Origin of the sequence: Citrobacter sp. wls619 (assembly GCF_005281345.1) — a bacterium.
Lineage (GTDB): Bacteria > Pseudomonadota > Gammaproteobacteria > Enterobacterales > Enterobacteriaceae > Citrobacter.
On sequence record NZ_SZXJ01000044.1, the window covers coordinates 293,837 to 351,507 of the forward strand.

The 57,671-nt window shown below is 51.9% G+C and carries 48 protein-coding genes and 3 tRNA genes; 34 read left to right on the forward strand and 17 right to left on the reverse strand.

What is annotated here, in order from left to right:
* Positions 1–319: 319 nt before the first annotated feature.
* Together FDX19_RS10670 and FDX19_RS10675 are read right to left on the reverse strand one after the other, a co-directional pair.
* Positions 320–1,549 (reverse strand): amino acid permease, encoded by a 1,230-nt coding sequence (locus FDX19_RS10670; RefSeq protein ID WP_137382681.1) that lies wholly within the window; start codon positions 1,547–1,549, stop codon positions 320–322.
* A 142-nt stretch (positions 1,550–1,691) separates the two neighbouring features.
* Entirely contained in the window at positions 1,692–2,147 is a 456-nt protein-coding gene (locus tag FDX19_RS10675; protein WP_079938616.1) for a multidrug/biocide efflux PACE transporter, read from the reverse strand.
* A gap of 102 nt (positions 2,148–2,249) precedes the next feature.
* On the opposite strand from FDX19_RS10675, the gene FDX19_RS10680 reads away from it, so the two are divergent.
* The 5 genes from FDX19_RS10680 to araE all read left to right on the forward strand — a co-directional run bounded on the left by FDX19_RS10680 (position 2,250) and on the right by araE (position 8,297).
* Positions 2,250–3,134, forward strand: a complete 885-nt coding sequence (locus tag FDX19_RS10680) for a LysR family transcriptional regulator (protein WP_137382682.1) — start codon at positions 2,250–2,252, stop codon at positions 3,132–3,134.
* Between the two features lie 102 nt (positions 3,135–3,236).
* A complete protein-coding gene (locus FDX19_RS10685; RefSeq protein WP_137382683.1) occupies positions 3,237–4,415 on the forward strand; it encodes an acetyl-CoA C-acetyltransferase in 1,179 nt (392 codons plus the stop codon).
* A gap of 491 nt (positions 4,416–4,906) precedes the next feature.
* A complete protein-coding gene (gene kduI, locus FDX19_RS10690; protein WP_005123391.1) occupies positions 4,907–5,743 on the forward strand; it encodes a 5-dehydro-4-deoxy-D-glucuronate isomerase in 837 nt (278 codons plus the stop codon).
* Between the two features lie 57 nt (positions 5,744–5,800).
* On the forward strand, positions 5,801–6,562 hold the full coding sequence (gene kduD / locus FDX19_RS10695) for a 2-dehydro-3-deoxy-D-gluconate 5-dehydrogenase KduD (RefSeq protein WP_005123393.1): 762 nt from the start codon (positions 5,801–5,803) through the stop codon (positions 6,560–6,562).
* A 316-nt stretch (positions 6,563–6,878) separates the two neighbouring features.
* The gene (gene araE / locus FDX19_RS10700) at positions 6,879–8,297 is read left to right on the forward strand and encodes an arabinose-proton symporter AraE (RefSeq protein WP_137382684.1); all 1,419 of its coding nucleotides are present in this window, start codon (positions 6,879–6,881) and stop codon (positions 8,295–8,297) included.
* A 55-nt stretch (positions 8,298–8,352) separates the two neighbouring features.
* Here the strand turns inward: araE and FDX19_RS10705 are convergent, their stop codons facing one another.
* Positions 8,353–9,240 (reverse strand): Rpn family recombination-promoting nuclease/putative transposase, encoded by an 888-nt coding sequence (locus FDX19_RS10705; RefSeq protein WP_048213121.1) that lies wholly within the window; start codon positions 9,238–9,240, stop codon positions 8,353–8,355.
* A 196-nt stretch (positions 9,241–9,436) separates the two neighbouring features.
* Positions 9,437–9,763, reverse strand: a complete 327-nt coding sequence (locus tag FDX19_RS10710; RefSeq protein ID WP_137382685.1) for a cupin domain-containing protein — start codon at positions 9,761–9,763, stop codon at positions 9,437–9,439.
* A 141-nt stretch (positions 9,764–9,904) separates the two neighbouring features.
* On the opposite strand from FDX19_RS10710, the gene FDX19_RS10715 reads away from it, so the two are divergent.
* Complete coding sequence (locus FDX19_RS10715; protein ID WP_137382807.1) at positions 9,905–10,612, forward strand: aspartate/glutamate racemase; 708 nt, start codon at positions 9,905–9,907, stop codon at positions 10,610–10,612.
* Here the strand turns inward: FDX19_RS10715 and FDX19_RS10720 are convergent.
* A complete protein-coding gene (locus FDX19_RS10720) occupies positions 10,584–11,519 on the reverse strand; it encodes a LysR family transcriptional regulator (RefSeq protein WP_137382686.1) in 936 nt (311 codons plus the stop codon). The genes FDX19_RS10715 and FDX19_RS10720 overlap by 29 nt on opposite strands.
* Before the next feature lie 117 nt (positions 11,520–11,636).
* Between FDX19_RS10720 and lysA the strand changes: the two genes are divergently transcribed.
* Positions 11,637–12,893, forward strand: a complete 1,257-nt coding sequence (gene lysA, locus FDX19_RS10725) for a diaminopimelate decarboxylase (RefSeq protein WP_137382687.1) — start codon at positions 11,637–11,639, stop codon at positions 12,891–12,893.
* A gap of 100 nt (positions 12,894–12,993) precedes the next feature.
* On the opposite strand, the gene FDX19_RS10730 is transcribed toward lysA, so the two are convergent.
* Together FDX19_RS10730 and galR are read right to left on the reverse strand one after the other, a co-directional pair.
* The gene (locus tag FDX19_RS10730) at positions 12,994–14,004 is read right to left on the reverse strand and encodes a LacI family DNA-binding transcriptional regulator (protein ID WP_137382688.1); all 1,011 of its coding nucleotides are present in this window, start codon (positions 14,002–14,004) and stop codon (positions 12,994–12,996) included.
* A gap of 13 nt (positions 14,005–14,017) precedes the next feature.
* On the reverse strand, positions 14,018–15,046 hold the full coding sequence (galR, locus tag FDX19_RS10735; RefSeq protein ID WP_137382689.1) for an HTH-type transcriptional regulator GalR: 1,029 nt from the start codon (positions 15,044–15,046) through the stop codon (positions 14,018–14,020).
* A 597-nt stretch (positions 15,047–15,643) separates the two neighbouring features.
* Between galR and aas the strand changes: the two genes are divergently transcribed.
* Both aas and lplT read left to right on the forward strand, forming a co-directional pair.
* Complete coding sequence (gene aas / locus FDX19_RS10745; RefSeq protein WP_137382690.1) at positions 15,644–17,803, forward strand: bifunctional acyl-ACP--phospholipid O-acyltransferase/long-chain-fatty-acid--ACP ligase; 2,160 nt, start codon at positions 15,644–15,646, stop codon at positions 17,801–17,803.
* Positions 17,796–18,989, forward strand: a complete 1,194-nt coding sequence (lplT, locus tag FDX19_RS10750) for a lysophospholipid transporter LplT (protein WP_137382691.1) — start codon at positions 17,796–17,798, stop codon at positions 18,987–18,989. The genes aas and lplT overlap by 8 nt, the downstream gene beginning before the upstream one ends.
* A 79-nt stretch (positions 18,990–19,068) precedes the next feature.
* Here lplT and FDX19_RS10755 read toward each other — a convergent pair whose 3' ends face one another.
* From FDX19_RS10755 to mutH, 4 genes are all read right to left on the reverse strand, one after another.
* The gene (locus tag FDX19_RS10755) at positions 19,069–20,109 is read right to left on the reverse strand and encodes an NADP(H)-dependent aldo-keto reductase (protein WP_137382692.1); all 1,041 of its coding nucleotides are present in this window, start codon (positions 20,107–20,109) and stop codon (positions 19,069–19,071) included.
* Between the two features lie 107 nt (positions 20,110–20,216).
* Positions 20,217–20,435: a lipoprotein YgdR gene (gene ygdR, locus FDX19_RS10760; RefSeq protein ID WP_005123410.1), complete on the reverse strand. Its 219-nt coding sequence runs from the start codon at positions 20,433–20,435 to the stop codon at positions 20,217–20,219.
* A 146-nt stretch (positions 20,436–20,581) separates the two neighbouring features.
* A complete protein-coding gene (locus tag FDX19_RS10765) occupies positions 20,582–21,295 on the reverse strand; it encodes a TerC family protein (protein WP_040232169.1) in 714 nt (237 codons plus the stop codon).
* A 74-nt stretch (positions 21,296–21,369) separates the two neighbouring features.
* A complete protein-coding gene (gene mutH / locus FDX19_RS10770; protein WP_137382693.1) occupies positions 21,370–22,065 on the reverse strand; it encodes a DNA mismatch repair endonuclease MutH in 696 nt (231 codons plus the stop codon).
* Between the two features lie 684 nt (positions 22,066–22,749).
* Between mutH and rppH the strand changes: the two genes are divergently transcribed.
* From rppH to recD, 12 genes are all read left to right on the forward strand, one after another.
* Entirely contained in the window at positions 22,750–23,280 is a 531-nt protein-coding gene (rppH, locus tag FDX19_RS10780; protein ID WP_003825602.1) for an RNA pyrophosphohydrolase, read from the forward strand.
* 12 nt (positions 23,281–23,292) lie between these two features.
* A complete protein-coding gene (ptsP, locus tag FDX19_RS10785; protein WP_115642935.1) occupies positions 23,293–25,539 on the forward strand; it encodes a phosphoenolpyruvate--protein phosphotransferase in 2,247 nt (748 codons plus the stop codon).
* Positions 25,540–25,729: 190 nt separating this feature from the next.
* Positions 25,730–26,605: a prolipoprotein diacylglyceryl transferase gene (lgt, locus tag FDX19_RS10790; protein ID WP_048213109.1), complete on the forward strand. Its 876-nt coding sequence runs from the start codon at positions 25,730–25,732 to the stop codon at positions 26,603–26,605.
* Positions 26,606–26,611: 6 nt separating this feature from the next.
* Positions 26,612–27,406: a thymidylate synthase gene (gene thyA, locus FDX19_RS10795; RefSeq protein ID WP_137382695.1), complete on the forward strand. Its 795-nt coding sequence runs from the start codon at positions 26,612–26,614 to the stop codon at positions 27,404–27,406.
* Between the two features lie 184 nt (positions 27,407–27,590).
* Positions 27,591–28,061: a prepilin peptidase-dependent protein gene (locus FDX19_RS10800; protein WP_137382696.1), complete on the forward strand. Its 471-nt coding sequence runs from the start codon at positions 27,591–27,593 to the stop codon at positions 28,059–28,061.
* Positions 28,052–28,615: a prepilin peptidase-dependent protein gene (locus FDX19_RS10805; RefSeq protein WP_137382697.1), complete on the forward strand. Its 564-nt coding sequence runs from the start codon at positions 28,052–28,054 to the stop codon at positions 28,613–28,615. Before FDX19_RS10800 ends, FDX19_RS10805 begins: the two co-directional genes overlap by 10 nt.
* On the forward strand, positions 28,612–29,019 hold the full coding sequence (locus tag FDX19_RS10810) for a DUF2509 family protein (RefSeq protein WP_137382698.1): 408 nt from the start codon (positions 28,612–28,614) through the stop codon (positions 29,017–29,019). Before FDX19_RS10805 ends, FDX19_RS10810 begins: the two co-directional genes overlap by 4 nt.
* On the forward strand, positions 29,004–29,327 hold the full coding sequence (locus tag FDX19_RS10815) for a prepilin-type N-terminal cleavage/methylation domain-containing protein (RefSeq protein WP_137382699.1): 324 nt from the start codon (positions 29,004–29,006) through the stop codon (positions 29,325–29,327). Before FDX19_RS10810 ends, FDX19_RS10815 begins: the two co-directional genes overlap by 16 nt.
* A 12-nt stretch (positions 29,328–29,339) precedes the next feature.
* Positions 29,340–32,708 (forward strand): exodeoxyribonuclease V subunit gamma, encoded by a 3,369-nt coding sequence (gene recC / locus FDX19_RS10820; protein ID WP_137382700.1) that lies wholly within the window; start codon positions 29,340–29,342, stop codon positions 32,706–32,708.
* Between the two features lie 178 nt (positions 32,709–32,886).
* Complete coding sequence (ptrA, locus tag FDX19_RS10825; protein WP_137382701.1) at positions 32,887–35,775, forward strand: pitrilysin; 2,889 nt, start codon at positions 32,887–32,889, stop codon at positions 35,773–35,775.
* Entirely contained in the window at positions 35,768–39,313 is a 3,546-nt protein-coding gene (recB, locus tag FDX19_RS10830) for an exodeoxyribonuclease V subunit beta (RefSeq protein ID WP_137382702.1), read from the forward strand. Before ptrA ends, recB begins: the two co-directional genes overlap by 8 nt.
* Positions 39,310–41,145, forward strand: coding sequence for an exodeoxyribonuclease V subunit alpha (gene recD / locus FDX19_RS10835; RefSeq protein ID WP_137382703.1), 1,836 nt, complete (start codon positions 39,310–39,312; stop codon positions 41,143–41,145). The genes recB and recD overlap by 4 nt, the downstream gene beginning before the upstream one ends.
* An 85-nt stretch (positions 41,146–41,230) precedes the next feature.
* On the opposite strand, the gene argA is transcribed toward recD, so the two are convergent.
* Positions 41,231–42,562, reverse strand: a complete 1,332-nt coding sequence (gene argA / locus FDX19_RS10840) for an amino-acid N-acetyltransferase (protein ID WP_137382704.1) — start codon at positions 42,560–42,562, stop codon at positions 41,231–41,233.
* Between the two features lie 234 nt (positions 42,563–42,796).
* Here argA and amiC point away from each other — a divergent pair, with 234 nt between their 5' ends.
* The 10 genes from amiC (at position 42,797) to FDX19_RS10890 (ending at position 52,479) form a co-directional block, all read left to right on the forward strand.
* Positions 42,797–44,050, forward strand: coding sequence for an N-acetylmuramoyl-L-alanine amidase AmiC (gene amiC, locus FDX19_RS10845; RefSeq protein ID WP_137382705.1), 1,254 nt, complete (start codon positions 42,797–42,799; stop codon positions 44,048–44,050).
* Between the two features lie 375 nt (positions 44,051–44,425).
* Entirely contained in the window at positions 44,426–45,001 is a 576-nt protein-coding gene (locus tag FDX19_RS10850) for a fimbrial protein (RefSeq protein WP_137382706.1), read from the forward strand.
* A 59-nt stretch (positions 45,002–45,060) separates the two neighbouring features.
* Positions 45,061–45,588, forward strand: a complete 528-nt coding sequence (locus tag FDX19_RS10855; RefSeq protein ID WP_137382707.1) for a fimbrial protein — start codon at positions 45,061–45,063, stop codon at positions 45,586–45,588.
* 10 nt (positions 45,589–45,598) lie between these two features.
* Complete coding sequence (locus tag FDX19_RS10860) at positions 45,599–46,159, forward strand: fimbrial protein (protein ID WP_137382708.1); 561 nt, start codon at positions 45,599–45,601, stop codon at positions 46,157–46,159.
* 9 nt (positions 46,160–46,168) lie between these two features.
* Positions 46,169–46,759 (forward strand): fimbrial protein, encoded by a 591-nt coding sequence (locus tag FDX19_RS10865; RefSeq protein WP_137382709.1) that lies wholly within the window; start codon positions 46,169–46,171, stop codon positions 46,757–46,759.
* Between the two features lie 83 nt (positions 46,760–46,842).
* On the forward strand, positions 46,843–47,568 hold the full coding sequence (locus FDX19_RS10870; protein ID WP_249357547.1) for a fimbria/pilus periplasmic chaperone: 726 nt from the start codon (positions 46,843–46,845) through the stop codon (positions 47,566–47,568).
* 47 nt (positions 47,569–47,615) lie between these two features.
* Complete coding sequence (locus FDX19_RS10875; protein WP_249357548.1) at positions 47,616–50,222, forward strand: outer membrane usher protein; 2,607 nt, start codon at positions 47,616–47,618, stop codon at positions 50,220–50,222.
* The gene (locus FDX19_RS10880) at positions 50,219–50,806 is read left to right on the forward strand and encodes a fimbrial protein (RefSeq protein ID WP_137382711.1); all 588 of its coding nucleotides are present in this window, start codon (positions 50,219–50,221) and stop codon (positions 50,804–50,806) included. The genes FDX19_RS10875 and FDX19_RS10880 overlap by 4 nt, the downstream gene beginning before the upstream one ends.
* A gap of 11 nt (positions 50,807–50,817) precedes the next feature.
* Positions 50,818–51,417 carry a fimbrial protein gene (locus FDX19_RS10885; protein ID WP_137382712.1) on the forward strand — a complete coding sequence of 200 codons (600 nt, stop codon included), beginning with the start codon at positions 50,818–50,820 and terminating at the stop codon, positions 51,415–51,417.
* Between the two features lie 12 nt (positions 51,418–51,429).
* Entirely contained in the window at positions 51,430–52,479 is a 1,050-nt protein-coding gene (locus FDX19_RS10890; RefSeq protein ID WP_137382713.1) for a fimbrial protein, read from the forward strand.
* 128 nt (positions 52,480–52,607) lie between these two features.
* Here FDX19_RS10890 and FDX19_RS10895 read toward each other — a convergent pair.
* The 3 genes from FDX19_RS10895 to FDX19_RS10905 all read right to left on the reverse strand — a co-directional run bounded on the left by FDX19_RS10895 (position 52,608) and on the right by FDX19_RS10905 (position 53,038).
* Positions 52,608–52,684 (reverse strand) — tRNA-Met (locus FDX19_RS10895).
* Between the two features lie 152 nt (positions 52,685–52,836).
* Positions 52,837–52,913: transfer RNA gene (locus tag FDX19_RS10900), tRNA-Met, on the reverse strand.
* Positions 52,914–52,961: 48 nt separating this feature from the next.
* A tRNA-Met gene (locus FDX19_RS10905) sits at positions 52,962–53,038 on the reverse strand.
* A gap of 205 nt (positions 53,039–53,243) precedes the next feature.
* Here FDX19_RS10905 and mltA point away from each other — a divergent pair.
* Both mltA and tcdA read left to right on the forward strand, forming a co-directional pair.
* Positions 53,244–54,341 (forward strand): murein transglycosylase A, encoded by a 1,098-nt coding sequence (gene mltA / locus FDX19_RS10910; RefSeq protein ID WP_137382714.1) that lies wholly within the window; start codon positions 53,244–53,246, stop codon positions 54,339–54,341.
* Positions 54,342–54,475: 134 nt separating this feature from the next.
* Positions 54,476–55,282 carry a tRNA cyclic N6-threonylcarbamoyladenosine(37) synthase TcdA gene (gene tcdA / locus FDX19_RS10915; protein WP_137382715.1) on the forward strand — a complete coding sequence of 269 codons (807 nt, stop codon included), beginning with the start codon at positions 54,476–54,478 and terminating at the stop codon, positions 55,280–55,282.
* A gap of 69 nt (positions 55,283–55,351) precedes the next feature.
* Here tcdA and csdE read toward each other — a convergent pair whose 3' ends face one another.
* Both csdE and csdA read right to left on the reverse strand, forming a co-directional pair.
* The gene (gene csdE / locus FDX19_RS10920; RefSeq protein ID WP_137382716.1) at positions 55,352–55,795 is read right to left on the reverse strand and encodes a cysteine desulfurase sulfur acceptor subunit CsdE; all 444 of its coding nucleotides are present in this window, start codon (positions 55,793–55,795) and stop codon (positions 55,352–55,354) included.
* Positions 55,795–57,000 (reverse strand): cysteine desulfurase CsdA, encoded by a 1,206-nt coding sequence (gene csdA / locus FDX19_RS10925; RefSeq protein WP_137382717.1) that lies wholly within the window; start codon positions 56,998–57,000, stop codon positions 55,795–55,797. Before csdA ends, csdE begins: the two co-directional genes overlap by 1 nt.
* Positions 57,001–57,192: 192 nt before the next feature.
* Between csdA and FDX19_RS10930 the strand changes: the two genes are divergently transcribed.
* On the forward strand, positions 57,193–57,420 hold the full coding sequence (locus FDX19_RS10930) for a YgdI/YgdR family lipoprotein (protein ID WP_137382718.1): 228 nt from the start codon (positions 57,193–57,195) through the stop codon (positions 57,418–57,420).
* The last annotated feature ends 251 nt before the right edge of the window (positions 57,421–57,671 follow it).

Consider the following 57,671-nt stretch of genomic DNA (forward strand, 5'->3'; position numbering starts at 1 on the left):
GACAAAATTGCCGGAGCAATTTTGAACAGCGCTTGCGATGGCCCCGAAGGGGTGAGCCCCAGGGATGGGGCGAATAATCGCGCAGCGACGATTTTCCGTGCCGGGAGCCAGGGATGCAAGGGAGGCGGCGGTGAGCCTCCCTTGCACGTTCACATGAATCGGTGCTTCAGAGACGCGATGAACATGAGTGAACGGGACCTTTTCTCTGAGATAGCATGTTCATTACTTCCGCCAACACAGGTTGATACTTTCTGAAACTGGGTCGTTAGCTGAACGACATTGCCCCCCGTTCAGGAGAATGAGCCGTTGATAACGTCATTTAGCCAAAAAACATCACCGATACGCACAACAGACCGACAATCAGGGTGATCAGGTTACCCACTGAACGGTACGGCTTCAGCGCCGGGATCAGATAGGTCGATAATGTCGGCATGATAAACAAAATCATGGCGATGAGCGGACCACTGATCGCGTAAATCATTGAAATGGCATTAGGGTTGATGCAGCAGATGATAAACGTGATGGCCGAAACCAACATAATGGACAGGGCGCGGTTAAAGGCCCGGCTTTTCTTCACGCCTACCTGATGCAGCGACGTTTTTACGACTTCTGTCGCCCCTTCAATCACGCCAAAGTAGGTGCCGAGGAACGATTTTGACATCGCCACCACGGCAACGATAATCCCGGAAATCGACAACCATGCCGGTGCGTTGGGCATCATCGACAGCGCCGACAGGATGGTTACACCCTCATGTTTGGCATCTTCAATGTAGTTTGCCGGGATAGAAAGCAGACAGCTAAAGACGAAAAACAGTACGCTCAGGCAGATGATGACGTAGGCGACCTTCATGATTTTTTTGCATTTACCCATGGCCTGCTCGCCGTATTTCTCGCGTCTGTCGATGGCAAACGTGGAGATAATGGGCGTATGGCTAAAAGCGAAAACCATCACGGGGATAGAGATCCATACCTGATGCAGCGTGTGCTGATCGAAAGACATCTGGCCGGTGAGTAGCGTCGGCTGCCAGCTTCCGGTCAGGTACAGCGAGAGAAACAGAAAGTACGCGATCAGTGGGAATACCAGAAAGCCCATCACCCGGATGGTGGCCTGGCGACCCATCAGGAAAATTAAATTCAGCACCAGCACCACGCCGAGACTGACCAGCATACGCACGCGTAGATCAATCGTGATATGTTTTGCCAACTGTTCGGTGAGTGAGTTGGTGATCGCGACAGCGTAGATCAGCACCACCACAAAGAAGGCAATAAAATAAAGCGTCGTGATCAGGCTGCCTATCTTCTTGCCATAGTAGTGGGTGACTGCACCGGTGATCCCTTCACCTGCAGAGGTTTTTGATGACAGGATAAACTGGCACAGCGCCTTGTGCGGCCAGTAGGTTAAAGGCCAGGCGACGAGTGCGGTGATAAAAAGTACCACCGCGCCTGCAGAACCCAGCTGTATGGGGAGGAAGAGGGTTCCTGCGCCGACGGCAGTCCCATATAGTGCGAAGCTCCAGAGAGTCTCTTCTTTTGACCAAAATTTCGACATTATTTGAACGTATCAACTATAAAATAAACAAAAAGAAGCGCAATTTACCACAAATGAGAGGGGCTGGGGGAGGTGTGAACAAGTGGGCTGGTGAATGGATGAATAGCCGGAATTGAGAAAATTCCGACTATTCTTTGAATTATCAGGCAGTAACGCGCTGCTGACGACGCTTCATTACGCGCTCGCGCAATGTGTCATAAGCCCAGTTATAGAACATGGTGTATGGCAGGAAGAACAGGAAGAAACCTATTTCCAGCGTGAATGCCTGAAGCAGGCTAACGTTCAGCACATACGCCACGATGCTCACCCCGATGACAATAAAACCACTCTCGAAGCCTAAGGCGTGAAATGCCCGCACTTTCGCCGTACGTTTTACCAGGTGTGATGGCCACAGCCGGTCAAACAGGGCGTTATAAATGATATTCCAGATCATTGCTGTCGTTGCCAGCAGAATGGTCAGCCCGCCCATTTCCAGTACCGAGCGCTGCATCAACCATGCGGTGGTTGGTGCGAGAATCGCGGTAGCAATGCCCTCAAAACAGACAGCATGAAAAATGCGCTCCACTAATGAGCGACGTTGGACAGTATCGTGTTGCATAACCTACAAACCTTCTTTGATGCCCGGATAACGGAATGGTGGCAATTTTATCGTTTTATGTGATATCTAAAAGATAGTATCCATCGATAAAGTAGATAGTTCATGCGTTACTCCCCTGAAGCGTTAACGGCATTTGTGGAGACCGTTTCCTGCGGTTCATTTTCTGCGGCGGCCCGGCGGCTACGTAAAAGCCAGTCCACCATCAGCACGGCGATTGCACATCTGGAGGCCGATCTTGGCTTTGCGCTGTTTGACCGCTCATCCCGTCAGCCAACGCTGACTGAAGAAGGTAAGCGGGTGCTGGGCTATGTGCAGGCCATTTTGACGGCCAGCGAGCGCCTGGATGAAGCGGCGATTTCGCTGTCGGGTAATACGGAAGCGCGTCTGACTTTTGTTCTTTCTGACACGCTGCATCCGGATGTACTGGAAGAATTGATGGTGCAGTTTGACCGCAAATTCCCCCACACTGAATTTGAATGTCTGATTGGTGAAGATGACGATGTGATCGATCTGCTGCAAAAAGGACGTGCGCAGGTTGGGCTGATCGAAGCGCGAGAAAATTATCCGACAGATATGGGCGTCACGCGTTTGCCGATGCAAACCTGGATGGGACTGTACGTTGCGGCCACGCATCCGCTGGTGACGCAAAAAAATCTGCAATGGGAGCAGCTCCACACCTGGCGCGAACTGCGTCTGAATACTTATCTGGAAAGTGGGACCAACGTCGCACGTGGCCCTGTCTGGTCTGCTCCCAACTACCTGTTGTTGCTGAGTATGGCGGTACAGGGATTTGGTTGGTGCGCACTACCTTGCGCGCTGGTGGAAGAGTTTGCGGCAGAAAAACCACTGGTTCAGCTGAAGATACCGGGCTGGCCAAAAGCTATCTCAATCGATCTGTTATGGAATAAGAAATCCCCTCCCGGGGTAGCGGGAAGCTGGTTGCGTGACCATTTACAGCAAAGTGGCGTTGCGATGACGAATAAATGATACCTATTTCCTTTGTGATAAAAATCACCATTTTTAAACAACCTTGATAACTATTTTTAACAATCATCTACTATTGCGATGTTATTTTGCGCTGAGGTGGTGATGAAAGAGGTTGTGATAGTCGGGGCGTTACGGACACCGATTGGCTGCTTCCAGGGAACACTGGCGCGCCACTCTGCCGTTGAATTAGGTAGCATGGTGGTCAGGGCATTACTGGAACGCACTGGCGTGGATGTTCACGCTGTTGATGAAGTGATCCTGGGCCAGGTCCTCACCGCAGGGGCTGGACAGAACCCGGCCCGTCAGTCTGCTATCAATGGCGGGTTACCCAATACCGTTTCCGCTATTACCATTAATGATGTGTGTGGTTCAGGTTTGAAAGCGCTGCACCTGGCGACTCAGGCTATCCAGTGTGGTGAAGCCGATATCGTGATAGCAGGCGGGCAAGAGAACATGAGTCGCGCACCGCATGTCCTCACCGACAGCCGCACTGGTGCGCAACTGGGTAACAGTCAACTGGTCGACAGCCTGGTTCATGACGGACTGTGGGATGCTTTCAACGACTACCATATGGGCGTTACCGCTGAAAATCTGGCACGAGAATATGGTATCAGCCGCGAATTACAGGACGCCTACGCGCTGCACTCGCAGCACAAAGCGCGGATGGCGATTGATGCTGGACGTTTTAAAGATGAAATCGTGCCGGTGGTGACCCAGCGTAATGGGCAATCCTTTGTGGTGGATACCGATGAGCAACCGCGCACCGATGCCAGCGCCGAAGGGCTGGCGCGTCTGGACCCCACTTTTGACAGGCTCGGGTCGGTAACGGCGGGTAATGCGTCATCGATAAACGATGGTGCTGCCGCCGTAATGATGATGAGCGAGTCCAAAGCGCAGGCGTTGAATTTACCGGTACTGGCCCGTATTCGCGCTTTTGCCAGCGTCGGCGTTGACCCCGCACTCATGGGGATTGCGCCAGTGTACGCGACGCGTCGCTGCCTTGAGCGCGTCGGCTGGCAGCTGGCGGATGTCGATTTGATTGAAGCCAATGAAGCATTCGCCGCGCAGGCATTATCCGTTGGGAAAATGCTGGAATGGGACGAGCGTAGGGTGAATGTGAACGGTGGGGCCATTGCGCTCGGCCACCCAATTGGTGCCTCTGGTTGCCGTATTCTGGTGTCGTTGGTCCACGAGATGGTTAAACGCCGGGCGCATAAAGGGCTGGCAACGTTATGTATTGGTGGTGGCCAGGGCGTCGCACTGGCCATCGAACGTGATTAAGTCTTTAAAATCCCCTGTCAGATACACCACCACCGCGCAGTCCCGGTTCATGTAAAAAAGCCCTCCACAAGGAGGGCAAGGCCAGTTACAGAAACATCCACTCTAAAATAACGCTAACTTATCAAAACGTCGTTTCATTTCGTGTGATTCACAACGCACTTTGTAAGAAAAGGTGTGTGAATTCCTCTTCAGCAGGGCTGTTTTTTCACAACGCTACTTTTACCTCTTATTAGCTATGCTCTACTGATTTTTAATAACTAACTGTTTTATTTGTAATTTGTTTATTTTCTTTGGTGCGGGGGTGGTCGCTTATCCAGGCTAGCGTGATCGCAATTACACTTTTGATAATAAGATGCGGAAAAAGTGAAACATCGTTTTAGTTATAATTGAAAACCCGTTCCGGGAGGGATATCATGAACGCATTAGGTAAAACGGAACGGCGTTTTGCTATCGCTCAAGAATTCACGGTCAATTTATCACTGGAGGTAAATGTGGACGTAAGACAAAGCATCCATAGTGCGCATGCTAAAACCCTGGATACCCAGGCGCTGCGTAATGAGTTTTTGGTAGAAGAAGTGTTTGTTGCTGACGAATACACCATGGTCTACAGCCACATTGACCGCATTATTGTTGGCGGCATTATGCCAGTGGGCAAAACCGTATCTGTGGGTGGCGAAGTGGGTAAGCAACTGGGCGTAACCTACTTCCTGGAGCGTCGTGAGTTAGGCGTGATCAACATCGGTGGACCGGGCACGATTACCGTTGACGGCCAGTGCTATGAAATTGGTCATCGCGATGCGCTGTATGTCGGTAAAGGGGCAAAAGAGGTTGTTTTTGCAAGCATTGACCCTGCAAAACCCGCCAAGTTCTATTACAACTGTGCGCCGGCACACATGACTTATCCAACCAAAAAAGTGACCCCAGCCGACGTTGCGCCAGTGACGTTGGGTGATGATCTCACGAGTAACCGCCGTACCATCAACAAGTATTTTGTGCCGGACGTACTGGAAACCTGCCAACTGAGCATGGGTCTGACCGAACTGGCGCCTGGCAACCTGTGGAATACCATGCCGTGCCATACCCATGAACGCCGTATGGAAGTCTATTTCTACTTCAATATGGAAGAAGACACCTGTGTCTTCCACATGATGGGGCAGCCTCAGGAAACGCGTCATATCGTGATGCACAATGAGCAGGCGGTAATTTCCCCTAGCTGGTCTATCCATTCTGGCGTGGGTACGAAAGCCTATACCTTCATCTGGGGCATGGTTGGCGAAAATCAGGTCTTTGATGATATGGACCACGTTGCAGTCAAAGATCTGCGCTAGTCGCGGGCGGCTACTCAGCCTGTCTGTGACGGGCATTATAAAAAATAAGGATTTACAATGATTTTGAATGCATTCTCTCTTGAAGGTAAAGTCGCCGTTGTGACGGGTTGTGACACCGGTTTGGGTCAGGGGATGGCGCTGGGTCTGGCGGAAGCGGGTTGTGATATCGTGGGTATCAACATTGTTGAGCCGACTGAAACCATCGAACGTGTTACCGCACTGGGCCGCCGTTTTTTAAGCCTGACCGCCGATCTGCGTCAGATTGATGGTATTCCGGCACTGCTCGAGCGTGCGGTTGCAGAATTCGGTCATATCGACATTCTGGTGAACAACGCCGGTCTTATCCGTCGTGAAGATGCTATCGACTTCAGCGAAAAAGACTGGGACGACGTGATGAACCTGAACATTAAGAGCGTGTTCTTCATGTCTCAGGCGGCGGCGAAGCACTTCATTGCCCAGGGTAACGGCGGTAAAATTATTAATATCGCCTCTATGCTCTCCTTCCAGGGCGGCATCCGCGTTCCGTCTTACACCGCGTCTAAAAGCGGCGTAATGGGCGTGACGCGTCTGATGGCCAACGAGTGGGCAAAACATAACATCAACGTGAACGCGATCGCGCCGGGTTACATGGCGACCAACAACACACAGCAGCTGCGTGCCGATGAGCAGCGTAGCGCCGAAATTCTCGATCGTATCCCGGCGGGCCGTTGGGGTCTGCCAAGCGATCTGATGGGGCCTGTTGTGTTCCTGGCCTCCAGCGCATCTGACTACATTAACGGTTATACCGTTGCGGTCGACGGTGGCTGGCTGGCGCGTTAATTTATCGTCCAGCATCAACAAACCCTGCCAATGGCAGGGTTTTTTTTGGTTTTAAGTTATATTAATCCATATTCTGTTTATAAATTAATCCATACATAATTATATATGTATGGATTGGTAATAATTAATACTCTTTAATATCAGTGTATTAAATTTAATTGAGTAATTAGCGGTAAATTTTAAAATTGGAATATCCATCACATAACGATGTGGTGCAGCAATTTCATCCATGTTTTTGCCGTTTCCCGCCTGACGCTTCCTGCAAGGGATCCCTTACTTTCATCGACATGGCTTACTCTGTATCTGGCAGGAAAAAATGGTCTCAATTAATCATGAAGCTGCTTTAACACCGCGTACGCAGCGCGATACGCGACGTATGAACTTGTTTGTCTCTATTTCTGCGGCTGTCGCAGGGTTGTTATTTGGCCTCGATATCGGCGTAATTGCCGGCGCGTTGCCTTTTATCACCGATCACTTTGTATTGACCAGCCGTCTGCAGGAGTGGGTGGTGAGCAGTATGATGCTGGGGGCGGCAATTGGTGCGCTGTTTAATGGCTGGTTGTCATTCCGACTGGGGCGCAAATACAGCCTGATGGCCGGGGCGATCCTGTTTGTCGTGGGTTCCCTGGGGTCGGCATTGGCTTCCAGCGTGGAAATGCTCATTGTTGCCCGCGTGGTACTGGGCGTTGCCGTAGGTATCGCCTCCTACACTGCGCCACTCTACTTGTCTGAAATGGCCAGTGAGAATGTGCGTGGCAAGATGATCAGTATGTATCAACTGATGGTTACGTTGGGCATTGTGCTGGCCTTTTTATCCGATACCGCGTTTAGCTACAGCGGTAACTGGCGCGCTATGCTGGGCGTATTGGCGCTCCCGGCAGTATTGCTGATTGTTCTGGTCGTTTTCCTGCCTAACAGCCCGCGCTGGCTGGCAGAGAAAGGTCGCCATATTGAAGCAGAAGAAGTATTACGCATGTTGCGTGATACCTCAGAAAAGGCCCGTGATGAGCTGAACGAAATTCGTGAAAGCCTGAAGCTGAAGCAGGGCGGTTGGGCATTGTTTAAAATTAACCGTAACGTACGGCGCGCGGTTTTCCTTGGCATGTTGTTGCAGGCAATGCAGCAGTTCACCGGGATGAACATCATTATGTACTACGCGCCGCGCATTTTTAAAATGGCCGGTTTTACCACCACTGAACAGCAGATGATTGCGACGTTGGTTGTAGGCTTAACCTTTATGTTCGCGACTTTTATTGCTGTTTTTACAGTCGATAAAGCCGGGCGCAAACCGGCGCTGAAAATTGGTTTCAGCGTGATGGCCATTGGGACCCTGGTCCTCGGCTATTGCCTGATGCAGTTTGATAACGGCACCGCATCCAGTGGGCTTTCCTGGCTGTCAGTCGGCATGACCATGATGTGTATCGCCGGTTATGCAATGAGCGCCGCACCGGTGGTGTGGATCCTGTGTTCTGAGATTCAGCCGCTGAAATGTCGCGATTTTGGCATCACCTGTTCCACCACCACGAACTGGGTGTCGAACATGATTATCGGCGCAACCTTCCTGACGTTGCTCGACAGTATTGGCGCCGCGGGTACGTTCTGGCTTTATGCCGCACTGAACGTCGTATTTATTGGTATTACCTTCTGGCTTATTCCTGAAACCAAAAATGTTACGCTTGAGCATATCGAACGTAAGCTGATGGCTGGCGAGAAGTTAAGAGATATTGGGGTGTAAGTGAGCAGGAAGCCCGATAGATCAATTGATTATCGGGCTCCCATTGCTACCTATTTCAATGTGGAGCCGCCTGCCTGGCGAGGAGATCCTTAGCAGACAGCCCGGTTATCTTTAGTATAATTTCATGACTAATACCATTCGCTAACATCATCTGGGCAATGCGTAATGCCTCTTGTTGTTTGGCTTCCTGTTGCAATACTTCCGCGATAGTCATCAGACGTTCCTTTTGCTGTGGTACCCGATGGGCAACCTCACGGATAAATTTATCAACGTGAGGCGTATTTCCAAACTGCATCATGTAATTAAATAGCGTTTTGAGCTGGCTGTCATTAGCGTATCCCGTAGCCAGCAACGAGACTAGTTGTTCCACTAATCCCATTAAATCACGCTTGCGGATATGTTTTTGCATCAATTCCAGCAGTGCTATACGGCGATGTTGCATAATTTCGTCATCGGGTATTACTGTGATATCCACCAGCGGAAATGTTGCTGAGTAAAGCTGTCGTGCCAATGCGGGATCGTCAAACTCATCCAGCCAGCAGAGTGAAAAGGGGTAGGGGCTGAGAGCGCCATGATAAAACAGCATCGGTATCACCAAAGGTAATGTTTTATGGCCAGCATCCAAATGGCGTTGCATTGCAGCCATGGCATAGCGCATCAGCCGAAATGCCATGTGAGCGTCTGGCGAACTCTGATGCTCGATAACAACATAGATATACCCATCGCCTTCGTTTGTTTTTAATGACCACAGCACGTCGGAGTAGCTGGCTCGCAGGCTATCCTCAATAAAACTGCCTGATTCCAGTTTTAGCGTTTGCAGATCACATAGCTCCCGCAAGGTTGATGGAAGATAGATATCCAGAAAATCTCTTGCGGTATCGGGATGGTACAAGAACTGTTTGAAGACTGCGTCATGTGGAGTGGCTGTTGTCATTTTTGTCATGGCGATCCGTCACCGTTAATTAAGATAACGTGACTGTAATCGCCCACATGGCGAGGCGCATTGGGTGATTAACGCTTATGCGAACTGGTATCGAAGGAAAATGCCCCACCTTGTAACGCATTCATTTTTAGGGAACTGAGTACGCATTTTAGCGTGTTCTCAAACCGTTCAGTAGCACGGCTTGAGAACAGCGAAATTACCCGTGCAGAAAATCTTCGCGCACCGGCGTGAAGGTATCGAGCAATGTTCCCGGCTGTAAACAGACGCAGCCGTGCATGATATTGGGTTGCTTGTACAGGGTGTCTCCTGCACTGACGACATGCTTTTCTTCCCCAATTGTAAATTCAAACTCACCCGATAAAACGTACGTGAGTTGTTCATGCGGATGGTTGTGCATCGGGCCAACTGCGCCCTGCTCGAAATTGACTTCCACGGCCATCATTTTGCCATCGTGAGCCAGAATACGCCGGGTAACGCCGTTACCCAGATCTTCAAGCGTGGTTTCTTTATGAAAAATAAACATTCGGTATTCTCTCAATAAAATGAAACATTATTTCATTAAATTTATATCAGGAAATAAAAAAAGGAAATGTGCGCCGACAGATGTGGAAAGTTGATCACATCTTTGGTTCACTGGGAGGACCACCACGAATAAGGGAAAATGATGAAAACGATCGGTCTGTTAGGCGGAATGAGCTGGGAATCCACTATTCCCTATTATCGTCTGATTAATGAAGGGGTTAAGCAGAATCTGGGCGGTCTGCATTCTGCGAAAATTCTGCTGCACAGCGTCGATTTCCATGAGATTGAAGCCTGTCAGTCGAACGGTGACTGGCAGCGGGCAGGGGAGATCCTGGCGCAGGCTGCGCTGGGGTTACAGCAAGCGGGTGCTGAGGGGATTGTGCTGTGTACCAACACCATGCATAAAGTGGCCGAGGCCATTGAAACGGCCTGCGATGTCCCGTTTTTGCACATTGCCGATGCAACAGGGCGGGCTATACAACAGCAGAAGATGAGTAACGTCGCGCTGTTGGGCACGCGTTACACCATGGAACAGGATTTCTATCGTGGGCGTTTACAGATGGAATTTGGCATTAGCACGCTAATCCCTGACGCTGACGACCGACATAAAATAAACCAGATTATTTTCGAGGAGCTGTGCCTTGGTGAATTTAGCGAAACGTCCCGCGACTATTACCTGAGCGTGATTGAGCAACTGGCTCGTCAGGGGGCACAAGGGGTGATCTTCGGCTGCACCGAAATTGGCCTGCTGGTTCCCACTGAAATGAGCCCGTTGCCGGTCTTCGATACCGCGGCAATCCATGCGCAGGATGCCGTGACGTTTATGCTTTCACCTGAGACTGCAAAATAGCCTCCAGCGGGTCGGTAATCCGGTGGAGATGGGCCTGTAGATGTGCCGTAAAAGCCTCAACCAGCGCGGATGCCGGGCGATGCAGTGGATGAATCAGGCTGACGGTAAAAGGTACCGAAACACTAAAACGCCGGATGGCAATCCCGCTGCCTGCGTAATCCAGGGCGGTCAGCGGGTTTACTACTGAGATCCCCACGCCGGCACGTACCATCGCACAAATTGATGCGGCACTGTGCGTTTCTATGACCATTCGGCGCTTAACCTGATGATCATTAAACAGGGTATCCAGCAACTGGCGATAGCTGTCGGTGCGCGACAGGCTGATATAGTTTTCCCCCTGAAAATCTTGCGGTGTTAATACCGCTTTCCCGGTCAGCGGATGTCCCTGCGGCAGCACGCAAACTTCATCCAGCGACAGTAATTCAGTGCGTTTAGTCCCGGCGGGGGTATGCAGGGTCTCAGTAAACCCGAGATCGTGACGTTGTGCTGATAGCCACTCTTCCAGCAGCGGCGACTCCTGCGGCACAATCTGAATGTTAACCTGCGGGTAGCGGGTGAGGAAGGGTTGCAGCAACGGCGGTAAAAAGGACTGCGAGAACACGGGCAGGCAGACAATCGACAGCTCGCCCTGACGAAATTCACGCAGGCTTTCGGCGGCGCTGACAATCCGCTCCAGGCCATACCAGGATCGCTGTACCTCTTCAAACAGGCGTAGTCCTTGCACTGTAGGATGCAGCCGGCCTCGCGTACGTTCGAACAGCGTTAACCCCAGAACTTTTTCAAATCTTGCCAGCTCGCGACTGACGGTAGGCTGCGAGGTGTGCAGCATCCGTGCGGCTTCCGTCAGGTTGCCTGCTGTCATAATGGCGTGAAAAATTTCAATGTGGCGCAAGTTAACGGCGGGCATTGGCGATCCTCAAATAAACATTCCATATCATTTTTGCATAGACTCGCGATAAAACGATATTTTTTATTCTCTTTGTGCTGTGGCGTAATCATAAAAAAGCCAATACCGGAGCACACCATGCCACGCCCACTCAACAGCACTGATACTGACCTGACCGCAGATAACCTGCTGCGTCTGCCCGCCGAATTCGGCTGTCCGGTATGGGTTTACGATGCGCAGATTATCCGCGCGCAGATAGCCAAACTGAGTCAATTTGACGTGGTGCGTTTTGCCCAGAAAGCCTGCTCGAATATTCATATTTTGCGTCTGATGCGTGAGCAGGGCGTGAAGGTGGACTCAGTCTCGCTGGGTGAGATTGAACGTGCGCTGGCGGCAGGTTTTGTGCCGGAGAATGATGAAATCGTCTTTACCGCCGATATGATTGACCAGGCGACGCTGGCCCGGGTGCATGAGCTACGTATTCCTGTAAACGCCGGGTCGGTTGATATGCTGGAACAGCTGGGCCAGGTTTCGCCAGGGCATCGTGTATGGCTGCGCGTCAACCCAGGTTTTGGTCACGGGCATAGCCAGAAAACCAATACCGGCGGCGAGAACAGCAAGCACGGTATCTGGTATAGCGACCTTCCGGCGGCGCTGGAAGTTATTCAACGTTACCAGCTGAAACTGGTGGGCATTCACATGCATATCGGCTCCGGTGTGGACTACGGCCATCTGGAGCAAGTGTGTGGCGCGATGGTGCGTCAGGTTGTTGAATTCGGTCAGGATCTGGACGCTATATCTGCGGGCGGAGGGTTGTCGATCCCATATCGCGAAGGAGAAGAGGCGATCAACACCGATCACTACGTTGGTTTATGGAGCGCGGCACGCGATCAAATAGCCAAACATCTGGGGCATCCGGTGAAGCTTGAGATCGAGCCAGGTCGTTTTCTGGTGGCGGAAGCGGGTGTGCTGGTGGCGCAAGTGCGCAGTGTGAAAGAGATGGGCAGTCGTCACTTCGTGCTGATCGACGCGGGCTTTAACGATCTGATGCGACCGGCAATGTACGGCAGCTATCACCATATCTCCGCATTGGCCGGGGATGGCCGCTCGCTGGATAATGCGGCGCAGATTGAGACGGTGGTTGCCGGTCCACTGTGCGAATCGGGCGATGTTTTTACCCAACAGGAAGGCGGCAAAGTCGAAACCCGTCTATTACCTGCGGTAGTGCCGGGAGATTACCTGGTATTGCATGATACCGGTGCGTATGGCGCGTCGATGTCGTCGAACTACAATAGCCGTCCGCTGCTACCGGAAGTACTGTTTGATAACGGCGTGGCGCGACTGATTCGTCGTCGTCAGACCATTGAAGAGCTGTTAGCGCTGGAGCTTGTCTGATTGCATGCCGGATGGCGCTACGCTTATCCGGCCTACGCAATTAGCGGTGGGACCTGTAGGCCGGATAAGGCGAAGCCGCCATCCGGCATCTGATTAAGAATTATTTATAATACGGCCCTGTTGTCACCGATTCCCGCAACACCAGGGTGCCCGTAAACGGTGGAATGGGTTCTACGTCTTCGTCATTAGCCAGACGAATAGCCTGATCGATTGCCGTGGTTATCATGGTATCGATAGGCAGATAGACGGTGGAGAGTCCTGGCTCCAGCCATTTCGCGCTGGGCGCATCATCAAAACCAAACAACGAAACATCCTCGGGGATCTTTAGTCCAGCCTGATGTAATGCTTTCGATGCACCTAACGCCATGTCATCGTTACAGGCGAACAGTGCGCTGAATTTCACCCCTTCATCTAACAGTTCACGACAGGCTTCATAGCCCCTGGTCATCGTTGAATTGCCGTATTTGACCCTGGCGGGTTCCCAGGGAATTCCGTTTTTTTCCAGCGCTTTACGATATCCCATCAACCGGGATTTACCGGTTGGCGTATGGCCGGGGACGGTGATGCAGGCAATATCACGATGTCCTTGCGAGATGAGGTAATCGACTGCCTGAAACGCCGCGTCTTCCTGTTCAAAGAAAATCGCGCGGTCGCGGGCCTGGCTGACGTCGCGGTTAATGACCAGCAATGGCATATCAATGCGGGTCATCAGCGACAGAATCGCCTTTTCGCTCATGTAGCGGGTGTAGAGAATTATGGCGTCGCACTGGCGGTCGGCCAGCATTTGAACGGCTTCCTGCTCACGCTCTGGTGTGTCATGTCCGTCGGTGACAATCAGCTGTTTGCCGTGAGACTCCGTCTGGCGTGATGCCTGTTGCAGCAAACGACCAAAGTAGAATCCATCAAATGTAGACACCACCAAACCAATGCTGTTGCTGGTGCGGTTTGCCAGTGAACGCGCTAAAAAATTAGGCCGATAATCTAATGCCTGCATGGCGTTGAAGACTTTCTGGCGCGTGCTTTCTTTAACCTGCCCCGTACCATTAAGTACGCGTGAAACGGTCGCTTTCGATACGCCAGCATGTCGTGAAACGTCTAACATCGTTGTCATGACGCAATCCTGATTAATCGTTTGACGAAGAATTTCCCGGCTCAGTCAGCGCCGAAACGGAATGCCGACGTACCAGCGTTGGGTTAAAGACGTGAGTGATTTCCGGGACCGGGCGGTTTTCGGCCAGCGCCAGCGCCAGTTCGGCGGCCTGGGTTGCCATCGTCACGATAGGGTAACGTACCGTCGTCAGCCGCGGACGCACGTAGCGCGAAACCAGTACATCATCAAAGCCAATCAGCGAGATTTCGCCTGGTACATCAATGCCATTATCGTTTAACACACCCATAGCGCCCGCCGCCATTGAGTCGTTATAGCAGGCGATAGCCGTGAAGTTTTTGCCGCGACCAAGCAGCTCAGTCATTGCCTGCTCGCCGCCGCTTTCATCGGGCTCGCCAAACGTGACCAGTCGATCGTTTACCGGAATATTGCTTTCCGCCAGCGCGTCGTAATAGCCTTGCAAACGGTCTTCCGCATCTGAAATGCTGTGGTTGGAACACAGATAACCGATGCGCGTATGGCCCTGCTGAATAAGATGACGGGTTGCCAGCCAGGCACCGTAACGGTCGTCCAGCGCAACGCAGCGTTGTTCGAATCCCGGTAAGATTCGGTTGATCAGTACCATACCGGGGATCTGTTTCATCAATGATGTCAGCTCGACATCCGGGATAATTTTAGCGTGGACCACGAGGGCTGCACAGCGGTGGCGAATAAGCTGCTCAATCGCCTGACGTTCCTTTTGCTCGTTATGGTAGCCGTTGCCAATCAGTAAAAAGTTACCGGTGTTATAGGCCACCTGCTCGACAGCTTTAACCATTGCCCCAAAGAACGGATCGGACACATCACCGACTACCAGACCGACGGTTTCAGTAGATTGTTGTGCCAGCGCACGCGCATTGGCGTTGGGGTGGTAGCTGAGTGATTCCATTGCACTCATTACAGCCAGACGCGATGCTTCGCTGGCTTTGGGGGAGTCATTGATCACTCGAGAAACGGTGGCGACTGATACACCAGCTAGTCGGGCTACATCCTTAATGGTCGCCATGATAGTACCTGTTGTGGGTAAACGCTTACATCCCGCCAGTGTTACGGAAAACGGCTGTCTGTTCAAGCAGATTGCCCGTCAGGACGTCGCAAATGTGAGCGGACACGAGCGAAGTAAGACAGAAAATAGAAAATGAAAACCTTTGCTTACACTTTGCGATGTGCTGTTGCGATTGTTCGCTGGTGAGGGGAGAGAGCGGATTGATAGAGTTGAGATCCCAGAGGTATTGATAGGTGAAATCAACTTTCGGGTTGATCACAAAATTTACACCAGCCTGCGCAGATGCGCAGGTTTTTTTTTGCCTCCAGCGTATCTGTAACAGTAACCGATAATTTACACAACTCGTTGCACTTGGGTTCATTCCTTTGCGTTTTCCAACTGGCGGAACGGCGCGGTGACGACCACAATCAAGATCCCAGAGGTATTGATTGGTGAGATTATTCGGTACGCACTTCGTACCTGTCTCTTGCACCGACCTGCGCGGATGCGCAGGTTTTTTTTCGGACTCTATTTACCCGTTATCTGTCGCGCCCATTCCCCAACTCGTATACTCTCCCATCATTGATGTTTATATAATTAATGGCACAGGGAGTTGAGATGCTATTTGGCTTTTTTCGTAACCTGTTTCGCGTACTTTTTCGTGTTCGTGTCACGGGCGATGTCGGCGTGCTTCGGGGAGAACGCGTCTTAATCACGCCTAACCATGTCTCATTTATCGATGGTATCCTGCTGGCGCTCTTTTTACCGATTCGCCCTGTGTTTGCCGTTTACACCTCTATTAGTCAGCAATGGTATATGCGCTGGCTCACTCCACTGATTGATTTCGTACCGCTAGACCCAACCAAACCGATGTCGATTAAACATCTGGTACGCCTGGTCGAGCAGGGCCGACCGGTGGTTATTTTCCCGGAAGGACGTATTTCGACCACCGGTTCACTGATGAAAATCTACGACGGTGCCGGGTTCGTTGCCGCAAAATCAAAGGCGACGGTGGTGCCTGTGCGTATCGAAGGCGCGGAACTGACCCATTTCAGCCGTCTGAAAGGTCTGGTTAAACGGCGATTCTTTCCGCAAATCAGCATCCATATCCTACCGCCAACGTCATTGCCGATGCCGGAAGCGCCGCGCGCGCGCGATCGTCGCAAAATCGCCGGTGAAATGCTGCACCAGATTATGATGGAAGCGCGTATGGCCGTCCGCCCGCGTGAAACGTTATACGAGTCTCTGCTGGCGGCAAAATACCGGTTTGGCGCAGGCAAAAACTGCATAGAAGATATTAATTTCACGCCGGACAGCTATCGCAAACTGCTGACGAAAACGCTGTTTGTCGCACGTATTCTGGAAAAATACAGCACCGAGGGTGAAAGAATCGGCCTGATGCTGCCAAATGCGGGTATCAGCGCGGCGGTTATTTTTGGCGCCATTGCGCGTCGACGTATCCCGGCCATGATGAACTATACGGCGGGTGTGAAGGGGTTAACCAGCGCCATTACCGCGTCAGAAATCAAAACCATTTTTACCTCCCGGCAGTTTCTCGATAAGGGTAAGCTCTGGCATTTACCGGAACAACTCACGCAAGTGCGCTGGGTGTATCTGGAGGACTTGAAGGCCGATGTGACCTTTGGCGATAAGCTGTGGATTTTTTCACATCTGCTGGCTCCGCACCTGGCACAGGTGAAACAGCAGCCTGAAGAGGCCGCGGTGATCCTCTTTACCTCGGGATCAGAAGGCCACCCGAAAGGTGTCGTACACAGCCATAAGAGCATTCTGGCGAACGTCGAGCAGATTAAGACGATTGCCGACTTCACCGCCGACGATCGCTTTATGTCAGCATTGCCGCTATTTCACTCGTTTGGCCTGACGGTAGGGTTATTCACGCCGTTGCTGACCGGCGCTGAAGTGTTTTTGTACCCCAGTCCGCTGCATTACCGCGTCGTTCCTGAGCTGGTATATGACCGTAACTGCACCGTGTTGTTTGGTACCTCAACGTTCCTCGGCAATTATGCGCGGTTTGCTCACCCGTACGATTTCCACCGTCTGCGCTATGTTGTTGCCGGAGCCGAAAAGCTGCAAGACAGCACGAAGCAGTTGTGGCAGGAGAAATTTGGTCTGCGCGTCCTTGAGGGCTATGGCGTGACGGAGTGTGCGCCAGTGGTGTCGATTAACGTACCGATGGCGGCGAAATCGGGAACGGTAGGGCGCATTCTGCCTGGTATGGATGCCCGACTGTTGGAGGTTCCTGGTATTGAAGATGGCGGGCGTTTACAGCTGAAAGGCCCTAATATTATGAGCGGCTATCTGCGCGTCGAAAAGCCGGGTGTACTGGAAGTCCCAACCGCAGAAAATGCACAGGGCCAGATAGAACACGGCTGGTACGACACCGGTGATGTGGTGCGCTTTGATGAAAATGGCTTTGTGCAGATTCAGGGGCGCGCCAAGCGCTTTGCCAAAATTGCCGGTGAGATGGTGTCACTGGAAATGGTTGAACAGCTGGCGCTGGCGGTATCTGCTGACAAAATGCATGCCACGGCGATCAAGAGCGATACCAATAAAGGGGAAGCGCTGGTGCTGTTTACTACCGACGGCGAGCTGACCCGTGAAAAATTACTCCAGTATGCGCGCATCCACGGCATTCCAGAGCTTGCCGTACCGCGTGATATCCGCCACTTGAAACAACTCCCTCTGCTCGGCAGCGGTAAGCCAGATTTTGTCACGCTGAAAAGCTGGGTTGATGAACCGGAAAAACAACATGCGTGAGTCAGTACACACTAGCACTTCAATCTGGTCCAAAGGGATGATGTCCGTTATCGCCGCGCAGTTTTTGTCCGCGTTTGGCGATAACGCATTGTTGTTTGCTACCCTGGCTTTGCTCAAGGCGCAGTTCTACCCGGACTGGAGCCAGCCAATCCTGCAAATGGTGTTTGTGGGCGCTTACATTCTGTTTGCCCCTTTTGTCGGGCAGGTCGCGGATAGCTTTGCGAAAGGCAGAGTGATGATGTTCGCCAACGGTCTCAAGCTGCTGGGGGCGGCGAGTATCTGTTTCGGCGTTAACCCATTTCTCGGGTATACGCTGGTGGGTATTGGCGCGGCGGCGTATTCTCCGGCCAAGTATGGCATCCTGGGTGAGCTGACGACTGGCGACAAACTGGTGAAAGCGAATGGCCTGATGGAGGCGTCAACCATTGCCGCTATCTTGCTGGGTTCTGTTGCTGGCGGTGTGCTGGCCGACTGGCATGTCATTGCTGCGCTTTCCGCCTGCGCCCTGGCCTATGCTGGTGCCGTGGTGGCTAACCTGTATATCCCGAAACTGGCCGCGGCTCGCCCCGGTCAGTCCTGGCATCTGGGGAAAATGACGCGCAGTTTCTTCTGTGCCGCCTCTTCGCTGTGGCGCGACGGCGAAACACGTTTCTCGTTGGTCGGAACCAGCCTGTTTTGGGGCGCGGGCGTCACGCTGCGTTTTCTTCTGGTGTTGTGGGTGCCGGTTGCGCTGGGCATTACCGATAACGCCACGCCGACCTATCTCAACGCTATGGTGGCTATTGGGATTGTTGTGGGTGCCGGTGCGGCAGCAAAACTGGTGACGCTGGAAACGGTGTCGCGCTGTATGCCCGCGGGGATCCTGATTGGCGTGGTCGTCCTGATTTTCTCGCTCCAGCATGCGCTGTTGCCAGCCTATGCCTTACTGATGCTTATCGGCGTGTTGGGCGGTTTTTTTGTCGTGCCATTGAATGCGTTGTTACAGGAGCGAGGCAAAAAAAGCGTGGGGGCGGGCAACGCTATTGCGGTGCAAAACCTGGGTGAAAACAGCGCGATGTTGCTGATGCTCGGTATCTACTCACTGGCGGTGTTGGTGGGTATTCCTGCGGTAGCCATCGGCGTTGGATTTGGTGCGCTGTTTGCCCTGGCGATTACGGCGCTGTGGATCTGGCAGCGCCGCCGGTAACATTGCCGGATGGCGACGCAAGCGTCTTATCCGGCCTACAGGAAGACCGGATAAACGCAGCGCCATCAGGCACTAAAAATTACGGTGCAGGATAGGTATACACCTGATGCACCGCTTCAATCTCCGCCAGTACTTCTTCACTCAACTCCAGATACAGGCTTTCAACGTTGGTTTTTAGCTGCTCCATCGTCGTTGCGCCCAGCAGTGTGCTGGCGACAAACGGCTGACGACGAACAAAGGCCAGCGCCATCTGCGCAGGATCGAGGTTATGGCGTTTGGCGATATCCACATAGGCAGCTACCGCTTTTTGCGTTTGCTCGCTGCTGTAGCGCGTAAAACGGCTAAACAGCGTATTGCGTGCGCCGGCAGGTTTCGCACCGTTCAGGTATTTACCGGTTAAGGTGCCAAAACCAAGGCACGAGTAGGCCAGGAGCTCAACGCCTTCATACTGGCTCACTTCGGCCAGTCCAACTTCAAAGCTGCGGTTCAGCAGGCTGTACGGGTTCTGGATAGTGGCGATACGCGGCAGGTCATGTTTGTCTGCCAGGTGCAGGTAACGCATTACACCAAAAGCCGTTTCGTTGGAAACACCGATGTAACGAATCTTACCTGCACGCTGAAACTCTGCCAGCGCGTCCAGCGTATCCAGCAGGGAAACGACCGGCGCGGAGTCCGTCCAGCTATATCCCAGCTTACCAAAGCAGTTTGTCGGGCGCTGCGGCCAGTGGACCTGATAGAGATCGAGATAATCGGTCTGCAGTCTTTTCAGACTGTCGTGCAGCGCTTCACGGATGTTTTTACGATCCAGCGCCTGATTTGGTCGAATACCGCTGTCATTGTTACGCGCCGGGCCGCTGACTTTAGAGGCAACGATCAGTTTTTCGCGGCTGCCGTGCTTGGCGAGCCAGTTGCCCACGTAAGTTTCGGTGAGTCCCTGGGTTTCTGGGCGAGGCGGTACCGGATACATCTCGGCAACGTCGATCAAATTAATGCCCTGTGCTACGGCATAATCAAGCTGTGCATGTGCGTCGGCTTCGCTGTTTTGTTCACCAAACGTCATTGTGCCCAGCCCCAGTGTACTGACTTCCAGCGAGCTGTGGGGTATACGGTGATATTGCATAGCCGTTTCCTTTTTATAATCACGACATAAGGATTATAAAAATGGCTGAGGGAAGGGAAAAAGGGAAGCAAAATTGTTAAGGCCAGCAGCGTGGCTGACCTTAACCATCAACGCTCAATGATTTGAGAGACTTCGTCGCGGTTAATTTGCATCGCATTGCCTTGCTGATCGTGGTAACTCACCAAACCGGTATCATCGTCAATTTCTGGTTTACCATCAGTCAGGATCATTCGACCATCTTTTGTCGCCATCACATAATCACTGCTGCATCCGGAAACGGCAAAAGCCAGCCCGACGGCGGAAATTAAAACTGCCCATTTTTTCATCTGCTTATCCTCACATGGCCTGCGTCTGACACTAGTTTAGTAATAACGCGAAGTTGTGCAGGGCGAAAGCAGTAAAATCTTAATCTGTGAGAGAGGGAAGGTGTGCGGGGAGTATTCGCTCCCCATGCGGGGAGCGATAGTATCTGTCAGAGCGGATTTTTTTTATTGCGCCACAGGTTCAGGGTCTCTACCGCGATAGAGAAGAACATCGCGAAGTAAATGTATCCTTTCGGCACATGGACATCGAAGCTTTCCAGGATTAGCGTGAAGCCAACCAGGATCAGGAAAGAGAGTGCCAGCATTTTTACCGAAGGGTGACGATCAACAAACTCACCGATTGGGCGGGCTGCAAACATCATTACACCCACGGCAATCACGACGGCTGCCATCATAATAAACAGATGATCGGACAAGCCTACTGCGGTGATTACTGAGTCCAGACTGAAGATAATATCCAACAACATGATCTGCACAATCGCGCCGAGGAAAGAAGAGACGCGGGTTTTCAGCCCTTCCTCTTCGCCCTCAATGGACTCGTGGATCTCTTTACTCGCTTTCCAGATCAGGAACAATCCGCCGAGCAGAAGGATCAGATCGCGCGCTGAAATCGCCTCGCCAAACAGCTCGAATAACGGATTAGTGAGCCGCGTTACCCAGGCGATGGATGCCAGCAGCGCCAGGCGCATCACCATCGCTGCCGCCAGCCCGATTCGTCGGGCATGATTGCGTTGTGCTGTTGGGAGTTTTGCTACAACCAGAGAAAGGAAAATAATATTGTCGATCCCGAGAACGATCTCCAGCAGCGTCAGCGTACCGAGCGCCAGCCAGGCGTTAGGATCGGTTATCCATGCAAATAACATCGAACAAAGTCCTGCCAAAAAAAAGAAGCGGTAATTATAGGCGCGTAACGCGACGGGCGAAAGGTCAGGGTGTGTTATTGAGCCTGGAATAGAAAATGCCGTTCCAGCAATGCGCGGGTGAAGTTCTTTTTCAGGTAAAATCCGCGTGGCAGAGTCAGGATCGGTTCACCATGGGCACCGATTGCCTCGGTAAGCGCCCGGGCGTTGGCGGCTTTTGGGCGTAGTTGTAAAACTTCACCATGACGGGCGGTGATACGTTCGACGTGCCCTAACACAATCATGTCCATTAACTCTTCCCAGTCCAGACGCAACTGTCGATCTTCCTCTTCATTCGGACTCCACAACAGCGGGGAGCCAACGCGACGTTCAGCCACAGGGATGCTGCGTTCACCTTCTACGGGGATCCACAACACGCGTTTAAGCTTGTGTCGAACATGGCTGGTTTCCCAGGTCACGCCGGTATTGCCGGTTAACGGCGCCACGCAGACAAAGGTCGTTTCCAACGGTCTGCCAAGGCTATCCACAGGGATCGTTTTTAACTCCACGCCCAGCGCGGCGAAATCCTGCTCCGGTTTACTGCCCGCACTGGCCCCAAGCCAGATTTCCAGCAGCACGCCAATCCAGCCTTTGTCCCGCTTCAGATCCTTTGGCGCAACGAGTCCTGCCATCGCCGCCAGTTCTCCCAACGTGTAGCCCGAAAGTTGCCGTGCCTGGTGCAGCAACTGGGCTTCGGATTCAGGAGGAGAAAGCAATGGATGGAGTTCTGGCATCAGGTTTACCCTTGGGTTAAAAAATGAGCAATGATTTTATACCGTGTGGACAGAGTTTATCTTTTTCCACATGCTTTATCCAATTGCATGATTTATAGTGGTTTTTATATTTTTATGTAGAGTGTTGCGCAACAGAAAACGGGGTTTTCCAATTCTGGTCACTGACAATGAACAGGATCTTACACCATGTTATCCACAGAAAGATGGGATAACTGTGAAAAACCCCCACTACTGTTTCAATTTACAGCCTTGACGTGCGACGAAAATCGAATTTTCACACAAATTGTGCCTAACTTATTGGCATAATCTGTGGATAAAACCAACGCTGGTCGATCTTTCATCAGCTCGAAGATCGTATGCGTGATGCACATCACATTTCTGCATGTTTAGCTACGGTTGTTGCTTTTAACTTAATGAATATATAAGACTATTTTTGTTATGTGATGGATGTCTTATTCAGACTGTTCCGGGTTTTCCCATAGTAATTCCGTACTTCTTCACAACTATATCCACAGAAAAGGTGAATAAAATCGCCTATGTAGCGTATCTTCTGTTTATAACTCGGCCCTTTGCTGTGAGTTATTCAATTGTTATTAGAATATCGCACCCTTAACAGAGTGGTTTACCGCCCCTCTGGAGTGTGAAACAATCGTTTGTATATAAGGTTTATGTTGAGGTAGTCCGGTGATTGATGACGATGGCTACCGCCCGAATGTAGGGATAGTAATTTGTAACCGCCAGGGGCAGGTCATGTGGGCCCGGCGATTTGGTCAGCACTCCTGGCAATTCCCGCAAGGCGGGATAAATGCAGGAGAGACAGCAGAGCAGGCGATGTACCGGGAACTCTTTGAAGAAGTCGGTCTGAGTCGTAAAGATGTGCGGATCCTTGCTTCTACTCGTAACTGGTTGCGTTACAAGTTACCGAAACGTTTGGTGCGTTGGGACACAAAGCCGGTTTGTATCGGCCAGAAACAAAAATGGTTTCTTCTGCAGTTGGTCAGCAGCGATGCTGAAATCAATATGCAAACCAGCAGTACACCTGAGTTCGACGGCTGGCGCTGGGTGAGTTACTGGTATCCGGTTCGACAGGTGGTGTCATTTAAACGCGATGTCTATCGCAGGGTGATGAAAGAATTCGCAAGTGTTGTGATGGCGCTTCAGGAGAGCACTCCTAAGCCGCAAAGCGCACCTGCGTACAGACGTAAAAGAGGTTAAGCTACGCAAATTATGCTCACCCGCCTGCGCGAAATAGTCGAAAAGGTGGCCAGTGCCCCACGTCTCAATGAGGCGTTGAATATTCTGGTTACTGACATCTGTCTTGCGATGGATACAGAGGTCTGCTCGGTCTACCTGGCCGATCACGACCGACGCTGTTATTACCTGATGGCGACCCGAGGACTTAAAAAACCACGCGGTCGCACTGTTGCACTGGCGTTTGATGAAGGGATCGTTGGCCTGGTTGGCAGGCTGGCGGAACCTATCAACCTCGCCGATGCGCAAAAACACCCCAGCTTTAAATATATTCCTTCGGTGAAAGAAGAACGTTTTCGTGCGTTCTTAGGCGTACCGATCATCCAGCGACGCCAGTTATTAGGCGTCCTGGTGGTACAGCAACGTGAGTTGCGCCAGTACGACGAAAGCGAAGAATCTTTTCTGGTCACGCTTGCCACACAAATGGCCGCTATTCTGTCTCAGTCGCAGTTAACCGCGCTATTTGGGCAATACCGGCAAACGCGTATCCGTGCGTTGCCTGCCGCTCCCGGTGTGGCAATCGCTGAAGGCTGGCAGGATGCCACGCTGCCGCTGATGGAGCAGGTGTATCAGGCTTCAACGTTGGATCCGGTGCTTGAGCGTGAACGCCTGACTGGCGCACTGGAAGAAGCCGCGAATGAATTTCGCCGCTACAGTAAGCGTTTTGCTGCCGGGGCACAGAAAGAGACGGCGGCAATTTTTGATCTCTATTCGCACCTGCTCTCCGATACCCGTCTGCGCCGCGAGTTGTTCGCGGAAGTGGATAACGGCTCGGTGGCCGAGTGGGCGGTTAAAACGATCATTGAGAAGTTTGCCGAACAGTTTGCCGCGCTAAGCGATAACTATCTTAAAGAACGCGCCGGGGATTTGCGCGCGTTGGGGCAGCGTTTGCTGTTCCATCTTGATGACTCTGTTCAGGGACCGAATGCCTGGCCGGAACGTTTCGTGCTGGTGGCGGATGAGCTGTCTGCCACTACGCTGGCGGAACTTCCCCAGGACCGGTTGGTAGGGGTTGTCGTCAGGGATGGTGCCGCCAACTCTCACGCGGCGATTATGGTCCGTGCGCTGGGGATCCCGACCGTAATGGGGGCTGATATCCAGCCGTCTGTGTTGCACCGCCGCACGTTGGTGGTGGATGGCTATCGTGGCGAACTGTTGGTTGATCCGGAGCCGGTATTAATCCAGGAATACCAGCGTCTCATTAGTGAAGAGATCGAACTGAGCCGTCTGGCGGAAGATGATGTTAATCAACCGGCACAGTTGAAAAGCGGCGAGCGCGTGAAGGTGATGCTCAACGCGGGGCTAAGTCCGGAACATGAAGAGAAGCTGGGTAGCCGAATTGACGGTATCGGGCTGTATCGTACTGAAATTCCGTTCATGCTGCAAAGCGGCTTTCCATCTGAAGAAGAGCAGGTCGCGCAGTATCAGGGCATGCTGCAGATGTTTAACGATAAGCCCGTAACTCTGCGTACGCTGGATGTCGGGGCCGATAAACAACTGCCGTACATGCCCATCAGCGAAGAGAATCCATGCCTTGGCTGGCGAGGGATCCGCATAACGCTCGATCAACCGGAGATCTTTTTGATCCAGGTTCGCGCCATGCTGCGTGCGAATGCGGCAACCGGAAACCTGAGCATTTTACTGCCGATGGTGACCAGTATTGATGAAGTGGATGAAGCGCGACGCCTGATAGAACGTGCCGGACGCGAAGTGGAAGAGATGATCGGCTACGAGATCCCAAAACCACGCATTGGCATCATGCTGGAAGTCCCGTCGATGGTGTTTATGCTGCCGCATTTGGCAAACAGGATCGATTTTATCTCGGTTGGGACCAACGATCTGACCCAGTATATTTTGGCTGTCGATCGGAACAACACGCGCGTTGCCAGTATTTATGACAGCCTGCATCCGGGGATGTTACGTGCGCTGGCCATGATTGCGCAGGAGGCGGAGAAAAGCGGCATCGATTTGCGCTTGTGTGGTGAAATGGCGGGTGACCCGATGTGTGTCACCATCCTTATTGGCCTTGGTTTCCGGCATTTATCGATGAACGGGCGTTCTGTCGCACGTGTGAAATACCTGCTGCGCCATATCGATTTTGACGAAGCGCAAACGCTGGCGCAGCGCAGCCTGGAAGCGCAACTGGCGACGGAAGTACGCCATCAGGTGGCGGCCTTTATGGAGCGCCGTGGCATGGGAGGATTGATTCGCGGAGGATTGTAGGCCTGATAAGCGTAGCGCCATCAGGCAATACGGGGGGTAAAGATTACCTATACAGATCTTTTACATCTTCCCGGCATCCGCTGCGATCCCCTTGTGCTATCATTCGCACCTTTGGAGCGCCTGCATTATGCAGGCGCGCTTATCAATTGCTGTCTGACTTCAGCGAAATAACAAGAACTTGTGGTGACAGATGACCAGTAGCTATCTGCATTTTCCGGATTTCGATCCGGTCATTTTCTCAATTGGACCCGTCGCGCTTCACTGGTACGGCATGATGTACCTGGTGGGGTTTATTTTTGCGATGTGGCTGGCGACGCGCCGGGCTAATCGCCCGGGCAGTGGCTGGACCAAAAACGAAGTAGAAAACTTACTTTATGCAGGCTTCCTCGGGGTCTTCCTCGGCGGGCGTATTGGCTACGTGCTGTTCTATAACTTCCCGCTGTTCCTTGATAACCCGCTGTATCTGTTCCGCGTCTGGGATGGGGGCATGTCCTTCCATGGCGGACTTATCGGGGTGATTCTGGTGATGATTATCTTCGCCAAACGCACCAAGCGTACATTCTTCCAGGTCTCTGATTTTATTGCTCCACTGATTCCGTTTGGTTTGGGCGCAGGCCGTCTGGGTAACTTTATTAACGGTGAACTGTGGGGGCGCGTCGACCCGAACTTCAAGTATGCCATGTTGTTCCCTGGCTCCCGCACAGAAGATATTTTATTGCTGCAAACCAACCCGCAGTGGCAGTCTATTTTTGACACATACGGCTCTTTGCCTCGCCATGCCTCACAGCTTTATGAGATGGCGCTGGAAGGGGTTGTGCTGTTTATCATTCTTAACCTGTTTATTCGCAAACCTCGTCCGATGGGCTCGGTTTCCGGTCTGTTCCTGATTGGCTATGGCGCGTTTCGTATTATCGTCGAATTCTTCCGCCAGCCGGATGCGCAGTTTACCGGCACATGGGTTCAGTACATCAGCATGGGGCAGATCCTGTCTATCCCGATGATTGTCGCAGGTATTATTATGATGGTTTGGGCGTATCGTCGCAGCCCGCAGCAACACGTTTCCTGAGGAACCATGAAACAGTATTTAGAACTGATGCAAAAAGTGCTGGATGAAGGCACACAGAAAAACGACCGTACCGGAACCGGAACGCTTTCCATTTTTGGCCATCAGATGCGTTTTAATCTGCAGGAAGGGTTTCCGCTGGTTACGACTAAACGCTGCCATTTACGCTCGATCATCCATGAGCTGTTGTGGTTTTTGCAGGGCGACACCAACGTTGCCTACCTGCATGAAAACAACGTCTCAATCTGGGATGAATGGGCAGATGAGAACGGTAATTTAGGTCCGGTGTACGGCAAACAGTGGCGTGCATGGCCAACACCGGATGGCCGTCATATTGACCAGATCACGACGGTGCTGAACCAGTTGAAAAACGACCCGGATTCCCGTCGTATTATCGTTTCCGCGTGGAACGTCGGCGAACTGGATAAAATGGCGCTGGCGCCGTGTCATGCGTTTTTCCAGTTCTACGTGGCGGATGGCAAACTCTCTTGCCAGCTGTATCAGCGTTCATGCGATGTGTTCCTCGGCTTGCCGTTTAACATTGCCAGTTATGCCTTGCTGGTTCACATGATGGCGCAGCAGTGCGATCTTGAAGTCGGTGATTTTGTCTGGACCGGTGGCGACACGCACCTGTACAGCAATCATATGGATCAAACGCATCTGCAGCTTAGCCGTGAACCGCGCGCGCTGCCGAAGCTGGTTATCAAACGTAAGCCAGATTCAATTTTCGACTATCGTTTCGACGATTTCGATATTGAGGGTTACGATCCGCATCCAGGCATTAAAGCACCGGTCGCTATCTGATCGGGGTTAATCCTGTCACAACCGGCGCCTTACGCGTCGGTTTTTTTTTGCCTTACATTCTATTCTGCGGCGCTGATTCCTGAAGTTTTGCAACGTGATGCAATGCGATAAATATTCTCCGTAGCTTGCCGAAGAAGCTGAATTTCCCCCTCGTTATTAATTTCTCTCACGCCATACTGGCGACATGAAAAAACAACACGGCTACACGCTTCTCGAAACCCTGATTGCAATGCTGATTGTCGCGGCGCTTGGCGCATCAGGGCTGTATGGCTGGCAGCGCTGGCAGCAACAACAGCGTCTGTGGCAAACCGCCTGCCAGGTGCGGGATTACCTGCTGCAATTGCGTGAAGATGCTAACTGGCGCAATCGTGATCACGTCATCAACGTGCTCCGCGAAGGGGGAACATGGTGTCTGGCAAGTTCAGCGGCGTCACAAACGTCGTGTCAGCCTGTTTCACCGTTGATATTTACGCCACTCTGGGCTGATGTCGAGATGGCAGAGATAACACCGTCACTGGCTTTTTTCGGCCTACGTAATACCGCATGGGCCGGGCATATCTACCTGAAGAATGCTGCAGGTGAATGGCGTGTGGTGGTGTCTGGTTGGGGGCGAATCAGGCTTTGCGAACGCGGTGAGGCGGATCAATGTCGGTAAGTGAACGTGGCTTTTCACTGCTTGAGGTGCTTATCGCTATGGTGATAAGCAGCATTTTACTCCTCAGCGCTGCGCGATTTTTACCTGCACTGCAGCGCGAGATTTTGCATAACACTCGTCAGCTGGTGCTTGAAGATGAGCTCTGGCAGCGGATCTATACCGTGGCGAAGCATCTCCAGCGGGCTGGCTATTGTCGGGGAAACTGTATCGGAGAAGGGCTGATGATATCAGCCGCGGGAGACTGTGTCATTGCACGCTGGGATGCCAACAGCAACGGTGTCTGGGACGATATTCCGGCAAAGGAGGCCGATGCCGTTGGATTTCGTGTTCAAGATAAGGTGCTGGAAACCTTGCGTGGCGCAACAACCTGCGAGGGAAAAGGTTGGGATAAAATGACCGATCCGGATTCTATTCAGATTGAGGTATTTCAGGTGGATCGCCTGAATATCAGCGGATTTGCGCCAGTGCTTTCGTTGCACCTGCGCGGGAGAAGTAACGCCGAGCCTCAAAAGGTGATTGAGGCATTTTATGACGTCACAGGATTCAATCTGTGAACCGTGAGCGAGGTGTTTCATCGCTTGCAATGGTGCTTTTACTCCTGGTTCTCGGCAGTCTGTTGCTGCAAGGCGTGAGCCGACAGGAGGCGAGTTTTGCGTCGCGGGTGGCAACGGAAAGCCAGTCGCTACAACATCAGGCAGTGGTGCAATCCGCCATGGAATGGGCACGTATGCAGCCCTGGAGCTTGCAGATAGCAACGCAGTGTCGACGCTATTCCACGCAGGGGGCAACAGTCTGCCTGCGTGTGCTCGACGACGATCTTGTGCTGCTTATTGCGCAATATGAAGGTATATCGCTATGGCGTCAGGGGATGATTATCGAGGGTACTATCGAATTCTCAGCGCATGGCTGGAGCGATTTCTGCCCGTTAAAGGTGCTGGCGCTATGTCTGATACCCTGAACAGACAGCGTGGTTTTAGCCTGCCGGAAGTGATGTTGGCAATGGTGCTGATGATTATGATCGTGACTGCGCTTTCGGGATATCAGCGGGCGCTGATGAAGAGCTTTTTAGTCAGAAGCCAGTATCAACAATTGTGGCATCACGCCTGGCAGCAAACACAGTTGCATGTGTTTTCACCACCTTTAAACTGGCAAATTAACCGAATGCAGACAACGGTAGCGGGATGTGTCAGCATCAATGTTAAAATTACTTCCCCACTGGGCAGGCAGGGTCAGATGACACGACTGCACTGCCCAAATCGTCAGTAGTCAGGAGTCGCTATGTTAAGGGTCTACCACTCCAATCGTCTGGATGTGCTGGAAGCGTTGATGGAATATATCGTCGAGCGCGAGCGGCTGGACGACCCCTTTGAACCCGAGATGATCCTGGTTCAAAGCACCGGTATGGCGCAGTGGTTGCAAATGACTCTGGCACAGAAGTTTGGTATTGCCGCTAACATTGATTTCCCGCTGCCAGCGAGTTTTATCTGGGATATGTTTGTGCGCGTATTGCCGGATATCCCAAAAGAGAGCGCATTCAGCAAACAGAGCATGAGCTGGAAGCTGATGACGCTGCTCCCCCAATTGCTGGATAACGATGATTTCGCACTGCTACGCCACTATCTCACCGACGACTCAGACAAACGTAAGCTGTTTCAGCTTTCATCACGCGCCGCGGATTTGTTCGACCAGTATTTAGTCTACCGCCCTGAATGGCTGACGCAGTGGGAAGCGGGGCAGCAGGTGGAGGGGTTAGGAGACGCTCAGGCCTGGCAAGCGCCATTGTGGAAAGCACTGGTGGAATACACGGCTGAACTGGGACAGCCACGCTGGCATCGTGCCAATTTATATCAGCGGTTTATTCAGACCCTGGAAAGTACATCTGACTGCCCACAAGGCTTGCCCTCGCGCGTCTTTATTTGTGGTATCTCCGCGCTACCGCCCGTGTATCTGCAGGCATTACAAGCGCTGGGTAAGCACATTGATATTCATCTGCTTTTTACCAATCCCTGTCGTTACTACTGGGGGGATATTAAAGACCCCGCTTATCTGGCTAAACTGTTGGCGCGTCAGCGTCGGCATAGCTTTGAAGAACGACATTTACCGCTGTTTCGCGATAGCCAGAATGCTGAAGGGCTGTTTAACAGCGATGGTGAGCAGGATGTGGGGAATCCGATGTTGGCCTCATGGGGAAAACTCGGACGTGACTACATATATCTGCTTTCGGAACTGGAAAACAGCCAGGAGCTGGATGCGTTTGTCGATATCACCCCTGATAACCTTTTGCATAATATTCAGTCAGATATTCTTGAGCTGGACAGTCGGGCTGTGGCGGGAGTTAGCCTGGAGGAGTATTCACGTAGCGACAATAAACGGTTGCTTGAGCCGAATGATACTAGTGTGACGTTCCATGTCTGCCATAGCCCACAACGCGAAGTGGAAATACTCCACGACCGGTTGCTGGCAATGCTTGAAGCGGACCCAACGCTGACGCCGCGCGACATCATCGTGATGGTGGCGGATATCGACAGCTACAGTCCATTTATTCAGGCTGTCTTTGGCAGTGCCCCGGCCGATCGTTACCTACCGTATGCTATTTCCGACCGTCGGGCGCGTCAGTCTCATCCTGTCTTACAGGCGTTTATTAGCCTGCTTTCGCTACCGGACAGCCGCTTTGTCTCGGAGGATGTGCTGGCATTACTGGATGTGCCTGTGCTGGCTGCGCGTTTCAACATCAATGAAGAAGGGCTGCGCTATCTTCGTTTGTGGGTCAATGAGTCTGGAATTCGCTGGGGCATTGATGATGACAACGTGCGCGAACTCGCGCTTCCTCCAACGGGCCAGCATACCTGGCAATTTGGTTTAACACGCATGCTGCTGGGCTATGCGATGGAAAGCGCGCAGGGTGAGTGGCAGTCGGTATTGCCCTATGATGAGTCCAGTGGTTTGATTGCCGAGTTAGTCGGGCATTTGGCCTCGCTGCTGATGCAGCTTAATCTCTGGCGCCGGGAGCTGGCAGTAGAGCGTCCGTTGGCGGCGTGGCTGCCTGTTTGTCGCGAAATGCTGAATGATTTCTTCCTGCCGGATGCTGATACCGAAGCCGCGATGGCGCTGATTGAACAGCAGTGGCAGGCCATTATTGGCGAAGGGTTGGGAGCCGAATATGACGATGCCGTACCGCTTTCGTTGTTGCGTGATGAGCTGGCACAGCGACTCGATCAGGAACGAATCAGCCAGCGTTTCCTGGCCGGGCCTGTCAATATCTGTACGCTGATGCCGATGCGCTCCATTCCTTTCAAGGTGGTGTGTCTGCTGGGGATGAACGATGGCGTTTATCCGCGCCAGCTTGCGCCGCTGGGCTTTGATCTGATGAGCCAAAAACCGAGGCGTGGTGACCGAAGCCGCCGTGATGATGACCGCTATCTGTTCCTGGAAGCGCTGATTTCGGCGCAGCAAACGCTCTATATCAGCTATATCGGCCGCTCAATCCAGGATAACAGTGAGCGCTTCCCGTCGGTTCTGGTACAGGAATTGATGGATTACATTGGGCAAAGCCACTATTTGCCGGGCGATGAATTACTCACTAGCGATCAAAGTGAAGCGAAAGTAAAAGCGCACATTACCCGTTTACATACCCGTATGCCCTTTGATGCACAAAACTATCTGCCAGGTGAGCAGCAAAGTTATGCCCGCGAGTGGTTGCCAGCGGCAAGCCTGTCAGGCAAAGCGCACACGGATTTTGTCCAGCCGCTTCCCTTTGAAATGCCTGAAACCCTGACGCTGGAAACGCTGCAACGCTTTTGGGCTCATCCGGTACGGGCGTTTTTCCAGATGCGCCTGAGGGTAAATTTCCGCTCTGAAGAGAGCGAGATCCCGGAAACTGAACCCTTTATCCTTGAAGGGCTTAGCCGCTATCAGCTTAATCAGCAGTTGCTTAACACGCTGGTCGAAGAACACGATGCAGAGCGTTTGTTCCGCCGCTTCCGCGCTGCGGGGTCGCTTCCCTATGGCGCATTTGGTGAAATTCTCTGGGATACACAACACCAGGAGATGCAGTCGTTGGCTGAGCGCATTATCGCCTGTCGTCAGCCCAGTCAAAGCATGGAAATTGACCTGACCTGTAATGGCGTACAAATTACGGGTTGGCTCCCGCAGGTACAGGAAGACGGATTGTTGCGCTGGCGCCCATCTCTGATAAGCGTTTCGCAGGGTGTGCAACTTTGGCTGGAACATCTTGTCTACTGTGCCAGTGGCGGCACGGGAGAAAGCCGGTTGTTCTTACGCAAAGACGGCGAGTGGCGTTTCCCTCCACTGGAGGCAGAGCAGGCGTTACAGTATCTGTCGCAACTTATTGAGGGATATCGGGAAGGCATGTCATCGCCGCTACTGGTATTACCGGAAAGTGGTGGGGCGTGGATAAAAACCTGTTATGACGCCGTAAATGATGCCATGTTAGATGACGATGATACGTTGCAAAAGGCGCGCAGTAAGTTTTTGCAAGCCTATGAAGGCAATATGATGGTACGCGGTGAAGGTGATGATATCTGGTATCAACGCCTGTGGCGTCAACTGGAGCCTGAAACTCTGGAGACCATTGTTTTACAGTCTCAGCGTTATTTGTTACCGATTTTTCGATTTAATCAGTCGTGACGATTGTATAAAAATTGCGCAATTTGATGGCTTCCACTATGATGCGCTTTCTGTCACGGACTGATTCTTACAAAGAGAAGAGGCTGACGCGTTCAGCACAGAGTCTTGCCCTGTTCAGACCACGCTAAATGCGTTGTTTGCAGTGAACAGGTGAATACGTTAATGATGAGGTTTGTGAATGCCCCGCAGCACCTGGTTCAGCGCATTACTGTTGTTCGTCGCCTTTTGGGCGCCCGTAAGTCAGGCAGATACCGGTTGGCAGCCTTTAGCTGAAACCATCCGTAAAAGCGATAAAGATACCCGCCAGTATCAGGCCGTGCGCCTTGATAATGGCATGGTCGTGTTGCTGGTATCCGATCCTCAGGCCGTTAAATCCCTCTCTGCACTGGTGGTGCCTGTCGGCTCGCTGGAAGATCCGGACGATCATCAGGGGCTGGCGCATTACCTTGAACACATGTGTCTGATGGGATCGAAAAAATACCCGCAGCCGGACAGCCTGGCCGAGTTCCTGAAAATGCACGGCGGCAGCCACAATGCCAGCACTGCGCCTTATCGCACCGCTTTCTATCTTGAAGTCGAAAATGACGCGCTGGTCGGGGCGGTAGATCGTCTGGCGGATGCGATTGCCGATCCGTTGCTGGATAAAAAATATGCCGATCGCGAGCGAAATGCCGTTAATTCTGAGCTGACGTTGGCGCGTACCCGCGATGGTATGCGTATGGCGCAGGTGAGCGCGGAGACGATCAACCCGGCGCACCCTGGTTCGCGCTTCTCCGGCGGAAATCTGGAAACGTTGAGCGATAAGCCGGGCAACCCGGTGTTGACAGCGTTACAGACATTCCATAAAAAGTACTACTCAGCTAACCTGATGAAGGCGGTGATTTACAGCAATAAACCGTTGCCAGAGTTGGCGAAAATAGCGGCTGACACCTTTGGACGCGTACCGAACAGAAATATCGAAAAACCGGAAATAACCGTCCCGGTTGTCACTGACGCGCAAAAGGGCGTCATCATCTACTATGTTCCGGCAATGCCGCGTAAAGTGCTGCGCGTTGAGTTTCGTATCGATAACAACAGCGCACAGTTTCGCAGCAAAACCGATGAGCTGGTGACCTACCTGATTGGTAATCGTAGCCCGGGAACGTTGTCTGACTGGTTGCAAAAGCAGGGATTAGTTGAGGGCATTCGTGCGGACTCCGATCCTGTCGTTAATGGCAACAGCGGTGTATTAGCGATTTCCGCGACGTTAACCGACAAAGGGCTGGCAAATCGAGATGAAGTTGTCGCCGCAATATTTAGTTATATCAATTTGTTACGTGAAAAAGGTGTCGATAAACGCTATTTTGACGAGCTGGCGCACGTGCTGGATCTCGACTTCCGTTACCCCTCCATCACTCGTGATATGGACTATGTGGAATGGCTGGCCGATACCATGATCCGCGTGCCTGTCGAGCATACGCTCGATGCAGTGAATATTGCCGACCGGTACGATGCCAAAGCCGTTGAGCAACGGTTAGCGATGATGACGCCGCAGAATGCGCGCATCTGGTATATCAGTGAGAAAGAACCACACAATAAAACCGCTTATTTTGTCGATGCGCCTTATCAGGTAGATAAAATCAGCGAGAAAACATTCGCCGACTGGCAGCAAAAAGCGCAGGGCATTGCGCTGTCGTTGCCGGAGCTGAACCCGTATATTCCAGATGATTTCACGCTGATTAAGACGGATAAAAAATATGCTCATCCGGAGCTGATCGTTGATGAGCCTGATTTACGCGTGGTGTATGCCCCGAGTCAATATTTTGCCAGCGAGCCAAAGGTTGATGTCAGCGTGATACTGCGTAACCCGAAAGCGATGGACAGCGCCAGAAACCAGGTCTTATTCGCCCTGAACGATTATCTGGCGGGTATTGCACTCGACCAGTTAAGTAACCAGGCATCTGTTGGTGGAATTGGTTTCTCTACCAATGCTAACAACGGGTTAATGCTTAACGCTAACGGCTACACCCAACGTTTGCCGCAGCTTTTCCAGGCGTTGCTGAGCGGTTATTTCAGTTACACCTCAACAGATGAACAGCTGGAACAGGCGAAATCCTGGTACGCCCAGATGATGGACTCTGCGGAGAAAGGCAAAGCCTACGATCAGGCGATCATGCCGGTTCAGATGCTGTCTCAGGTACCGTACTTCTCACGTGATGAACGTCGTGAGCTGTTGCCATCTATTACGTTGAAAGACGTGATGGCCTACCGTGACACCTTAAAAGCCGGTGCGCGTCCCGAATTCCTGGTGATCGGCAATATGAGTGAAACTCAGGCGAAAACCATGGCTCGGGATATCCAGAAGCAGCTTGACGCGAACGGCTCACAGTGGTGCCGAAACAAAGATGTTGTGGTAGACAAGCAGCAGTCTGTCATCTTTGAAAAAGCGGGCAGTAGTACGGATTCAGCGCTGGCGGCGGTGTTTGTACCCACCGGCTATGACGAGTACACCAGCTCGGCTTACAGCGCGATGCTAGGACAGATTGTTCAACCGTGGTTCTATAATCAACTGCGTACTGAAGAGCAATTAGGTTATGCCGTCTTTGCTTTCCCTATGAGCGTTGGCCGCCAGTGGGGAATGGGCTTCCTGTTGCAAAGCAGTGACAAGCAACCGTCCTATCTCTGGGAACGTTATAAGGCATTTTTCCCGACGGCGGAAGCGAAGCTGCGGGCGATGAATGCTGATGAGTTCGCACAAATTCAGCAGGCGATCATCGCGCAAATGCTGCAGGCTCCGCAAACTTTGGGGGCCGAAGCCTCTCAGTTAAGCAAAGATTTCGATCGCGGCAATATGCGCTTCGATTCACGTGATAAAATCGTGGCTCAGATTAAACTGCTGACGCCGCAAAAGCTTGCCGACTTCTTCCATCAGGCGGTGGTTGAGCCGCAAGGCATGGCGATACTGTCACAGGTTTCCGGTAGCCAGAATGGGAAAGCAGAATATGTGCACCCGGAAGGCTGGAAAGTGTGGCAGACCGTCAGCGCGTTGCAGCAAACCTTACCCCTGATGAGTGATAAGAATGAATGATGCCGCTGAGCCCCTTGATCCCCTACGCTTGCCCCTGACGGGTGAGCGTCTGATTGAAGCCTCTGCAGGCACCGGTAAGACCTTTACCATCGCCGCCCTGTATTTACGTTTACTGCTTGGACTGGGCGGCTCTGCCGCCTTTCCTCGTCCTCTGACTGTCGAAGAGCTGCTCGTGGTTACTTTTACAGAAGCTGCGACAGAAGAGTTGCGAGGTCGAATTCGTAGCAACATTCATGAACTACGCATCGCCTGCCTGCGTGAAACCACGGATAACCCGCTCTACGCCCGTTTGTTGGAAGAAATCGCCGATAAAAAGCAGGCCGCACGGTGGTTGTTATTGGCTGAAAGACAGATGGATGAAGCCGCGGTGTTTACCATCCACGGCTTTTGTCAGCGCATGCTCAGTCTGAATGCCTTTGAGTCAGGCATGTTGTTTGAACAGCAGTTGATTGAGGATGAATCGCTGTTGCGCTATCAGGCCTGCGCAGACTTCTGGCGTCGACATTGTTACCCGCTGTCTCGCGACATTGCACAGGTTGTTTTTGAAACGTGGAAAGGTCCACAGGCGCTGCTAAGGGATATCGATCGCTACCTGCAGGGTGAATCCCCGGTGATTAAAGCGCCACCGCCAGCTGATGAAACGCTGGCCGCCCGGCACGAAAAAATTCTGACGCGTATCGACCAGATTAAGCAACAATGGCGTGATTCCGTCGCTGAACTGGACGGTCTACTGGAAGCATCCGGGATCGACCGGCGTAAATTTAATCGTGGTAATCAGGGCAAGTGGATCGAAAAGATCAGTGCCTGGGCACAGGAAGAAACCCGGAGCTACCAGCTTCCTGACGCACTGGAGAAATTCTCTCAGCGTTTTCTGGAAGACCGCACCAAAGCTGGTGGTGTAACCCCTCAACATCCGCTGTTTGTCGCGATTGATGAATTGCTGAGTGAACCGCTGACAATCCGCGATCTGGTGATCACCCGGGCATTGTCGGAAATCCGCGAGGCGGTCGCCCAGGAAAAACGCCGACGCGGTGAGCTGGGTTTTGACGATATGCTCAGTCGCCTGGATGCGGCGCTGCGTAGCGAAAGCGGCGATGCGCTGGCGGCGGCTATTCGTACCCGTTTTCCGGTGGCGATGATCGATGAATTCCAGGATACCGACCCGCAGCAATACCGTATTTTCCGCCGTATCTGGCAGCATCAACCGGATACAGCGTTGTTGCTGATAGGCGATCCTAAGCAGGCTATTTACGCCTTTCGTGGCGCGGATATTTTTACCTACATGAAGGCGCGTAGCGAAGTCAGCGCACACTATACGCTTGATACTAACTGGCGTTCGGCCCCAGGCATGGTCAACAGTGTCAATACGTTGTTCAGCCAGATGAGCGACGCTTTTATGTTCCGCGAAATCCCTTTTAGCCCGGTGAGGTCCGCGGAGAAAAATCAGTCGCTACGGTTTGTGCTGGAAGGGGAAACGCAGCCGGCGATGAGTATGTGGCTGATGGAAGGGGACAGCTGTGGCGTGGGGGATTATCAGAGCTTTATGGCCCAGGTGTGTGCGACACAAATTCGCGATTGGCTTAAAGCCGGGCACTCTGGCGAAGCGTTGCTGGTCAGCGGTAAAACGTCCAGGCCGGTACGCGCATCTGATATCAGCGTACTGGTGCGCAGCCGCCAGGAGGCGGCGCTGGTACGCGATGCGTTGACGCAACTGGCCATCCCATCGGTATATCTTTCTAACCGTGACAGCGTCTTTGATACGCTGGAAGCGCAGGAACTGTTGTGGGTTCTGCAGGCGGTGATGACGCCGGAGCGTGAAAATACGCTGCGTAGCGCGCTGGCAACCTCAATGATGGGATTGAATGCGCAGGATATTGAAGCGCTGAATACTGACGAAAATGCCTGGGATGCGGTGGTCGAAGAGTTCGATGGCTATCGTCAGATCTGGCACAAACGCGGCGTGATGCCGATGCTGCGCGCGTTGATGTCCGCTCGCCATATTGCGGAAAACCTGCTGGCAACGGCAGGGGGCGAACGCCGTCTGACCGACATTTTGCATATCAGCGAACTGCTCCAGGAAGCGGGATCGCAACTGGAAAGCGAGCATGCGCTGGTACGCTGGCTATCGCAACATATTCTGGAGCCCGACAGTAATGCGTCCAGCCAGCAGCTCAGGCTGGAAAGTGATAAGCATCTGGTCAAAATCGTCACTATCCATAAATCAAAAGGGCTGGAATATCCGCTGGTCTGGCTGCCATTTATCACCAATTTCCGCGTCCAGGATCAGGCGTTCTATCACGATCGCAGTTCGTTTGAAGCCGTGCTGGATCTCAGCGAAGCGGATGAAAGCGTTGAGCTGGCAGAGGCTGAACGCCTGGCAGAAGACTTGCGTTTGCTTTACGTCGCGCTCACCCGCTCGGTTTGGCACTGCAGCCTGGGCGTGGCGCCGTTGGTACGCCGTCGGGGCGATAAGAAAGGTGATACCGATGTGCATCAAAGTGCTCTTGGTCGCCTGTTGCAACGGGGTGAACCAATGGATGCCGCAGGTTTGCGTAGTGCGATTGAGGCGCTGTGCGGTGAGGATATCGCCTGCCTGACGCCGAATGAACCGGATGGAGAGCGCTGGCAGGTTGTACAGCCTGCCAGTTCTACGTTGAATGCAAAAATGCTGCAACGAACGCCTGGTGACAGTTGGCGTGTTACCAGCTATTCCGGTCTGCAACAGCGTGGGCATGGTATTGCACAGGATCTGATTCCACGTCTGGATATCGACGCGGTAGGCGTCGGTGAAGCCATTGAGGAATCAGGCCTTACGCCACACCAGTTTCCTCGCGGCGCGTCACCAGGGACATTTTTGCATAGCTTGTTTGAAGATCTGGATTTCACCCAGCCGGTTGAGCCAGTGTGGGTACAAGAAAAGCTCGCGCTTGGCGGATATGACGCGCACTGGGAGCCCGTTCTGACGCAGTGGCTGGATACTATTTTGCATACGCCGCTCAATGAAACCGGTGTGAGTTTGAGCGATCTTTCTGCGCGTGAAAAACAGGTGGAGATGGAGTTTTACCTGCCGATTTCGCAACCGCTGCTGGCCGATCAGCTCGATGCAGCGATCCGTAAATACGATCCTCTTTCGGCCGGCTGCCCGCCGCTGGACTTTATGCAGGTACGCGGCATGCTGAAAGGGTTTATTGACCTGGTGTTCCGCCACCAGGGGCGCTATTACCTGCTCGACTACAAGTCAAACTGGCTGGGTGAAGACAGTTCTGCGTATACCCAACAGGCAATGGCCTCAGCCATGCAGGCGCACCGCTACGATCTGCAGTATCAGTTGTATACCCTGGCGCTGCACCGTTATCTGCGCCATCGCATCGCTGATTATGACTATGAACGCCATTTTGGCGGCGTTATCTATCTTTTCCTGCGCGGCGTTGACGGCGACGATCCGCAGCAGGGAATTTACGCCACCCGACCAGACGGAGAATTGATCGCGTTGATGGACGAGATGTTTGCCGGTGCGGTACTGGAGGAGATGCAATGACAATCCAGAAACGATTGCTGGAGGCCGTAGAGCAAAAACAGCTCCGTCCTCTGGATGCACAGTTTGCGCTGGCGGTTGCCGGAAACGACAGCCCAGCCGTTACGCTGGCGGCGGCTCTGCTCAGCCGTGACGCGGGCGAGGGGCACGTTTGCTTACCGCTTTCCCGACTATCTTTACGCGAAGATGCCCATCCGCTGTTGAGCGCCTGGCTGTGCGAGGCCGGTGAACCGGAAGACTGGGCGGAATGTCTGCTGACCTCCGCTGCGGTAAGTCACGGCGAACAGCCAACACCGCTGGTGTTATATGACAATCGCCTGTATTTGAACCGGATGTGGCATAACGAACGCGCGGTGGCGCACTTTTTCAGCGAGGTTAACCAGGCCATTGAAGTGGACGAGCCACGGTTGACCCGCACGCTGGAAGCGCTCTTCCCACCAGCGGAGGGTGTTAACTGGCAAAAAGTAGCGGCTGCTGTGGCGTTGACCCGCCGTATATCGGTGATCTCCGGGGGACCTGGCACCGGTAAAACGACAACGGTAGCCAGGCTGCTGGCAGCATTGATTCAGATGGCGGACGGTGAACGCTGCCGCATTCGACTGGCAGCGCCAACGGGAAAGGCGGCAGCGCGCCTGACCGCCTCGTTGGGTGCGGCACTGCGAGAGCTACCGCTGACCGATGAGCAAAAGAAACGTATTCCCGATGATGCCAGTACGCTGCACCGGTTGTTAGGCGCTCAGCCCGGCAGCCAGCGTCTGCGCCATCATGCGGGTAATCCGCTGCATCTGGACGTGCTGGTGGTGGATGAGGCTTCCATGATTGATTTGCCCATGATGTCGCGCCTTATCGATGCACTACCGCCGCACGGACGGGTGATTTTTCTGGGCGATCGTGACCAGCTCGCCTCCGTTGAGGCGGGGGCGGTGCTGGGAGACATTTGTGCATTTGTGAATGACGGATTTACCCCGGAACGTGCCAAACAACTCAGTCGGCTGACCGGTAGTCCCATTCCAGCGGGAGCCGGAACTCAGGCCGCGTCTTTACGTGACAGTTTATGCTTGCTGCAAAAGAGTTACCGTTTTGGCAGTGATTCTGGCATCGGTCAACTGGCTGCGGCCATTAATCGGGGTGACAAGACCGCGGTTAAAACCGTTTTCCAGCAGGGATTTAGCGATATCGAAAAACGCACGTTACGCAGCAGTGAAGATTATGCCGCGATGCTGGATGAAGCGCTGGCGGGGTATGATCGCTACCTGGATTTACTGCGTGAAGGGGCTGCGCCGGACACCATTATTCAGGCCTTCAATGATTATCAGTTGCTGTGCGCACTGCGCGAAGGTCCATTTGGCGTTAGCGGATTGAATGAGCGCATTGAGCAGGCGATGGCGCAAAAACGTAAAATTCAGCGTTCGACGCACAGTCGTTGGTATGAGGGAAGGCCGGTAATGATTGCGCGTAATGACAGTTCGCTGGGGCTGTTTAACGGTGATATTGGCATTGCCCTCGATCGTGGACAAGGGCTGAGAGTGTGGTTTGCGCTGCCGGACGGTTCGATTAAGTCGGTGCAACCCAGCCGTTTGCCGGAGCATGAAACGACCTGGGCGATGACGGTACACAAATCTCAGGGTTCTGAGTTCGACCATGCGGCGTTGATTTTACCCAGCCAGCATTCGCCAGTTGTTACCCGAGAGCTGGTTTATACCGCTGTGACCCGCGCCCGCCGCCGCTTGTCGCTGTATGCCGATGAGCGGATTTTGAGTAGCGCCATTGCCACGCGCACTGAACGTCGCAGCGGATTGTCAGCATTATTTAATGACGGCCTGCAGTGTGCCTGATGGCGACGCTAACGCCTCTTATCAGGCCTACGGTGCCAGCGAGGTAGGCCGGATAAGGCATTTATGCCGCATCCGGCAATGACCACTATCCCAGATCCGCCATCAATACTTTTGACCGCCGCTGATAGTTGTACATCTCTTTTTTGCTTTCCGGCAGCAGATCGATATCGACCGGCGTGAAGCCGCGCTCCTGGAACCAGTGAATGCTGCGCGTCGTCAACACGAACAGCTTGCTGAGTCCCATTTGTCTGGCCTGCACAGCGATCCGCTCCAGCAAAACTTCGCCACGGGATGAGCTACGGTAGTCCGGATGCACTGCCACGCACGCCATTTCGCCAATCTTCTCCTCCGGAAAAGGGTACAGGGCGGCACAGGCAATGGTCAGATTATCGCGCTGAATTATGGTGAACTTGTCGATCTCCATTTCCAGTTGTTCACGGGAGCGACGCACCAGAATACCTTGCTGTTCCAAAGGACGAATCAATTCCAGAATGCCGCCAATATCGTTAATGGTGGCGCGACGGATTTGCTCGGCGCTTTCCATCACGATTTGCGTACCGATTCCATCGCGGGAGAACAGTTCTTGTAACAACGCGCCATCTTCCTGATAGCTGATCAGATGGCAGCGGCGCACGCCGCTACGACAGGCTTTGACCGCACCGCGCAGGAAACGCACCGTACCGGAGCTGTAATCACCTTTCTCTTCCTGTGACTCAACACGCGCTTGCGCTTCGTTGGGAAAAAGTTCGGAAACAATATCGCCATTCTCATTAGTCACCCCCTGAGAGGAGCAAAACCCGATCATTTTTTCTGCTTTCAGTTTGATCGCCAACTGGGTGGCAACCTCTTCGGAGGTCAGATTAAAGCTCTCGCCGGTCACGGAAACAGCGACCGGACCCAGCAGAACAATAGCGCCGCTGTCCAGTTGACGGTGAATCGCTTCTTCATCAATTCGACGAATACGTCCGCTATGGCAGTAATCCACACCGTCATCCACACCCAACGGTTGCGAGATAATAAAATTACCGCTGACCACATTGATGTGTGCACCCTGCAATGGCGTATTGTTCAGACTCATTGACAGGCGGGCGGTAATATCAAGCTGGAGCAAACCCGCAGCCTGTTTGACCAGCTCCAGCGTTTTGGCGTCGGTAACGCGCGTATTTTTGTGATACACCGGTTCATGGTGATGCGCGGCCAGATTGGCATCAATCTGCGGCCGTGCGCCATAGACCACGACGAGGCGGATGCCGAGGCTATGAAGAAGACCAATGTCATTGACGATACTGGAAAAGTTTTCATGCTCGATGGCTTCGCCGCCCAGCATAATGACAAACGTTTTTCCCCGGTGGGTATTGATATAGGGAACAGAATGGCGAAATCCCTGTACCAGTTCGGTTCTACGCTCCTTCACCACGGCACACCCTCATTGCATGATTATTCGTAATTTGTGTATTTTTATTCTGTTTTGGCGTTGCGCGCAAGCGTAATTTTTGCCCATGCCGAAGATTTTTCTCAGTAATGCCGTGAATATAAAAACAATGTTTACCCTTTTATAGATGACAGATTATGCGTCATTCGCTAAAGTTTCCGGTCAATTCGGACGTTTTACGTATTACCTCAATATAGATTTCTTTTGCTCGGGAGAAGCATGTCGGGATCCAACTCAGCAATCAGTCGCCGCCGTTTACTGCAAGGTGCGGGTGCTATGTGGCTTTTAAGCGTCAGCCAGGTCGGTTTGGCTGCCGTGAGTCAGGTCGTTGCCGTTCGTATCTGGCCTGCGTCCAGCTACACCCGTGTCACGGTAGAATCTAACCGTCTGCTGAAATACAAACAATTTGCCCTGAGTAATCCTGAGCGTGTGGTTGTAGATATTGAAGGCGTTAATTTGAACTCGGTGCTGAAGGGCATTGGGACGCAGATCCGCCCAGACGATCCCTACATTAAATCCGCACGCGTCGGGCAGTTTGACCCGCAGACCGTGCGTATGGTGTTTGAACTGAAACAAAATGTGAAACCTCAACTCTTTGCATTAGCGCCAGTTGCAGGCTTCAAAGAACGTTTGGTGATGGATCTCTATCCTGCCAATGCTCAGGATGTCCAGGATCCGCTGCTGGCATTGCTTGAAGATTACAACAAAGGTGATCTGGATAAACAGGTGCCACCTGCGCAAAGCGGCCCACAGCCGGGTAAAGCGGGACGCGATCGTCCGATTGTTATTATGCTTGACCCTGGCCACGGTGGAGAAGACTCCGGTGCCGTGGGGAAATACAAGACACGTGAAAAAGATGTGGTACTGCAGATAGCCCGTCGCCTGCGAGCACTTATCGAGAAAGAAGGCAACATGAAGGTCTATATGACGCGTAATGAAGATATCTTCATTCCGTTAAAAGTGCGCGTGGCGAAAGCCCAGAAACAGCGTGCTGACCTGTTTGTTTCTATTCATGCCGATGCGTTTACCAGTCGCCAACCCAGTGGTTCGTCGGTGTTTGCACTCTCAACCAAAGGCGCGACCAGTACAGCGGCAAAATATCTGGCACAAACCCAGAACGCCTCGGATTTAATTGGTGGCGTCAGCAAAAGCGGCGATCGCTACGTCGACCACACCATGTTTGATATGGTGCAATCGCTGACTATCGCCGACAGCCTGAAGTTCGGAAAAGCGGTGCTGAATAAACTCGGTAAGATTAATAATCTGCATAAAAATCAGGTTGAACAGGCCGGGTTTGCCGTGTTGAAAGCGCCGGATATTCCCTCTATCCTCGTAGAAACGGCATTTATCAGTAACGTCGAAGAAGAGCGTAAGCTGAAGACGGCGACCTTCCAGCAGGAAGTGGCAGAGTCGATTCTGGCAGGGATTAAAGCCTACTTTGCCGATGGCGCGACGCTGGCGAGAAGGGGATAAATACACGCCCTGGGCATTCTGACGCAATAAAATGTACGAATGCCCAGGGTGAAATATTATAGTTGAATTATTTACAGGGCTCGGTAATATCGTCAAGCGGGTGTCAATATCAATTTATATTTAGAGGGTATTAAATTATTGGATTGATTAATGCTTATCTTGCCTTATTTATGTTAAATGTATAATTTATTTTTATATCTATTTTTAATAGATGGATTTTTTGCATTTATTTTTTCCCAAAATAAACTTGACGCTTTTTTCTCGCTAGATAGTCTATCCTCACCTGAAATATAATCTTAATGTACTACCTCTGGTAGGAATACAATCACCGCAAATTGCGGTACTTGGATATGTATTATATTAATAAGGGAAACGATGAAAAAATTAACTATTGCGGCTATCGCTATGGCATTTGCAGGTAGTGCTTTTGCTGGCGATCAGGACTCAGCAGATATTCATTTTGCTGGCGAAGTGCAGACTAACATCTGTACAGCATCGCTTGTGGGAGGCGGGACTTCAGTGCAACTGGATCCAACAGATGTTAAGACTGTCTCGGCAGCGACTACCGACTCGGTAATGAAAAAAGATTTCGCTGTCTCTCTGGACTGCACTGCTCAGGGCTCCAAAGATAGCATTAGCGGTGCGAGCTATGACACCGTAACAGGGTATTTGTCACCGGCAAAAGGAACATCAATCAATTCCAGCACTCCTGCGCTGGATAACACCGACGTTACGGCGGCGGGTGCGCAAGGGGTTGGTTTCCAGGTCCAGAATAAAGATGCCAGCAATGCAGTCCAGACTTTTACCTCTGCGGATAGAGTTGCGAAAGTGATCGATACGGCTGCGCCAATGGTGTTCAGTTATAACGTGGGCTACCTGAACACTGGCTCTGGCACCGTCAGCGGCGGTCTGGTTGCGGCTGACGCCATGTTTATCGCAACCTATCAGTAATAAAAATAATATCAGGCAGGGCTGGTAAAGCCCTGCTTTATGTTCGGCAGGGAGAGAAAATGCGTAAAGGAATACCGTTATTGTTGCTCCTGATGATATTTGGCCAAAAGACCCTGGCGACTGACGGTTCCGACTTTTGGATATCGGGGTACATTATAAAAACAACCTGTACCCTACAAACGGGGGATGGGACGTCAATCGCCTTAGCAGAGGTGAGTACGCAGACGTTAAGCGATTCGACGACACTCGTTTCCGCGCAAGAATTTACTATTAACGTCAGTTGTACCTCACCTTCAGTCTGGCATGAAGTGACGGGGACGTTTACTACCAGTGGTGAGGTCGATAACGACGTAAAAGCGTTGAAAAATACGATTGTCGATGCCAGCGGCGCAAAAAATGTCGGGTTACAGATTAAAGATAAAACGACCGACACCCTTGTTGATTTCAGTACAACGCAGCAGTTCACTCTGCTTTTTAGCAGTGACAATAGCGCCTTATTTCGCTTTGAAGTTGGTTATATCAGCCTCGGTGAACCGGGGAAAGGCGATGTGCATGCGGCGGCGACCTTTACCCTGACCTACGCCTGACGGAGCGCCGGTGAATAAATTAATTGCTCTACTGCTATCTGGGCTTGTGTGGGGGAACTCAGCGTGTGCTGCCGATACGCTGGAATATGATTTTACCGGTCGGGTAACGGAGACAACCTGTAAGGTTGAGCTTTACGATATGAATGGCTCATCGGCTACCAGTATTACCGGTGTATTTAAAAGAGATGCAATGCCAGCCATCGGCGACATTGTGTGGACGTATGCGGGGGGGATGTATAGCAACGCCTTCTATTTCCGCGTCACCTGCCCGTCCGGGAATACGATGACAGAAGTGACCGGCAAAATCAGTACATCGCAAGAAGTTGATGCTGCCACCATGGCACTGAAAAATATGAATGACAGCACCAATCAGTTCGGCATTGTACTTAAAGATACCGATCAAAATAAGATGATCGATTTCAGCACGGTCGAGAATACCCAATCTTTTACTCAGCAGGGGGATACTCGGGTGGCGGATTTTAATTTTGACGTGGGAATAGTGCGGTACGGCGAGAGTGTTGGTTATGGTTATGTGGCGTCATCCATTGTATTTTCTGCGACCTTTCAGTAAGGGGAATATATGAACTATTTCCCATTTTTTTTATTCCTGATGGTTTTTTCTGTCTATAGTGCAGATAGCCTACAGACACCGGAAATCCCCATCGAAGTGGAAATTTCCCCTTACTCCGTGGAATGTAATATTTGGATGGAGGTTAATGGTGTGAAAACCACAGTAATTATCCTGGATACCGTCTCTTTGCAGGATATTCAGCAAGCTACCACTACCGCAAAACCATTTACTGTTCGTATTGTGTGTACTGAACTCTCTGAAGGTTATCCGTTCCATCTTCGCTGGTCCACCACGGGAGAGGTGGATTCAACAACCCAGGCACTGAAAAATACCACCTTTTCAGGGGCGAACAATGTTGGTTTTGTGGTGAGCGATCAATCGATATCCCCCGCTTCCGTGGTGAATTTTGAGTCGGGGAGCAGTAAAGATTACTCCATTGACAGCGCTGATTTAATCGCTGGGAATCGCGATTGTTATGATTTGGGGGGAACTTATTGTAATAACTGGGCAACTGAATATTCAGTTGGCTATATAACCTACGGCACGGCTGGGGCGGGGATAGTGACCGCCGACGCAACGGTGATTACGAATTTTGATTAAATAAGCTGAGTGTATTTTTATTTGGTTTAGATATTTCCAGAGTCAGAGTATTAATATTGTTGTGAAAATGAAAGGGATTTTATATGAAAAAATGTTTATATTCAACTTTGTTGGCGTTCTCATTGGCCTTGAGTAGCACGGCGTCATGGGCCAGCGTAGTGATTCAGGGAACGCGGGTTATTTATCCTGAAGCGGCGAAAGAAGTCACGGTAAAAATGGTCAATGAAGGCGCATCGCCTTTATTAGTACAGTCGTGGCTGGATGACGGTAATGAAAATGGCGATCCGGCCAAAATGAAGTTACCGTTTATTGTTACGCCACCGGTCTCGCGTCTTGATCCGCAAAAAGGTCAGAGTGTGCGTATTAACTGGACCGGTCAGGCATTGCCACAGGATAAAGAGAGTATTTTTTGGTTTAACGTGCTGGAAATTCCGCCTAAAGATAAGAGTGCCGAAGGCAAAAGTAAGCTCAATCTTGCGCTGCGTTCACGAATCAAATTCTTTTATCGCCCGGCGTCACTGCAGGGCAGTTTTATTGATGGTTTGAATAACGTTAAGTGGTCGCTGGTCAACGATGCGGGTAACGTGGCGATCGTCCTGAAAAATGACTCACCCTATTATCTCTCGCTGATAGGCGGCTCGGTGTGGGCTGGGGCGAAAAAATACGATTATAAACCGAAAATGTTGAGCCCTCTTAGCGAAGAGCGCTTTGTTGTGCCACAGCTCACGACAACTTCCGTTAATAAAGTGTCATGGATTGCGTTGAATGACTACGGTGCAGATTCGGAAGTTGTCAAAACGGTTAAATAAACCCAGCACGCGTTGTTTTACAGGATTATTAATATAAGGGAAGGATAGTGCGCCGATTATCTCGAGCCGTTTATTTATCAACGTTTCTGTCTGGTTTTTTTTCTCTGGCATCCGCACAGGCGGATGAAAGTATTCCTGAAGAAAGCGCCAACCCTGAGATTGTGGAGTTTAGTGACGCCTTTTTAATGGGGGAGGCGGGCAGTCAACTTGATCTGAAGCGTTTTTCACGCGGAAATCCCGTTCTCCCTGGTACATACAACGTTAAAGTTTTCCTTAATGGCAAGGAAATGTTCAAGACGCAGTTGACCTTTAACGAAAATAATACGGATTATGCGTCGGTATGCTTTACCCATGCGGTGCTGGAGCAGCTTAATGTGAACCCCGAGTCGTTGCATCAGGAGGATGAGGACGCCTGTTACGATCTGGTCGCCACGCTACCAAAGTCATCCAGCCGTTACGATCCGTTGACTCAGGAGCTGGATGTGACGATCCCGCAGCTTTATCTGGTCAGCCATCCGGCGGGATATATATCGCCCTCGCGTTGGGACGCCGGGATCCCGATGGCGCTGCTATCTTATAACGCCAACGCCTGGCATAGCAAAAGCGACAATACCACGCAGGACACCTTTTACAGCGGGGTGATGCTGGGGGTTAACCTTGGCGCATGGCGTTTACGTTCGAATGGCGCGTACAACTGGGATAATGACAACGGCGGAAAGTACAACAGCTACGATCTGTTTGTTGCACGCGATATTGTGCCGTTACGCGCAAAAGTGGAAATGGGAGACGTACGCACCAACGCTAACATGATGGATTCCGTCTCGCTGGATGGCGTGCACCTTTACAACGATGCGCAGATGGACCCATCGGCCAATAGCTATGTGCCGGTTATTCGTGGCGTAGCGAATAGCAATGCTAAAGTGACCGTACGCCAGGAAGGGCGTATTGTCACGCAGGTTACTGTCCCGCCCGGGCCGTTTGCCATCAGTGATTATTATGCCGCACAAAACGGCAGCGATCTGGATGTTACCGTCGAGGAGTCTGACGGCAGTACTCGCGTATTTTCTATGCCCTATGCCTCTATTGCCCATTTGCTGCGTCCTGGCGAAGTGGATTGGGATATCGGTATCGGCACGGTGGATAAAGACACGGTTGATGAAACGCTGTGGGCAGGCGTCGCCACCGGCTCTTATGGCCTGAGCAATATGTTTACCGCCTACGGCGGTGTGCAAATGGTAGAAAATTTATACACCGCCGGCATGCTCGGTGTGGCAATGAATACCAGCATCGGGGCATTTTCATTCGACGTGACGCATTCACAAACTACCGCTGATGACGTTGGCACCTTAAAAGGGCAGAGCTACAGCCTTAACTACAGTAAAAATTTCACGGCGACGGGCACCACCTTCAACGTGGTCGGCTACCGTTTTTCCTCAGAAAACTACTTATCGATGAGCGATGCGCTGTCGCTCAAAAATACGCTGGATAATTATGCTTCTGATAACAACACCTCCACCCAGGAGGCGTATCACGCGTATACGCATACGCGCAATGAGATACAGGCCAACATCTATCAGGACGTCACTATCAATGGTGAAAGTTTTGGCTCGTTTTATCTGAACGGGACCTGGCGTAGCTATTGGGGCGATGATGGCAATACGTCGCAGTATTCCGTGGGGTATAGCAATTCTGTGGGGAGTGTGAGTTACAGCATTTCCGTCCAACGCAGCTATGACGAGTTTGGCGAAGCAGACGACAGCATCAACCTCGGTTTCTCTATTCCGTTGGGGTCGGGCTCCAGCTCGGACTATCGTCCGTTCTCCAGTATGAGCTTCAACAGCAGTAGCGATTTTAAAGGTAGCGACAGCATCAGCGCGATGGCGACAGGGAGTTCGCGAGACAATATGTATAACTACTCTCTGAACACCACCAGCAGCCGCAACAAAGACAGCGAAGATCTCACCACCATCGGCAGTTGGGTGACGCGCAATGGCGCCTACAGCACAACCTCATTGTCAGCGACGCAAGGGCTTAACGGCGATCAACAGTACTCGCTGAGCACAACCGGCGGGCTGGTACTGCACAGTGGCGGACTGACGCTGGCTTCCGGCTATTTAACGCCAGACTCGACGATGGCGCTGGTGCACGCCAGCGGTGCCAAAGGCGCGTCCGCCTCGACGGGCAATGGGCAGGTAGATGGTTTTGGCAATATGATCGTTACCAGCCTGAGTCCCTACCGGGAAAACACTGTTGGTCTGAATATTGACACCATGGAAAACGATGTTGCGATCGGTAACACCACTGGCGTCGTGGTACCGACCAGTGGGGCGCTGGTGCGCGTGAATATCGAAACCGATGCCCGTAAGGCATTTATGCTGGAGCTGACGCGCGATGATGGCGGGTTTATTCCGCTGGCGGCGGATGTGCAGGATGGCGCTGGCAACTCTGTTGGTACTGTCGGCCAGGCGGGGATCGCCTTTGTGCGCGGCGTGGAGGACAGCGGTACGCTTGCCGTTATTTGGGGCAATGGCGCTGAAGGGCGCTGCCAGGTGAGCTATCAACTGGATGATCATGCCAGCATGATCGGTAAAACGCCGCTTATTTCCGGCCTGCACTGTCGGAGCGCTTCAGCCAGCATTAAGGTGACACCATGATACATAAGCGAATTTTTCGTCATTTAGCATTAGGTCTGTTTTCATTTTGCTTTAGCGCCGCGGCTTTTGCCGCTTGTGAAACTGCCGATGTGTCAAAATGTATAGGGAGTAGCAAGACGGTTGAGGTAACGTTTACTGCAACGCTTGAAACCCCTTCATGTAATGTCTCTTTGGGCGGGGAGAGTAATCTGGGAGGCAAATCTATGACCGTGGATTTCGGTCAGATTATCGCTACCGATCTGGGGATTTCTTCGAGTGGGGAGTCGCGCTATGTTCGCCCTTTAGGCATATTTTTAACGGGTTGCGATAATATTCTTCATAAAGCGTTGGTAACGTTTTCTGCGCCTGTCCCCTCCGGTTATGAGGAGCGTATAGTTGATGATACTTTATATGTGACTATCGGAATAAAGGACCGGGTCAGCGCTTCTTTCGTCACATTTAATAAAGAGAGAGACATAATATTAAAGAGTAGCGATGAGGGATATGTTGCAATGTACGATATATATCTTTTTAAACAATACACAGATGCCCTCAACCTTGGTAATTTGGATAAGTCATTTCAGATTATTGTTCGTTATAACTAAATGGGATGATCATGCGCTATTATATTGCTTATTTATTTACGTTAACTTTGTATTCTCCTGTTTTGGCGCTGGCGGCAGAAACGTTTATTACCGCACCAACGATGGATGTTACCGTAAAGGCAGCACTCACATTACCCGTATGCAATATTAATGTTAAACAGGAAATTCTCCTTCCTTATGCCTATCCCGAACAGTTTGCTGCTGGCGGCATATTTAGCGCTTTAGGTCCCACTGATTACAGTGGGGGCGACATCTATACACCGTTTAATATTACGCTCACTAACTGCGGTAGCGAAACGGCGCCAATACCCAGGACACTGCGTTTAACATTGGATGGTTCTTCAGAAGTCGTGGATGGTGTATTTGAAACAATTTATAGTACTCAAGATGAGGCTTATCGTAGTACAAACCTCGGCGTTGTTATCTTTAATACGGATAGCGCCAGCGCGAGAAATGTCCTGTTGAATGAAATTATCTTAACCAATCAAACGGCGACGGACAGTGAACAAGTTTTCCATTTCGCGGCGCGTTTTCAGAAAGTGGACACTGGTGAAGAAGTTGTGGCAGGGGCTTATCGTGCGTATATTTCCGTGACCGCAGCTTATGAATAAAAAGGATATTTGATGCTGAAAAAATATGGTGTTATCACGCTGCTACTGTTGGGGTTATGTGGTGTTCGCAGCGTATTGGCGAGCTGTACATTTAGCACTCAGGGGTCTAAATATGTTAATCAAACAATGGCGTCATCGCCCGTATCGGCCGTCACGCTGAGTGGTCAGGGGAATACCCTGACTATGCAGAAGTTATTCAGTTCGCCACTTTCTCCTACAGTCGTTTCCACCTGTAATCCGTCCACGGGAGACGCTATCAGTGTTTCAGGGGACAGTTCATCAATTGCCGTACTCTCTACGATGCCTGATGGCGGGTTGATAATTACTGGTTCATCATCGTCTGAGTCTACTGGATTTGGTTATGGATTCTGGTATACCGTGACGTATGGTGATGGTAGCGGGAGTGTATCGGGGCATCTTAAGGAAGGGGCGATGTTCAACGCGACGCCAGCTCAGCTTAATAAGGCTAAGTGGGAGTTTCAGGCCGAATTATGGTATGTAGGTGGAAATTATGGTGATCGGATCAAAGATAAGAAGATTACATCCTTTTACGCTTCCTATTTTAAAATAGGTTTTGCTGGTGATATGAGAGAGTTCGTGTTGAATTCCCCTGCCATTCCGATTACGCCAACCACGTGTAACCTGTCCGTTGACAGGACAAGCGTTGATTTTGGGGCGTTTAACTTTCTGCAATATGGAGGCGGTGGCGCGAAAAATGGGCCGACGCAATCAATTTCAGTGCACAACAGTAATTGCACGATGTTAACGTATATGGAGTATCGCATACTGAGCAATGGCAATCCGCTGAGTTCTGACCAGCATTTATTACTTAACAAACTGACGGGGGATGATGCTGCCAGCGGTTTTGGTGTGGCGGCCTATGCCTTTGACAGAACGTTTATTATGGATGCGCTTCAGGGGACCAACATCGATGGTCCGTACACTTCAATGGATGTATCCGCCACCGGCCTGGCGGTTTCCCTTTATCTTGAGCCCGACGGTACGTCGCAAAGGAATGGGAAATTCGAGGCCACCGCTACCATTAACGTTGATTACTATTAATCCCGGCGACTACCGCCTGTATCATTAACCCATACAGGCGGACGGCAGATACAAAAAAACCGCATCAAGCTCAACGCTTTTGCGGTTTTATTTTTAAGGCCTTATTAAGCGACCTTAACAGATTGTGTTGGTTGCGGGGGCCGGATTTGAACCGACGACCTTCGGGTTATGAGCCCGACGAGCTACCAGGCTGCTCCACCCCGCGTCCGTCTTTTTGCTTTGTATTTCAAACCACATCCGCGTTGGCTTTCCTCGTTCACCTCAGTCACTTACTGGAGTAAGCTCCTAAGGATTCACTGCGTCGCCGCCTTGCTGTGATTCGAACTACTTTGCAAAAACTTTACATCAAATTTTAATTGGTTGCGGGGGCCGGATTTGAACCGACGACCTTCGGGTTATGAGCCCGACGAGCTACCAGGCTGCTCCACCCCGCGTCCGTCATTACTCTTCCATCGAGTAACGTTACTGCTTCTGATTTTTATTGGTTGCGGGGGCCAGATTTGAACTGACGACCTTCGGGTTATGAGCCCGACGAGCTACCAGGCTGCTCCACCCCGCGTCCGTGGATGCGCACTATACTCTGCTCGCATTTTCATGCAACCCTTTTTTCACCTTGATCACGTTTTTAGGCTGAAAATGAACAAAAACAACGCATTCTGGATTGTTTTTTGCGCAAAATTTGCGTTGGGGTATGCATACGCATTTCATTAGGTTCGGGGGTTTGTTATCTTCGTCTCGCATTCAGGCAACATAAGACGAGAACAATGAAAGGACGTTGGGCAAAATATCTTCTGGCGGGAGCGGTTGTCGCAATGCTCGCCGCGTGTTCCTCAAAACCCACCGATCGTGGGCAGCAATATAAAGACGGGAAATTTACCCAGCCTTTCTCACTGGTGAACCAGCCTGATGCGGTTGGCGCGCCAATCAATGCCGGTGATTTCGCCGAGCAGGTTAATCAGATCCGTAGCGCATCGCCTCGTTTATATGGCAATCAGAGCAATGTCTACGATGCTATCCAACAGTGGTTACGGGCGGGCGGTGATACGCGCAGTATGCGCCAGTTTGGTATTGATGCCTGGCAAATGGAAGGGGCGGACAACTACGGTAACGTCCAGTTTACCGGTTACTACACGCCGGTTATTCAGGCACGCCATACGCGCCAGGGCGAGTTCCAGTACCCTATCTACCGCATGCCGCCAAAACGCGGGCGTTTACCGTCTCGTGCCGAGATCTACGCAGGCGCGCTAAGCGACAATTACATTCTGGCATACAGCAACTCCCTGATGGACAACTTTATTATGGATGTTCAGGGCAGTGGTTATATCGATTTTGGTGATGGTAGCCCGCTTAACTTCTTTAGCTATTCCGGGAAAAATGGCCACGCTTATCGCAGTATCGGTAAGGTGTTGATCGATCGCGGTGAAGTGAAGAAAGAAGATATGTCGATGCAGGCTATTCGCCATTGGGGTGAAACGCACAGCGAGGCCGAGGTGCGTGAGCTGCTGGAGCAAAACCCATCGTTTGTCTTCTTTAAGCCGCAATCTTTTGCGCCGGTGAAAGGGGCCAGTGCTGTACCGTTGATTGGTCGTGCATCTGTTGCGTCTGACCGCAGTATCATTCCTGCGGGTACGACGTTACTGGCGGAAGTGCCGCTGCTGGACAACAACGGCAAGTTTACCGGTCAATATGAATTACGTCTGATGGTCGCGTTAGATGTCGGTGGGGCTATTAAAGGGCAACACTTCGACATCTATCAGGGTATTGGTGCAGACGCCGGACACCGTGCAGGGTGGTATAATCACTACGGACGCGTGTGGGTGCTGAAAACAGCGGACAACGCGGGTAACGTATTTAGCGGTTAATTGCCGGATGGCGCTTCGCTTATCCGGCCTACATTATTGAGTAGGCCTGATAAGGCGTAGCCGCCATCAGGCAGTAATGCAGTCATCAAGGGCGGTATTTGTCCGCTCTTTTTGTTTTCTATATCTGAGGTTTTATGTCTGTAGTTATCAGTGATGCCTGGCGTCAGCGTTTTGGCGGCACAGCTCGTTTATATGGTGAACATGCGCTACAGCTGTTTGCCCAATCGCACGTTTGTGTCGTTGGAATTGGCGGTGTGGGATCGTGGGCGGCGGAAGCGCTGGCGCGTACCGGTATTGGCGCGATTACACTCATCGATATGGATGATGTGTGCGTCACTAATACCAACCGTCAAATCCATGCGTTGCGTGATAACGTCGGCATGGCGAAAGCCGAGGTGATGGCCGAACGTATCCGTCAGATTAACCCGGAGTGCCGGGTGACCGTGGTTGATGATTTTGTCACGCCGGATAACGTTGCCGAATATATGAGCGCAGGATTCTCGTATGTTATTGATGCAATTGATAGTGTACGCCCAAAAGCGGCACTGATCGCATATTGCCGACGTAATAAAGTTCCGCTGGTGACCACCGGAGGCGCAGGGGGACAGATTGATCCCACGCAGATTCAGGTGGTTGATTTGGCAAAAACCATCCAGGACCCACTGGCGGCCAAGCTACGTGAACGGCTGAAAAGTGATTTTGGGGTGGTGAAAAACAGCAAAGGCAAGTTGGGCGTGGACTGCGTGTTTTCGACGGAGGCATTAGTTTACCCGCAGGCCGATGGCTCGGTGTGTGCAATGAAGGCCACGGCGGAAGGGCCAAAGCGTATGGATTGTGCATCCGGGTTTGGCGCTGCCACCATGGTGACGGCGACTTTTGGTTTTGTGGCCGTGTCCCACGCGCTGAAAAAGATGATGGCTAAGGCGGCGCGCCAGCCCTGATTGTGTCGGATGGCGTGACGCTTATCCGACCCTACGGTTCACGCCGTGTTATAGGCCGGATAAGACGCATCAACGTTGCCATCCGGCATCCTGAGCTGCCTCAACGAGCGCATTCAGCCCCTGACTACGTGATGCGCTCAGTTGTGCGCTTAAGCCCAACTCATCAAATAATGCCATCGGTGAGCGCGCCTGTAACTCCGCGGTAGTTTTACCTTCGATAGCAGTGAGGAGTACCGCCAGCAGGCCGCGCACAATTCGGCCTTCACTATCACCAAAGAAGTGAAGTGTGCCATTCTCATGCAGACTGTATCCCAGCCAAACGCGGTTTTCACATCCGGCAATCTCTTTTGCCTGCGCTTTCAGATCATCCGAAAGGGCCGGAAGTTGCTTACCCAGTAAAATAAGTTGACGATATTTATCTTCCCACTGGGTGAGCGGGATAAAAGTATTCCGTAACGTCTCTTCCGTTACGATTGTGCCAAACGGGTGTCCGGCGAACAGAGGGTTTGTCATTAGTCCACCAATATTTCCAGTGCGCGGTCAACGGCAGTGACCAACGCATCCACATCGCTTTGCGTATTATAGGGTGCAAATGAGGCGCGCAGCGTCCCGGAGACGCCCAGCTCCGCCAGCAACGGTTGCGCACAGTGCTGTCCGGCGCGCAGCGCAATGCCATACTCAGCCAGCAGCGTCACCATATCGCTGTGGTGCACTCCTGTAAAATCAAAGGCTAACAGGCTTGAGTCCTGGCAACGGAAGGAGCGAAATCCCGGCCGTTTCGCCAGCGCATCTTCTGCCAGCGTTGCCAGACTGCGGCTCCAGTTTTCGGCTTGCACGATATCAATATCCGCAAGCCATTCAAGCGCCGCACTTAATCCAATGACGCCCGCAACGTTCGGCGTGCCTGCCTCAAGCTTCCACGGTGCCGCTTGCGTGGTGAAACCGTCAAAGCTGACTTCGCTAATCATTTTACCGCCGCCGAGCCACGGTGACATGGCCTCCAACAGTTCGGGTTTACCATACAGTACGCCAATACCCGTCGGACCATATAATTTGTGGCCAGAAAAAGCATAGAAATCAATATCTAACTGCTGGACGTCAGCGGGGAAATGTACAACGCCCTGAGCGCCATCCACCATCACCACCATGCCTGCTGCATGAGCAAGCGTAATCGCGCGGACTAAATCAGGGCAGCCACCGGTGACGTTTGACATCTGACCGAGAGCCAGAATGCGACTGCGTGGGGTGATGAGGTCCGCCAGACGCTCAGTGTCAGGCAGCAAATGGGCATTGAGCTGAAGCTTGATGACTTTAGCCCCCGTTTGCTCCGCCACCATCAGCCAGGGAACCAGGTTGGCATGATGCTCCGCCACGCTGACGATAATCTCGTCGCCCGGTTGTAAGCGCGGACGCGCATAGCTTTGGGCAACCATGTTGATAGCCTCCGTCGTACCGCGGGTCCAGACCACCGTCTTGTCATCGGGAGCATTGATGAGACGTGCGACTTTTTCCCGTGCGGCCTCATAGCGTGCGGTCAGACGCTGGGCCTCAGCAAACTGGCTGCGATGGACGTTCCCGGCGCTCAGGCTATAAAACTGATGGGTCGCCTCAATCACCGCCTGCGGTTTCAATGCCGTCGCGGCGCTGTCGAGATAGACGCCTGCATCGTTGAGTGCGGGAAATTGTGCGCGAAACTGCGTGGGGTTAAAAGCGTTCATGGTATTCCTCAGTTCAGTAAACGGATCGTGGCGCAAAAAGGGCGCAGACACAAGGGTTGTGCTAACCATCGGAATCCTCTGGATATCCCGGCGAAGTCTGTGCAGTGTCTTATGCTAAATAGTGTTAGGCGAATAATTTTGCCTGTTATGGAATTTGCTTTATCTGGCATAAATTGCTGTGAGGAGAAGAATATGAAAAAGACTACCGCCTTAATCTCTGCCTGTATGCTGACTTTTGCCCTGAGCGCCTGTTCCGGTCCGAATTACGTGATGCACACCAACGATGGTCGGACAATCGTGTCTGACGGTAAGCCAAAGACCGATAATGAGACAGGAATGATTTCGTATAAAGACGCTAACGGCAACAAACAGCAGATTAACCGTACCGATGTGAAAGAGATGGTAGAACTGGAGAAATAGCCGGTCGCCATTGGCAGACTCACGGACAAAAAAAAGCACCGCAATTTGGCGGTGCTACATTAATCACTATGGACAGACAGGGTAAATGTACAGGAAGTGAAAAAGGGTAGCTTTGCTACCATGGTCTGAATCGCAGACCAATTGCAAACACAACAACACAACATCACAACCGTAAGCCAAAAGCCCACCAGAACACGCATTCCGATAAAACTTTTCGTTCCGGCTTCAGGAAGTGCCGCCACTATAGGTAT

Bases quoted from the DNA above. Each gene is read 5' to 3' on its own strand.
- FDX19_RS10670 (WP_137382681.1), bottom strand. From the start codon at position 1,549: ATGTCGAAATTTTGGTCAAAAGAAGAGACTCTCTGGAGCTTCGCACTA.
- FDX19_RS10675 (WP_079938616.1), bottom strand. From the start codon at position 2,147: ATGCAACACGATACTGTCCAACGTCGCTCATTAGTGGAGCGCATTTTT.
- FDX19_RS10680 (WP_137382682.1), top strand. From the start codon at position 2,250: ATGCGTTACTCCCCTGAAGCGTTAACGGCATTTGTGGAGACCGTTTCC.
- FDX19_RS10685 (WP_137382683.1), top strand. From the start codon at position 3,237: ATGAAAGAGGTTGTGATAGTCGGGGCGTTACGGACACCGATTGGCTGC.
- kduD (WP_005123393.1), top strand. From the start codon at position 5,801: ATGATTTTGAATGCATTCTCTCTTGAAGGTAAAGTCGCCGTTGTGACG.
- araE (WP_137382684.1), top strand. From the start codon at position 6,879: ATGGTCTCAATTAATCATGAAGCTGCTTTAACACCGCGTACGCAGCGC.
- FDX19_RS10705 (WP_048213121.1), bottom strand. From the start codon at position 9,240: ATGACAAAAATGACAACAGCCACTCCACATGACGCAGTCTTCAAACAG.
- FDX19_RS10710 (WP_137382685.1), bottom strand. From the start codon at position 9,763: ATGTTTATTTTTCATAAAGAAACCACGCTTGAAGATCTGGGTAACGGC.
- FDX19_RS10715 (WP_137382807.1), top strand. From the start codon at position 9,905: ATGAAAACGATCGGTCTGTTAGGCGGAATGAGCTGGGAATCCACTATT.
- FDX19_RS10720 (WP_137382686.1), bottom strand. From the start codon at position 11,519: ATGCCCGCCGTTAACTTGCGCCACATTGAAATTTTTCACGCCATTATG.
- lysA (WP_137382687.1), top strand. From the start codon at position 11,637: ATGCCACGCCCACTCAACAGCACTGATACTGACCTGACCGCAGATAAC.
- FDX19_RS10730 (WP_137382688.1), bottom strand. From the start codon at position 14,004: ATGACAACGATGTTAGACGTTTCACGACATGCTGGCGTATCGAAAGCG.
- galR (WP_137382689.1), bottom strand. From the start codon at position 15,046: ATGGCGACCATTAAGGATGTAGCCCGACTAGCTGGTGTATCAGTCGCC.
- aas (WP_137382690.1), top strand. From the start codon at position 15,644: ATGCTATTTGGCTTTTTTCGTAACCTGTTTCGCGTACTTTTTCGTGTT.
- lplT (WP_137382691.1), top strand. From the start codon at position 17,796: ATGCGTGAGTCAGTACACACTAGCACTTCAATCTGGTCCAAAGGGATG.
- FDX19_RS10755 (WP_137382692.1), bottom strand. From the start codon at position 20,109: ATGCAATATCACCGTATACCCCACAGCTCGCTGGAAGTCAGTACACTG.
- ygdR (WP_005123410.1), bottom strand. From the start codon at position 20,435: ATGAAAAAATGGGCAGTTTTAATTTCCGCCGTCGGGCTGGCTTTTGCC.
- FDX19_RS10765 (WP_040232169.1), bottom strand. From the start codon at position 21,295: ATGTTATTTGCATGGATAACCGATCCTAACGCCTGGCTGGCGCTCGGT.
- mutH (WP_137382693.1), bottom strand. From the start codon at position 22,065: ATGCCAGAACTCCATCCATTGCTTTCTCCTCCTGAATCCGAAGCCCAG.
- ptsP (WP_115642935.1), top strand. From the start codon at position 23,293: ATGCTCACCCGCCTGCGCGAAATAGTCGAAAAGGTGGCCAGTGCCCCA.
- lgt (WP_048213109.1), top strand. From the start codon at position 25,730: ATGACCAGTAGCTATCTGCATTTTCCGGATTTCGATCCGGTCATTTTC.
- thyA (WP_137382695.1), top strand. From the start codon at position 26,612: ATGAAACAGTATTTAGAACTGATGCAAAAAGTGCTGGATGAAGGCACA.
- FDX19_RS10800 (WP_137382696.1), top strand. From the start codon at position 27,591: ATGAAAAAACAACACGGCTACACGCTTCTCGAAACCCTGATTGCAATG.
- FDX19_RS10805 (WP_137382697.1), top strand. From the start codon at position 28,052: ATGTCGGTAAGTGAACGTGGCTTTTCACTGCTTGAGGTGCTTATCGCT.
- FDX19_RS10815 (WP_137382699.1), top strand. From the start codon at position 29,004: ATGTCTGATACCCTGAACAGACAGCGTGGTTTTAGCCTGCCGGAAGTG.
- recC (WP_137382700.1), top strand. From the start codon at position 29,340: ATGTTAAGGGTCTACCACTCCAATCGTCTGGATGTGCTGGAAGCGTTG.
- ptrA (WP_137382701.1), top strand. From the start codon at position 32,887: ATGCCCCGCAGCACCTGGTTCAGCGCATTACTGTTGTTCGTCGCCTTT.
- recB (WP_137382702.1), top strand. From the start codon at position 35,768: ATGAATGATGCCGCTGAGCCCCTTGATCCCCTACGCTTGCCCCTGACG.
- recD (WP_137382703.1), top strand. From the start codon at position 39,310: ATGACAATCCAGAAACGATTGCTGGAGGCCGTAGAGCAAAAACAGCTC.
- amiC (WP_137382705.1), top strand. From the start codon at position 42,797: ATGTCGGGATCCAACTCAGCAATCAGTCGCCGCCGTTTACTGCAAGGT.
- FDX19_RS10850 (WP_137382706.1), top strand. From the start codon at position 44,426: ATGAAAAAATTAACTATTGCGGCTATCGCTATGGCATTTGCAGGTAGT.
- FDX19_RS10855 (WP_137382707.1), top strand. From the start codon at position 45,061: ATGCGTAAAGGAATACCGTTATTGTTGCTCCTGATGATATTTGGCCAA.
- FDX19_RS10865 (WP_137382709.1), top strand. From the start codon at position 46,169: ATGAACTATTTCCCATTTTTTTTATTCCTGATGGTTTTTTCTGTCTAT.
- FDX19_RS10870 (WP_249357547.1), top strand. From the start codon at position 46,843: ATGAAAAAATGTTTATATTCAACTTTGTTGGCGTTCTCATTGGCCTTG.
- FDX19_RS10880 (WP_137382711.1), top strand. From the start codon at position 50,219: ATGATACATAAGCGAATTTTTCGTCATTTAGCATTAGGTCTGTTTTCA.
- FDX19_RS10885 (WP_137382712.1), top strand. From the start codon at position 50,818: ATGCGCTATTATATTGCTTATTTATTTACGTTAACTTTGTATTCTCCT.
- FDX19_RS10890 (WP_137382713.1), top strand. From the start codon at position 51,430: ATGCTGAAAAAATATGGTGTTATCACGCTGCTACTGTTGGGGTTATGT.
- mltA (WP_137382714.1), top strand. From the start codon at position 53,244: ATGAAAGGACGTTGGGCAAAATATCTTCTGGCGGGAGCGGTTGTCGCA.
- tcdA (WP_137382715.1), top strand. From the start codon at position 54,476: ATGTCTGTAGTTATCAGTGATGCCTGGCGTCAGCGTTTTGGCGGCACA.
- csdE (WP_137382716.1), bottom strand. From the start codon at position 55,795: ATGACAAACCCTCTGTTCGCCGGACACCCGTTTGGCACAATCGTAACG.
- csdA (WP_137382717.1), bottom strand. From the start codon at position 57,000: ATGAACGCTTTTAACCCCACGCAGTTTCGCGCACAATTTCCCGCACTC.
- FDX19_RS10930 (WP_137382718.1), top strand. From the start codon at position 57,193: ATGAAAAAGACTACCGCCTTAATCTCTGCCTGTATGCTGACTTTTGCC.